Genomic DNA, 57,671 nt, shown 5'->3' on the forward strand with positions numbered 1-57,671 from the left:
GACGACCTGCTCCGACAGATGAAACTTTCGTCATCTTCCGGCTTGCGCCACCCGAGATTCGCCCTCATCGCCAGCCGGCCGGTGCTCCATACGCTGCTGTATCCCGAGCGACCACGCAGCGACCATATGCCGCTGCGCCACGGCCAATTTCAGCGGCCGGCTCGCTCATGACAATCGCCGCCTCTTCGTTTTCCTAGATTCAAGGTCGCCCACATGCCCGCCTACAAAGCCCCGCTTCGCGACATCCGTTTCCTGCTCAACGAGGTCTTCGACTATCCGGCGCACTACGCCGGGCTGCCGAACGGCAAGGACGCGGACCCGGATACCGTCAACGCCATCCTCGACGAGTGCGCCAAGTACGCCGAGGAAGTGCTGTCTCCGCTGAACCTCTCGGGCGACGAGGAAGGCTGCCGCTTCGAAGCCGGCAAGGTCACCACGCCCAAGGGCTTCAAGGAGGCTTACGAGCAGTGGGTCGCCGGTGGCTGGCAGGGCCTGTCGCACCCCACCGAATACGGCGGCCAGGGCATGCCGATGTCGCTGGGCCTCATGAAGACCGAGATGGTCGGCACCGCCAACTGGTCGTTCGGCATGTATCCGGGCCTCTCGCTCGGCGCCATGAACACGATCCTGCAGCACGCGTCCGACGAGCTGAAGACCGCTTACATGCCGGCGCTCACCGAAGGCCGCTGGACCGGCACCATGTGCCTCACCGAGCCGCAGTGCGGCACCGACCTGGGCCAGGTGAAGACGCGCGCCGAACCGCAGTCCGACGGCAGCTACAAGGTCACCGGCACCAAGATCTTCATCTCGGCCGGTGAGCACGACATGGCCGAGAACATCGTCCACGTGGTGCTGGCCCGCCTGCCCGACGCGCCGGCCGGCACGCGCGGCATTTCGCTGTTCATCATTCCGAAGTTCTTGCCGGCGGCGGACGGCTCGGCCGGCGAGTTCAACCACGTGGTCTGCAGCGCCCTCGAACACAAGATGGGCATCAAGGCCTCGGCCACCGCCGTCATCAACTTCGAAGACTCGAAGGCCTGGATGATCGCCGAGCCGAACAAGGGCCTCGAAGCCATGTTCACGTTCATGAACACCGCGCGCATCGGCACCGCGATCCAGGGCGTCTGCCACGCCGAGCTGTCGTTCCAGGGTGCGCTGCGCTACGCCAAGGAGCGCCGCTCGATGCGGGCGCTGTCGGGCAAGAAGGAGCCCGACAAGGTCGCCGACGCGATCATCCACCACGCCGACGTGCGCCGCATGCTGCTCACGCAGAAGGCCTTCGCCGAAGGCGGCCGCGCGATGATCTACTACGCGGCCCAGTTCGCCGATCACATGACCAACGGGATCATCGAAGGCGACCAGAAGAAGTACAAGAAGTGGGACGACAAGCTCGGCTTCTTCACGCCGATCATGAAGGGCTTTTTGACCGAAATGGGCCTCGAAGCCGCGAACCAGGGCATCCAGGTTTTCGGCGGCCACGGCTACATCAAGGAACACGGCATGGAGCAGATCGCGCGCGATGCGCGCATCGCCACGCTGTACGAAGGCACCACCGGCATCCAGGCGCTCGACCTGCTCGGCCGCAAGGTGCTGATCATGACGCGCGGCGGTGCGGTGCGTGAGTTCACCGCGCTGATCGCCAAGTTCGCGGTCGACAACATGCGCAACGCCAAGCTGCGCAGCTATGCGACGGCGCTCGCCAGGTACGCGGCCGAGTGGAACGTGCTGACCATGCGCATCATGCTCACGGCGCGCAAGGACCGCGATGCGGTGTCGGCCGCGAGCCATCACTTTTTGATGTATTCGGGCTACGTGATGATGGCCTACTTCTGGGCGCTGCAGGCGCAGATCGCGGGCAACAAGCTGGTGCACGGCGGCAGCGAATCCAAGGAGTTCTACAAGGCCAAGATCGCCACCGCGCGCTTCTACTTCGACCATCTGCTGCCGCGCGCCAAGGGCCATGCGACCTCGATGATCAAGCCGAGCAAGTCGCTGACCAAGCTGCCGATCGACAGCTTCGTCTTCGAGTAGACCTCCGCGTTTTGCAGGGCCCGCGGCGCCGCTCCTTGCAAAGGGCGCGGCGCCTTTTTTGTTGGCCTGGTCTCAGGTTCGGCATAGCCCGATCAGTCAATCGCGCATTCATTTTTCTGCCCGTAATCTCGGCCGGTCATCGAAACGAAGATTGCGGAGCCCAGGAATGAGCACTCACTGCGCCAGCTGCAACGCTCTGAGCAAGGGTCTTGTGCACGTTCCCATCCTGCTCGAGAGGCTCGACGCCGATCTCGAATCCGAGTCCCCGCTCTACGCCTGCGCGGCCTGCGGCCAGGAGTGGAGACGCTTGGACCGGGTCTGGTGCCGGGCGCCGATGCGCTCGATGATGCCGCTGGCCGCCTGAGAAAGGCCGAATGACCACCCTGGTACTCGCCTCCTTCCTCGTCGTCGCCGGCCTGGCCGTCGGCCGCTTCGTCCGGCTGCGCCAGCAACGCGAACATTTCCTGCTGACGCCTCGCAAGCCGGTCAACGTGATTCGCATGGGCTTCGGCCCGAATCGTTCGGTCTGATTCACTTCGATCCGATCCACCACGATTCGCTTCCCGCCGCAGGCGTGCTCGCAGTTCTTCCATCGCACCGGGCGGGTGTGATCCCCGCTTGCGACGGGTCTTCGAAAGCAGCTCCGTTGACCGATCGGTCCACCTCGGACAGCGCGCCGAGACGCGGCTAGGTTGCGGCAAAAAGAAAGGCCCGCTCGGGGGGAGAGACGGGCCTTAACTCTCGTGGGGGCTTGAGAGATGTCCGCACGGGTCAGCGGACGGGGCTAGTTTCTTGTGCGCCGCTTGCATGCGGCTGAACCGCTTGTGCCCATGGTGGGCGAAGTCGGAGATCGGCCGACACTGCGTCCCGAGCCGATTGCTTGCGGGCGCGGGCCTCGCACTTCTAAGCGTGCCCTAAGTCTGGGCTGACAAGGTTTGGCGCCCTGGCCAGCCTGGCCTCTGGACACGCCAAAACCCAGACCGCGATCATCCCCTCATGCGCATCCTGCTGATCGAAGACGATTACATGATCGGCGAAGGCCTACGCCAAGCCTTGACGCGCGATGGCATGACGGTCGATTGGATGACCGATGGCCTGCAGGCACAGGAAGCGCTGAGACAAGGCTACGACCTCGTAGTGCTCGACCTCGGGCTGCCCGGACGAGATGGTCTGGAGATACTGCGCCAGGCGCGCAGGGACGGCAGCACCCTGCCCGTGCTCGTGCTGACCGCGAGAGACGGCATCGACGATCGCGTCGCCGGGCTCGATGTGGGAGCGGATGACTATCTGACCAAACCCTTCGATCTGCGCGAGCTGCAGGCGCGCCTGCGCGCGATCCTGCGCCGCCGCGGAGGCCACGCGCAGTCGCGCATCGGCACCGCGGCACTCAAGCTCGACCTCGCGAGCCGCGAGCTGATCGACGACACCGGCGCCCATGCACTGACCGCACGCGAGTTCGCCCTGCTGCATGCGCTGCTCGAAAGGCCCGGCGCCATCCTGTCGCGCAACCAGCTCGAAGAGCGCATCTATGGCTGGAAAGACGAGGTCAACAGCAATGCCGTCGAAGTGCTCATTCATGGGCTGCGCCGGCGCTTCGGCAATGCGCTGATCCTCAACGTGCGCGGCCTGGGCTGGCGCGTGGCTCCGGGCTAAGAACGCTCACATGACCGAATCCTTGCGCCGATACCGCCGATTCCGCCGATACCTGGGCCGGCCCACCTCCCTGCGCCAGCACCTGCTGCGCTGGCTGCTGCCGGCCTACGTGCTCGTGGGGGTGCTGATCACGGCGCTGAGCTGGCTCAACGCGGCCGACATGGTGCACAGCTTCATGGACGGGCAGATGGAATCGTTCGCCCGCCTCAACGAAGGCGCCGATCACGCGAGCTCGCTCAAAGCCGTCGACGAGAAGGAATCCGGCTATTCGATGTTGCTGTGGAGCCCCGACGGTCGCCTGCTCGACGCATCCGAACCCGGCCTGCCGCTGTTTGCCGACCTGCCCACCGGCCACGCCACGGTCAAGCATGGCAAGGACCAATGGCTGGTCTACACGCTGCGCTCCGATTCGGGCGTGCTGCAGTGCTTGCAGCGCATGAGCTTCCGCCGCCACGTGATCTTCGAGTTCTCGAACAAGACGCTGATCTATCCCTTGCTGCTGATTCCGCTGTCGAGTTACCTGATCTGGCTGGTGATTCGCGCCAGCCTGAGGCCGCTCGAACGCGTGTCGGAAGCCGCCGCCGCGCAGGACGAACGCAACCTGTCCGCCTTGCCGCTGACCGGCGTGCCCGACGAGATCCGTCCGCTCGTGCAATCCATCAATTCCTTGCTCGCGCGCCTGCGCCAATCGTTTTCGGCGCAGCAGCGCTTCGTCCACGATGCCGCGCACGAACTGCGAACGCCGATGGCCGCGCTCAAGCTGCAATTGCAGAACCTGCGCGCGGAGATTCCCGAAGCCGGGCAAGCCCGGATCGATGCGATGGAAAGCGGCGTGCAGCGCGCACATCGGCTGGTCGAGCAAATGCTGCGGCTGGCCCGCGGCGATGCAAAGACCCGCCGGGTCTCGCAGCCCGTTTCGCTCGAGAACCTGTTGCGCGAATCGATCGCCGCGCTGATGCCGCTGGCCGATGCGCGCAAGATCGATCTGGGTTGCGAGATCGAACGCGACGTCGTGGTGCAGGGCCAGGCCGACGAGCTACGCAGCGTGATCGACAACCTCATCGACAACGCGCTGCGCTATTCGCCGCAGAACGGAACCGTGGACCTGCGCCTGTCGCGCGACAAGGACGGCGCGGCCTGCATCGAAATCCTCGACGAGGGCCCGGGCATCTCGGGCGAGCATCTGCCGCGCGTGTTCGATCGCTTCTTCCGCGTGCTCGGCACCGGGGTCGAAGGCAGCGGCCTGGGCCTGGCCATCGCACAAGGCGCGGCACTGCGCCAGGGCGCGCAAATCGAGCTGCACAACCGTCCCGGTCGCGGCCTGGTCGCGCGCCTGCGCTTCGATCCGCAAGCCGTCTGAGCGCATCGCTGCGTAACGGTGTGTTTCGCGGCGCGCCCGCCTAAGTTTGATCTAAGTCCCGACGCTCAAGCTGACTCGGCCCGATGCGAGCGCACTCGCATCGAGTTCCGATTTGGCCCACATCGAAAGGGATCTTCATGCTCGAGCCCGCTGTCGTCTTTCGCCTTTCGCCGCGCCGAGCCCTGCGCCTGCTCTCGCCGGCCTGTCTGCTCACGATACTGGCTTCGTCCCCATCGATCGCCCAAGCCGAGCAGCCGGGCCGCTGGGGACTCGGCGCGGCCACCGTCATGTCGGTGAATCCATATGCCGGGCGCGGCATGCGCCTGATTCCGTTCCCCGCCATCACCTATCAAAGCGATCGCTTCTACTTCTTCGGCATCCGCGGCGGCGCGCATCTGTACGACGACGGCGTGTTGTCGCTCGATGCCTTCGCCGCCGCGCGCCTCGACGGCATCGACGCCAAGGATTTCGGCCGCTCCGAGCTGGCCGACAACGGCATCGATCGCGACGATCTGTCCAATCGCAAGGACGGTGTCGACCTCGGCCTGTCGGCGAGCCTCACGCGCGCCTACGGTCGCTTCACGCTGGAAGCCTCGGGCGACGTGACCGGCGCGAGCGATGGCATGGAAGTGGAACTCGGCTATGCGTATCCATTCAAGATCAACCGCCGCTTGATGATCATCCCGTCGATCAACCTCAGCTGGATGTCGTCGAACCTGGCCGACTACTACTACGGCACGATGGACAAGGAGGTCGACCGCGGCGCTCCGCTCTATCGTCCGGGCGATAGCTTCGTGCCTCAGGTCGGCGTCGAGCTGCGATACGGGTTCGCCGAGCGCTGGACCTTTCTGGGCATGGCCAGCTACAGCCGCTACACCGGCGACCTCGCCGACAGCCCGCTGCTCGAATCCGGCAACGCGTATTCGCTGATCCTTGCCGTGCAGCGGACTTTCTGAGGTGTTCCGGGCCTCGCTGCGGTGCGGGCTGTCGCTGTGGTTGCTGTGCGCGATGCCGGCGGCGCGAGCCGAATCCGTCGAGAGTTGGGTGATCGCCTCGCTGGCGTCGAATCTGTCGCTGCAGGCGGAATCGGCATCGGTCGAAAGCGCGCTGGCTGCGATCGATCTGGCGCGCTCGGCGCTGCGGCCCAACCTGGCCTTGCAGGCGCGCTACTCGCGCACCGAAGGCGGCCGCGTGATCGAGCTTCCGATCGGCGACCTGATCAACCCGGCCTACGAGACGCTCAACGAGCTGACCGCGGCGAGCGGCGATCCGACCACGTTCCCTGCTGTCGAAAACCAGCGCTTCATGCTGCAACGAGAGCGCGAGCAGGACACGGCGCTCAGCATGAGCCTGCCTTTGTGGGCTCCGGCGCTGCGCGCCCAGTTGCGCGCCAGCACAGCGAACGCCGGCGCCGCAGATTCACGTCGCGAAGTGCTGGCCAGAACGCTGGTGCGCGATACGCGCCAGGCCTGCTATTCGGTGCTGCGCGCACAAGTCGACATCGACAACCTCAGCGCCGCCGAGATCAGCCTCGCCGAGAACCTGCGCGCCACCCGCCTGCTGCTCGAGGCCGGGCGCAGCACGCGAGAGCCGGTGTTGCGCGCCGAAGCCGAACGCCTCGAAACCGAGCAGCGCCTGATCGAAGCGCGCAATACGCTCAGGCAGGCGCAGCGCTACCTCAATTTTCTGGTCAATCGCACTCTCGACTCGCCGGTGAGCGTCGAAATATCCGAGGCGGACCAGCTGCTCGCGCACAGCGCCCGCTTCGATTCCGACCCAACCGCAAAGGCCCAGCGCGCCGAGCTGCGCCAGGCCGAGCAGTCGATCGTGGCGGCCGACGCACGCCTCGCAGGCGCGCGCGCCGAAAACTGGCCCACGCTGAGCCTCGATGCGCGCTATGGCGTGCAAGGCAGCAGCTACGACGTGGGCCGCGACGATGATCTGGCCACGGTCTCGCTGACGCTGTCGTGGACCTTGTTCGATGGCGGAGCGCGCAAGGCCAGGCAAGCGCAGGCGATGTTGTCCGGCCAGCAACTGCGCCAGCAGCGCGAGCAGTTGCGCCAGCAGGTGGAACTCGAGCAACGGCGCGCACGAGACGAGGCCAGCACCCAGGCGCAGGCCTTGCGTTCCGCGCAGGCACGCAGCGCGGCGGCCGACGAAGCCTTGCGCATCGCCGGCAAGCGGCGCGAGGCCGGCTCGCTGACGCAGCTCGAATACTTCGATGCGCGACGCGCGCTCACCGATGCGCAATCCGCGGAAGCGCTCGCGCGCTATCGCCATCTGGCCAGCCTGGCGGAGCTCGAATTCGCGGCCACCGCTTATCCGCTGCCTTCGAATCTGCTGGCCGATGCCGCCGGGAGCGGGCTGCCATGAACCACGCTTCGCCTTGCACTTCGATATCACGGGCCGGCTCCCTGGTGAGCCTGGCCCTGCTGAACCTGGTATCGGGCATCGCCCTGCTGGGTGTTTCGGCCTGCTCGGGCGGACAGGCCAGCAGCGCGCCGGCTCCCGCGACGCAGGCCAGGACCGTGCGCGCGGCCAGGGTCGAGACCGGCCCGGCACGACCGGCGATACGCGCCAGCGGCCTGCTCACGGCGGTGAACGAAAGCAGCCTGTCGTTTCGCAGCGCCGGCACCGTGCGCAGCGTCGAGGTTCGGGCCGGTGCCAGCGTCAAAGCCGGACAGCTGCTGGCCACGCTGGAGACGCCCGAACTCGATGCCGGCCTGCGCCAGGCGCGCGAGCGGCTCGCGCAACGCCGGCGCGATCGCGAACGCGCGGATCGCCTGTTCGCCGACCAAGCGCTCTCGCGCGAGGAGCGCGACAACGCGCACACCGCCGAGGCGCTGGCCAGCGCCGACCTGCAAGCCGCGCGGTTCCGCAGCCAGCTGCAGATCCGGGCGCCGGGCGATGGCGTGGTTCTGCGCAGGCTGGTCGAGCCGGGCGCCAACGTGTCGGCCGGCGGCACGGTGCTGGTGATCGGCCGCCAGAGCGGTGACAGCGGTCTGGCGCTGCGCGTGGGGTTGTCGGACCGCGACGTCGTTTCGCTGCGACTGGGCGATCCGGCGCAGCTGCGCTTCGCGGCCTACGGAGACCGCCGCTTCACCGGCCATGTCAGCGAGATCGCCGCGTCGACCGATGCGCTGCTCGGCAGCTATGCGGTGCAGATCACGCTGGCCGACGCGGCGCCCGGCATGAGCAGCGGCATGATCGGCAGCGCGCGCATCGCCGCCCGTGATCAGGATGCGCAACGACGCAGCTACCTGCCGCTCACCGCGCTCGTGGATGGCGATCAGGCGGCCGTGCGCGTGTTCCTGCTCGACGGCGAACGGGTGCGTGAGCGCGAACTGGCGGTGGCCTTCATCGACGGCGAGCGCGTCGCCCTGGCGACCGAGTTGCCGGCCAACAGCCGCGTGATCACCGATGGCGCGACCGAGCTGCGCGATGGTGACCGCGTGCGCGTGGTCGACCGAACCGAGCGTTCGCCGGGAACACGACATGCGCCTCCATGAGTTCTTTCTGCGCAACCCGGCCTTCATGGCGGTGCTGCTGCTGTTGCTCGTCGCGCTGGGCTACAACGCCTGGCGGCAGATTCCGCGCGCCGAAGACCCCGCCTTCGAGTCCACGACTTTCAGCGTGATCGCGCTGTATCCGGGTGCCGACGCACTGGATGTCGAACGCCGCGTCGCCAAGCCGATCGAAGACGCGCTCAACGGGCTCGACGACGTGCACGAGCTGCGCTCGACATCGAGCGACGGCCTCATGCGGCTGACCATCGAGTTCGACGATGGCGTCTACACCGATCGCAAGCACGACGAAGTGGTGCGCGAGATCGATGCGCTGCGCTCGCGGCTGCCGTCGGGCCTGCAGCGCGTCGACGTGGAGCAGGTCGATCCGAGCGGCGTGAACATCGTGCAGCTCGCGCTGGTGGCGAAAGCCGGGCCGGACCCGGCCAGCTGGGGCCGGCTGGCCGATCTCGCCGAAGACCTGCGGGATCGCCTCGACACCCTGCCCGGCGTGCGCGAAGCCGACACCTGGGCTTATCCGCGCCGCGAGCTGCGCGTCGCCCTGGACCTGGACCGGCTCGCACGCGCCGGCTTGTCGGCCGACGCGGTGTTCGATGCGGTGGACGCCGAGAACCGCGAGCTTCCGGCCGGCGCGGTCGAGAGTGGCGACCGGCGCTTCAATCTGAAGACCAGCGGAGCCTACGGCTCGGTCGAAGAGCTGGCCGACACCGTCGTCTCCACCGGCGACGGTCGCGTGCTGCGCTTGCGTGACGTGGCCGACGTCGGCTGGCGATACCAGCCCGAAGACCATCTGGCGCGCTACGACGGCCAGCGTGCCGTGTGGATCACGGCGCGGCAGCAGCCCGAGCACAACATCTTCGACGTGCAGGCCGCGATCGAAACCGAGGTCGAGGCGTTTCGCGGACAGCTGCCGCCCGGCATCGAACTCGATCTCGCGTTCCGCCAGTCCGACAACGTCGCCAAGCGGCTTTCACACCTCGGCCTGGATTTCGCGATCGCGGCCGCCCTGGTGTCGATCACGCTGCTGCCGCTGGGGCTGCGCGCGGCCGGCATCGTGATGATCTCGATTCCGCTCTCGCTCGCGATGGGCCTGGCGGCGCTGCACGCGCTGGGCTTCTCTCTCAACCAGCTGTCGATCGCCGGCTTCGTGATCGCGCTGGGGCTGCTGGTCGACGATGCGATCGTCGTTGTCGAGAACATCGCGCGCTACCTGCGCGAAGGCCATGGGCGCATGCAGGCCTCGATCCTCGCCACGCGGCAGATCGCGCTCGCCGTGCTCGGCTGCACGGCGGTCCTGCTGCTGGCTTTCGCGCCGCTGGCCGCGCTGCCCGACAACGCCGGGCGCTTCATTCGCTCCTTGCCGATGGCGGTGATGCTGACCGTGCTGGCGTCCCTGTTCGTGGCCTTGCTGGTGGTGCCCTTCATCGCCAGCCGGGTGCTGGAGCTCGAAGCCGACCCCCAGGGCAACCGGCTGTTGCAGGCGGTGATGCGTTTCATCCACCACATCTACGCGCCGCTGCTGAGCCGCGCGCTGGCCAGGCCCAGGGCCACGCTGGCGATCTCCTGCGCGCTGGTGCTCGCCAGCCTGGCGCTGATACCGGCGATCGGCCTGACCGTGTTCCCCAAGGCCGATTCGGCGCAGTTCCTGGTGCGGATCGAACTGCCCGAAGGCAGCAGCTTGGCGCGCACCGAAGCGGTCATGAACGAGATCGAGGCCGACCTGAGCTCGCGGCCCGAAGTGCTGCACGTGATGAGCAATGTCGGGCGCGGCAATCCGCGCATCTACTACAACCTCATGCAGCGCGAGACTTCGGCCCGCTACGCCGAGCTGTTCGTCCAGCTCAAGGCGTTCGACCCGGTCGCCACGCCGGATTTCTACCGGCGCCTGCGCGAGCGCTACGACCCGATTCCGGGCGCCGACATCGTGGTCAAGGAATTCGAGAACGGCCCCGGCATCGAGGCGCCCGTGGAGCTGCGCATCGTCGGCGCGGACTTGCGCAAGCTCGGCGAACTGGCGGCCCGGGTCGAAGCGCTCATGCGCAACACCCCGGGCCTGCGCGATGTCGACAATCCGATGCGGCGCAATCGCATGGACTTGCAGCTCAAGGTCGATGCGCAGCGCGCCGCGCTGCTCGGCGTCTCGCCGGCCGCGCTCGATCGAGTGGCCCGCATCGCGGTCGGCGGGCTGGTGGCGGGCGATTACCGGCGCGCCGATGGCGAAAGCTACCCGGTGGTGTTGAGAGCGCCGATGGAACACCGCACCGGCCTCGACGCGCTCGACGGCCTGCACGTGATGAGCCGCAGCGGCGGCCAGGTGCCGCTGCCGCAACTGGCCGAACCGGTGCTGGTGTCGTCCGTGGCCAGCATCGATCGCTACCGGCGCGAGCGTTCGGTCACCGTGAGCGCGCAGGTGGACGACGGCTACAACGTGCAAGAACTCACGCGCGCGCTGGTCGGCGAGATCGAGCGCTCGGACTGGATGCCCGACGGCTACCGCCTGCATGTCGGCGGCGAAGTGGAAAGCAGCCAGAACAGCTTCGCCGGCTTCGACACCGCCTTGCTCGCAGCCGCGTTCGGCATCCTGGCCGTACTGGTCCTGGAGTTCGGCAGTCTGCGCAGCACGCTGATCGTCGCCGCCGTGGTACCCCTGGGCGCGATGGGCGGGCTCGTCGCGCTGTTCGCGAGCGGCTACTCGCTGTCGTTCACCGCGATGATCGGCTTCATCGCGCTGATCGGCATCGAGATCAAGAACTCGATCCTGCTCGTCGACTTCACCGACCAGCTGCGCCGCCAGGGCCTGACGGTGCGCGAGGCGGTCACCCGGGCCGGCGAGCTGCGCTTCCTGCCGATTCTGCTGACCTCGGCCACCGCGGTCGGCGGCCTGCTGCCGCTGGCCACGCAGGGCTCGGGCCTGTACTCGCCGCTGGCCTGGGTCATCATCGGCGGCCTCGTCAGCTCGACCCTGGTCGGACGCCTCGTCACGCCGGTGATGTACCTGCTGCTGCCTCCGCGCCTGAACAGGCCGGGTACCGCGGACTCGCCCGGGAGCCCCGACCGCGCCGGAAACGTTTCCGACGGCGCCATGACCAGACCGTGACAGTCTCGCTCGCTGCGGCGCCCGTCTCCATCCATCGAAGCGTCGCGCGGCCTCGCAAGCGCAGCGGCGTACGCGCGTTGCCGCAGGCCCCGTCGCTCAGCAAAACACGTTCCCGCCGCGCGGAACTGAGGTGACCGGCGAACCCGGGCACGGAGCGCGCCAAGCGCTGGCCGCCGCAAAAGCCGCTGTGCTACAACGCAGCCCTCGACCGGATGCAGGGGTCCGGCGCAAACGGCCTGGAGACAGACTTGGGATGAAGGCAGGGCGCGAGGGCACGGAGCCGCAAGCAACGCAAGATCTCGGCGATACCCGATCGATGCGCGCCAGGACCGTCGCCATCGAACCGCCGCAAGACGCGGACTATCGGCACATGGTCGATACGCTCGGCGACTACGCCATGTTCATGCTCGACGCCGAAGGCTACGTGCGATCCTGGAACGCCGGGGCCCGGCGGCTCAAGCTGTTCGCGCCGGAGGACATCATCGGCCGGCATTTCTCGACCTTCTACACCGAAGACGACATCGCCCGTAACTGGCCCGCCCAGGAGCTCCGCTACGCGATCAAGCTCGGGCGCTTCGAGGACGAAGGCTGGCGCGTGCGCAAGAACGGCAGCCGCTTCTGGGCCAACATCATCATCACCAAGCTCGTCGACGAGAACGGCCGGCACATCGGCTTCAGCAAGATCACGCGCGATCTCACCGAGCGCCGCCAGCAGGAGGAGGCGCTGCGTCAAAGCGAGGAGCGATTCCGGTTGCTGGTCGACGGCGTCAGCGACTACGCCATCTTCATGCTCAACACGCACGGCACTATCGTCAGCTGGAACGCCGGCGCCGAGAAGAACACCGGCTACACCGCGGCCGAAATCATCGGCCATCATTTCTCGATCTTCTATCCGCCCGACGTGATCGCCTCGGGCTGGCCGGAAGACGAGTTGCGCTTCGCCCTGCGCGACGGTCGCTTCGAGGACGAAGGCTGGCGGCTGCGCAAGGACGGCACGCGCTTCTGGGCCAGCGTGATCATCACCGCGCTGTACAACCAGCAAGGCCAGCATCGCGGCTACGCCAAGGTCACGCGGGACCTGACCGAGCGCAAGCGCATCAGTGCGCTCGAAGACGAGAGCCGTCGCATCACTTCCTTCCTCGCAATGCTCGGCCACGAGCTGCGCAATCCGCTCGCACCGATCGCCAATGCGATGACGATCCTGCAGTTGCCGAATGTGCAAGCGGATTCGATCCGGCTCGCGAGCGAGATCATCGAACGACAGGTCAGGCAGATGACGCGGCTGGTCGACGACCTGCTCGACGTCGGCCGCATCACCAGCGGCAAGGTGCATCTCGAGTTCGAAGCCGTCGATCTGCGCGGCGTGCTGATGGAAGCGCACGAGGCCGTCGAACCGATGATCACGGCCAAGCGCCACGTCATGCATCTGGAGTTCGACGACAGCGAAGTCTGGGTGCGCGGCGACCGAGCGCGGCTGATCCAGATCGTCAGCAACCTGCTCAACAACGCCGCCAAGTTCACGCAGCCCGGCGGACGTCTAGAGCTGATCCTCAAGCGCCTGGGAAGCAACGCGCGTATCGTCGTGCGGGACAACGGCCCCGGCATCAGGGCCAAGGTGCTGCCGCACGTTTTCGGACTGTTCGTGCAGGGTGAGCAGGAGGCTTCGCGCTCGCTCGGCGGGCTCGGGCTGGGCCTGAGCCTGGTGCAGCAGCTCGTGATCATGCACGGCGGCGATGTCGAAGTCCGCAGCGATCCGCCGATCTCGCCCGGCACCGAGTTCGTCGTGCAGCTTCCGCTGATCGCGTCGCCTGCGACCAACGTGCTGCGGTCCACCGCCCCGCGGAGCGCCGGGCATCGCTACGTTCTCGTCGTGGACGACAACCTCGACGCTTCGCTGACCCTGCAGTTGCTGCTGCAAAGCATGGGCTACCGCACCGCGGTCGCGCACGACGGGCCGTCCGCGCTACAGATCGCCAAGGACAGCGAGCCCGATGCGATACTGCTCGACATCGGTCTGCCCGGCCTGGACGGCCTGCAAGTCGCGGAGCGCGTCACGCTCGAGATGGCGAGGCCGCCGCTGATGTTCGCGGTCAGCGGTTACGGGCAGCAGAGCGATCGCGAGGCAAGCATCGCCGCCGGCTTTCAGGAACATCTCACCAAGCCGCTCGACATCGGCAAGCTCGTCCAGCTGCTCGAGGAGGCATTCAAGCGACGCGACGCGAACCGGACCTGAGCCGTGCGCCGCCCGCTGCTCATGCACCGCCCGCATGACCACGCCTCAGCCATGCAGCGCCGGCATCGCCATATGAAAACGCATAAGCGATGCAAAAGCTTCATCGCGTAATTCCACTGAATCGGCACCGACCGGCATGGCGATTGCTCGATCTGCAGCGCAATGGATCATTGAGGAAGCATCACCATGTGGGCCGGGATTTCTCCGTCGGTGACGTCGATCGTGACCGAATTGCGCAGCGACCTGCATCGCTCGCTATCGCTCGATCATCTGTGGCAGGCCACGCAGGGGCTGATCCGGCATCATCTGCCGCATCGCTCCTGCAGCCTGATGCTCGATATCGGTGACGGCGAGCCTGCGCGCAGCCATCACACGGTGCTCGACGCGCTGCAACCGGATTATCTGCCGGCCAACAGCATCGCCATCTCGCGCCCGTTTCTGGCTGCGCATCCGCGCGTACGCGTCTACACCTATTCGCAGATCGTCTCGGAAGACCCCGATGCGCGACAGCGGCGCATCGCACAGGAGCGCCATCACGACGAGTGGTCCGAATTCGTGCACCTGGCGTTCTGGAACGAGGCACGGCTCGACACCGTGCTGAGCATTCGCCGAGGCGGCAGCGACGCCTGTTTCACCGCTGACGAGCTGCGCTTTCTCGAAGAGCTGTATCCGGACATCGACGCGAGCCTGCACCGCATGCGCGTACTCGAAGGCGAGCGTCGCCGGCTGGCTTCGCTCGATGCCTGCCTGGCGCGGCTACCGATCGCGGCGATGGGCATCGATGCCGACGGCCGCTGCCTGTTCGCGACCGCGCAGGCGCAGCGGCTCTGCGAGCGCTGGAATCACAATCTCGGCGAAAGCCACCAGCATCTGCAGCTTCCGGGCGGAATCGCCGAACTGCTCGATCGCGCGAGCCTGCGCAACGGCCTCTGGCAGTTCACCCACCCCCGCGACGCCGCCCTGCGGGTGAATCTGCTGCGCGACGGCCTCGGGGCCGAGCCGCAGCCGCGCTGCCCGAGCTTCGTGGTGAGCTTCGCCGAGCAGCAGCTGGCTTCCTTGCCCGAAGCCGGCTCGGTCAACGCGAGCCTCGACCGGCTCACTCCGCGCGAGCGCCAGGTGGCGCTGCTGATCGCCGAAGGGCTCAGCAACCAGGCCATCGCCGAGCGGCTGGAGCGCTCGCGGCGGACCATCGAAACGCAGCTCGGCTCCATCTACCGCAAGTTCGAAGTGCATACGCGCACGCAGCTGCTGCGGCGCCTCATGCGACGCTGAGCCGCGGTCCCTCCTGGCTCGCCCGGCTTCGGCCCGACCCGTCCGAAAGGCGCAGCAATGGCCCGGCGCCGGGTTGGTGGTTCCGGAAAGGCCCGAAGGGCTACGGGGCCAGGCATGCCGGTTGCCGGCGAGTCCCGGGGGCCGCACTTTCGCGCGCGCCCTTCCCGCCCGGTCGATCTTCAGGCCATCGAACGCTTGTCCAAGCGCACGATCGCCGGATGCCGCCATTTGTCGAGCGCATCTGCGACGATGCCAACCTCGCCTCGCGATCGTCCGCAAGGCGCCTCGACGCCGTATCCGGTCGTGCCGATGCGTGGAATGCGAAGCGGGCTTTCATCGGCCGCGCAGGCAGCAAAGCCGATGCGGCGACCGGGAAAGAACCGATAAGACGCAAAAGGGAAGATCGAATGGCTTTCATCGACGTCAACGGGCACCGTTGCCGCTATCGGCTCGACGGTCCCGAAGGCGCGCCCGTCCTCGTGCTGTCGAATTCGCTCGGCACCACGCTCGAGATGTGGGACGCGCAGCGGCCGGCCTTCGCCGAGCGCTTTCGCCTGTTGCGCTACGACACGCGCGGACAGGGCGAATCGCAGGTCACGCCCGGACCGTACAGCGCCGAGTTGCTCGGCACGGACGTGCTGGCGCTGACCGAAGCCCTTGGTCTGATCCAGTTTTCCTACTGCGGGCTCTCGATGGGCGGGGTGATCGGCCAGTGGCTCGGCCTCAACGCGGGCTCGCGCTTGCGGAAGCTCATCCTCTGCAACTCCGGCGCCAGGATCGGAAACGATGAAGGCTGGAACGCGCGCATCGCCGCCGTGACCAAAGACGGCATGGCAGAAACCGCGAGCGGCGCGATCAGCCGCTGGTTCACACCAGAGTTCGCGGCCGCCGAACCCGCGATCGTCGATGCCGTTCGCCAGCAACTGCTCGCTTGCGATCCGCTCGGCTACGCAGCCAATTGCGCGGTGGTTCGCGATGCGGATTTTCGCGCACGCCTCGGCGAGATTCGCCATCCGCTGCTGTTGATCGCGGGCAGCCGTGATCCGGTGACGACGATCGCAGACGCGGAGTTCATCGTCGACCACGTGCCCCATGCGCAACTCGTCGTACTCGACACTGCGCATCTTTCCAACATTGGCGCGCGCGCGGCCTTCGATGCGGCCGTGATCGCCTTCATGGAGCGCTGAGATGGACGAGAAGGGTCGCCATGCAGCCGGGTTGACGTTACGTCGAGAAGTACCCAGCGATGGGCGCGTCGATCGCTCGCCGCATCAGCTCAATGAGTTCACCGCCGATTTCCAGGACTACATCACGCCCACCGCATGGGGCACGGCCTGGACGCGCGAAGGCCTGCCGCGCCATACGCGCTCGCTGCTGACGATCGCGATGATGGCGGCGCTCGGCCGCGACTGCGAACTGCGCCTGCATGTGAACGCGGCGCGCAACAACGGCGTCACGCGCGACGAGATCAAGGAAGTGCTGCTGCAGGCCGGTGTCTACTGCGGCCTGCCGGCGGCGAACCACGCTTATCACCTGGCCGAGGAAGTCTTCGCGGAGCAGGATCGCAGTCAAGCCTGAGCGTCGCCTTTGCAGTGCGAGCGCGAGCGGATCGGTGCGGATCTGGCCCACGATCAGAAGTATGGTGTTATCGCGTCGATGATGCCGCTTTGCCTCAGCGCATGAAGCTCTGAACGCGAACGAGCCATCAGTTCTGTCCTCTGGCGTGCCAAACGATTCGCGGCAAGAAAAGAACTGATCGACTCCCAACGGATAGTCGGTTGTCACTCACCGAGGTGCAGCTCTTTGAATTTGGCGCTTGCTTCTTTTGGACTGCGACACCTCTCCATTGTTCGTTGTCGATGCGTAAGCCAGGCTTTTCACGTTCGCCCCTGTCGGCTTCGTGGCGGTCTGCGATCAATATGGTTTTTATAATGTCTTCTTTCCAAAGCCCGTTCGGGGAGCACTTCATGCACACACGACGCCAGTTCATTTCGAGCGCGGCGGCTATCGCCGGCGGCATGGTGTGTTTGCCTCTCGGCGCAGCCTTCACCGCAAACCCAGCGCCCTTGCTTCAGCGCGCCATTCCATCGACCGGTGAAAAACTGCCCGTGATCGGCGCCGGCACTTCGGGCAGCTTCGAAGTCGAAGTGGGCTCCGGGCCCTACGAGCAACTCAAGCAGGTGCTCGAAGTCTTCTTCGACGGCGGCGGTCGCGTGTTCGACACCTCGCCGAATTACGGCGGCGCCGACGCGGTGCTCGGCCAGCTGCTCGCCGAAGGCGGCTGGCGCGGCAAGACCTTCCTGGCGACCAAGATCGCGGCCGATTCGCGCGAGGCCGCCGAGGCGCAATGGGCCGAGTCGCTGCGCAGCCTGCGTACCGACAAGGTCGAGCTGCTGCAGATTCACAATCTGCGCGACTGGAAGCGCCAGTTGCCCTATGCGCAGGAGCTCAAGCAGCAGGGCAAGACGCGCTACGTCGGAGTCACGCATTACGTCGATTCCGGGCTCGCCGAACTCGAACAAGTGCTGCGCACGCAGAAGCTCGATTTCATCCAGATCCACTACTCGGTGAACTCGCCGGGCGCCGCGCGCACGGTGCTGCCGCTCGCGCAGGACAAGGGTGTGGGCGTGCTGATCAACCGCGCCTTCGACGATGGCCGCCTGTTCGCCAAGGTGAAGGACACGGCGCTGCCCGCCTGGGCGGCCGAAGCCGGCGCGAGTTCGTGGGCGCAGCTGTTCCTGAAATTCGCGATCAGCCATCCGGCCGTCACCGCGGTGATTCCGGCGACCGGCAAGCCCGAGCGCCAGGCCGACCAGCTCAAGGCCGGCATCGGGCCGCTGCTGAGCGACGCGCAGCAGCAGGCGCTGATTCGCCAGTTCGCCTGAGCCCATACGCGTGCGACCTGCTCCGGGCGACGCGCCGCGCGCATCCGCTTTCATCGCGCGCCTGTTCAATCTGCGCGACGACGAAGCGCCCGCCGCGATCGCGGGATTCGCGCTGTTCTTCCTGCTGTTCGCGGGCTACTTCATGCTGCGGCCGGTGCGCGAAACCATGGGCGTGGCGGGCGGCGTCGACAATCTGCAATGGCTGTTCACGGGCACCTTCGTCGCCACGCTGGTCGCCCTGCCCCTGTTCGGCTGGCTCGCGTCCAAGGTTCGGCGCCGGCGCATCCTGCCGTGGACCTATGCGTTCTTCGCGCTGAACCTGCTGCTGTTCGCCGCCGCGTTCGCGGTCGAGCCGGACAGCGCCTGGATCGCGCGCGCGTTCTACATCTGGCTGTCGGTCTTCAACCTGCTGACGATCTCGCTGGCCTGGAGCGTACTCGCCGACGTGCTCGCGGCCGAACAGGCCAAGCGCCTGTTCGGGCTCGTGGCGAGCGGCGCAAGCGCGGGCGGACTCGTCGGACCGCTGCTCGGCGCCTTGCTCGTCGGGCCGATCGGCCACGCGGGCCTGGTGCTGCTGTCGGTCCTGCTGCTCTGCGGCAGCCTCGGCGCGGCGATCGCCCTGCAGGCCTGGCGCGACCGTGCGCCCTTGCCGGACGAGGCCGAACGTCCGCGCGTGAAACCGCTCGGAGGCAATCCGTTCGCCGGCGCCACCGCCGTGTTGCGTTCACCGTATCTGCTCGGCACCGCGCTGTTCGTGATCCTGCTCGCGAGCGTGAGCACCTTCCTGTACTTCGAGCAGGCGCGCATCGTCGCCGAAACCTTCACCGACCGGACCCGGCAAACCCAGGTGTTCGGCCTGCTCGACACGCTCGTGCAGGCGCTCGCCATCCTCACGCAGCTGTTTTTGACCGGACGCATCGCAACGAGGCTCGGCGTGAGTGCCCTGCTCGTCGCGGTGCCGGTGGTCGTCACGGCAGGCTTTCTGTGGCTCGCGCTCGCACCGACCTTCGCTGCGTTCGCCATCGTGATGGTCGCCCGCCGCGCCGGCGAATACGCGCTCGTGCGCCCGGGCCGCGAGCTGCTCTACACCGCCGTCGACGACGAGCAGAAGTACAAGGCCAAGAACTTCATCGACACCGCGGTCTACCGCGGCGGCGACGCGATCAGCGGCTGGCTCAAGCGCGCGCTCGATACCATCGGCGAGCATCCGTCGCTGGCGATGTTCATCGGCGCGCTGCTGTGCGCGGTGTGGGCGGTGACCGGAATTGCCCTGGGACGTGCTCAAAGCAGGCGCGAGGCGACGCGGCATCGATTGCCAGCCACCAAGTCTCCTTAACAGGAATTATATTGCCGTTTATCCTTTTAATCGGCACTATACTGCCGCATGAAAACCAAGGCGCACACCACCTTGCCGACTCCCGTGACCGACGAGCTTCAGAGGGTCGGACTGGCCTTGCGGCGCGCCCGCGTTGCGCGCGGGGAATCGCAGGCAGCGCTCGCCGATCGCCTGGGCGTATCGGAACGCACGCTGCGCGAAGCCGAAAAAGGAGACCCTGGCGTCGCAGTCGGTACGTTGTTCGGCCTGCTCTGGGCCGTGGGCCTGAGCGGAACCGGCGCCGAACTGATCCGCAGGGTCGACGGCAACACCGCTCCGGTGACGAATCTTCGCGCCCGTCGCGGCAAGGCGCTCGATGACTTCTGAACTGTACGTCTGGATCTGGCTGCCCGGCGCACGGGAGCCGGTAGTCTGTGGCCGTCTGTGGAGCGAGCAGGACAATCTGCGGTTCGTCTACGGTAGAAGCTATCGAGCCCGCACCGATGCCATTCCGCTGGCGCCCGAGCTCATGCCGCTGGGCGATCGCATTTACACCGCGCGACGCGCGGGACAGTTGCCCGGGCCTATCGCCGACGCCGCACCCGATGCCTGGGGTCGGCGCGTCATCGAGTATCGCGACAACACGAGCGAGCTTGCCGAGATCGAATATCTCGCCAAGAGCCACGGTGATCGCATCGGCGCCCTCCACTTCCAGGCCTCGCCCACACGCTATCGACCCTCCGACACGGCGCCTGCCACGCTGGAGGAACTGCTGAGAGCCGCCGATACCCTGGAGCGACAGCAGCCGCTGCCCCCGGAACTCGCGGCCGCGCTCGAGCACGGCACCTCGATCGGCGGCGCTCGCCCCAAAGCCACGCTGACGGACGGCGAGCGATTCCTGATCGCCAAGTTCTCATCGACGACGGATCGATGGTCGGTAGTCCGTTCGGAGTGGGCCTGCATGCGTCTCGCACGCCGTTGCGGAATCCGCACCGCCGAAACGAGCTTGGCGAACGTCGCCGGCAAGGACACTCTGCTGGTGGAACGTTTCGATCGCGCAGTCGGCGCAGACGGTCATTTGCGGCGTCGGCTCATGCTGTCGGCGCTGAGCTTGCTCGACCTCGACGACACCGAAGCCAGGCTCGCGTCCTATCCCCAATTGGCCGAACTCCTGCGGCAACGCGCAGAAGATGGCCGTCGAGACGCAGAAGAGTTGTTCCGGCGCATGGTCTTCAACATCCTCGTCGGCAACATCGACGATCACGCCAAGAATCACGCGACGTTCTGGGATGGCCGTTGGCTCCGGCTCACCCCTGCCTACGACCTGTCGCCGATGCCACGCGTCGGACAGGAAACCGCGCAGGCAATGGAGATCGGGGCCTTCGGCCGATCGGCAACCATCGCCAATGCATTGAGCCAGTCAGGGCGATTCGGATTGACTGCGGAGCGAGCCGTGGCGATCGTGGACGAAGTGGAGTCGAACATCGCGCAACACTGGCGCGCCGAATTTCAAGCCTGTGACGTACCCGATATTGAAATCGGACGCTTGGATCAAACGGCGATTCTGGCACCCGCAGCGCGCAGGCGAGAAAACTGACTCGTACGGCTCGCAACATCGGTCGGCCGCTTCATGCGAGCCCGCGCCGTTAGCGACAGCCGCGAATCCGTTTCACACCGACCCACCGTCCTTCTGCCCCGGCACGTCCTCATGCCCTTCGCTGCGGTCGCGGTGGACCGAGGCGCGTACCAGCAGGATCAGCGTCACCGGCGTGGTCAGCGTGAGAAACAGGCCGATCAGCAGGTCGCGCAGGACGAGCTTCTGCTCGATCCACGAGAACAGCACGATCGAGGCCGTCAGCACGAGCAGGGTTCCGAGCGTGGTGCCGAGCGTCGGGGCGTGCACGCGATCGTAGAAGCTCGCGAGCCGGCCGAGCCCGATCGCGCCGATCAGCGACATCGCGGCGCCCGCGATCGCGATGATCGCGACGAGCCAGGCCAGCCAGAGCGGCAATTCGGACAGGCTCATTCGATCACCTCGCCGCGCATGAGGAATTTGGCGAGCGCCACGGTGGCGGTGAAGCCGAGCAGGCCGATGATCAGCGCGGCTTCGAAGTACAGGGCGTTGCCGGTGCGCACGCCGCCCGAGACGATCAGCAGCATGCCGTTGAGATACAGCGTATCCATGCCGAGCACGCGATCCTGCGCGCGCGGGCCGCGCAGCACGCGCCAGGCCGCGAACGACATGGCGACGACGAGCATGAACTGGGCCAGGCCCAGGCCCCAGTACAGAACGGAGACGGCGTTCATTCGAAGATCTCCATGAGCGGAGCCTCGTAGCGGTGATGCACGATCCACGACCAGTCGTCCTCGTCGATGAGATCGAGCACGTGCATGAGCAGCTTGCCGGTGGCCTCGTCGTATTGAACCCAGAGCGTGCCCGGAATGGACGACAGGATGAGCGCGAGCAGCGCCAGACCATGGCGGTTGCGCATGCGCAGCTGCAATTCGACGAAGCCCGAAACACGGGCACGCCGCTGATTCGACAGGATCACTTTGGCGACCGCGAAATTGGAACGCAGCATGTCGACGAGCACGACGCCGAACAGCCGCAGGAGCTTGAGCGGCGAACGGATGCGCGGCTTCTCCACCTGCAGCGCGATCATCACGAACGGAACCAGCAGGCCGAGCAGCGCGCCCATCGCAAGCGTCGCGGGTTTCAATGACGATTGCAGCAGCATCCACATGAGCAGGATGCCGAGCGACAGCACGGGATGCGGCAGCAGGCGTTGCACGAACGATTTCATGGAGCCCCCAGCAGCACGGCGCGAATGTAGCCGGTCGGAGAATTGAGCCAGGCACTGGTCTGCTCGACGTAGTGCAAGGCAGCGCCGCCCCAGAGCGTGAGTGCGAGCGCGCAGACCAGCAGTGCGCCCAATGCCGCAAGCTCGGTGGGCCAGGCCGCAAGATCGCCGGTTTCGCCCGGAATCCACAGCAGCGAAACCCCCAGGCGCACGAGCGCGATCAGCAGGCCCAGGCTCGAAAACGTGAGCGCGGCGATGACGGCCCAGGCCGCCATGCCCGCGGGCTCGTCGGGCGGCAGCAGTGCGTTGAAGATGGCGAACTTGCCGATGAAGCCGGCAAAAGGCGGAACGCCGGCAACCAGCAGCGAGCAGATCACGAAGCAGACGCCGAGCGTTGCGACCGCGGGCGGAATCACCACGCCCACTTCTTCGATGTCGTGGTTCTCGAACGGATCGTGATACTCGTCGTTGAACACCGGATCGGCCGCGGTCGCGGCGCCCTTGCGCGAGCGTTCGAGGATGCCGGCGAGCAGGAACAGCGAGGCCGCGGCGAAGGTCGAGCCGACCATGTAGAACAGGGCGCCCGACAGCGCCGGCGTACTGCCGGTGCCGACCACCGCGATCATCGTGCCGGACGAGATCAGCAGCACGTAGCCCGCGGCGCGCGCGAGCTCCCGCGTGCCGAGGATGCCGACGGTGCCGTAGCCGATGGTGGCGATGCCGCCGACCAGCAGCCAGCTGCTGCCGAAGCCTGCGGAATCGCCGCCTTGCGAGCCGAAAACCAGCAGCGATAAACGAACGATCGCGTAACCGCCGACCTTGCTCATGATCGCGAACATCGCCGCCGCAGGCGCGCTCGCCGCCGCATAGGTATTCGGCAACCAGAAACCCAGCGGCCACATGCCGGCCTTGATCAGGAACGCGGTGCCGAGAATCGCTGCGCCGGCTTCGAGCAGCGGCCGGTCGGCCGGCGGAATCTCGGCGATGCGCGCTGCCAGGTCGGCCATGTTGAGCGTGCCGGCGACGCCGTAGATCAGGCTCACGCCGATCAGGAAGAAAGTCGAGGCAAGCAGGTTGATGGCGATGTAATGCAGGCCCGCGCGGATGCGCGGCTCGCCCGAGCCATGCAGCACCAGGCCATACGAAGCCGCGAGCATGACCTCGAAGAACACGAACAGGTTGAACAGGTCGCCGGTCAGGAACGCGCCGTTCACGCCCATGAGCAGCAGCAGGAACAGCGAGTAGAAACGCGGTCCGGCGCGATCCCAGCGCACCAGCGCGAACAGCAGCGTGCAGAAGCCGAGCACGCTCGTGAGCAGCAGCATCATCGCCGACAGCCGATCGACGACCATGACGATGCCGAACGGAGCCGGCCAGTCGCCGAGCGCGTAGACCTTGGCGGTGTCGCCGCCATCGGGCGCGCCGCTCATCGCGAAGATCGTCAGCGTCAGCGCGATGCCGACGAGCGCGAGCGTGGTGGCGATGCTCAGCGCGGATTTGATGCGCCGGTGCTCGCCGCTCGGCAGCAGCATCGCCGCCGCGACGATCAGCGGCAGCACGATCGGCAGCAGGATCAGGTGATCGCTCCAGTGCATCATTGATCGGTTTCCTTGCCGTCGACATGGTCGGTGCCGGTAGCGCCGCGCGACGCGAGCAGCACGACGAGGAACAAGGCGCTCAGCGCGAAGCTGATGACGATCGCGGTGAGCACGAGCGCCTGCGTCACCGGATCGTCGTACTGCGACACGTCGATCGCGTCGGTGTTGACGAGCACGGGTGGCGAGTCGATGCGCAAGCGCCCCATCGAGAAGATGAACAGGTTGATCGCATAGGCGACCAGCGAAAGCCCCACGATCACCTGGAAAGTTCGCGGGCGCAGCATGAGCCAGACGCCCGATGCGGTCAGCACGCCGATGCCGATGGCGACGACGATTTCCATTACGCGTTCTCCTGCTCGGCGTCGCCTTCTTCGGTTGCCGCCTCGGGCCTGGCCACCCGCTCGCGCGGCTTGCGCAGCGACTGGTGCGCGAGCGCGACCAAGGTCAGCACGGTGGCACCCACCACGAGGATGAACACGCCCGCGTCGAACACCACGGCCGATGCGAGCGGCAGCTTGCCGAGCAGCGGAAACTCGACGTAGCGGAACCACGAGGTCAGGAACGGATGGCCGAACAGCCACGATCCGGCCCCTGCGAGCGCGGCGATCAGCAGGCCGAGCCCGATCCACGACAGCGGATGGATATCGAGCCGCTCTTCCACCCAGCGCGCGCCCGAGGCCATGTACAGCAGGATCACCGCGATCGACATGGTGATGCCGGCGACGAAACCGCCGCCCGGCAAGTCGTGTCCGCGCAGGAACAGGTGCACGGCGAGCACGATGATGACCGGATAAAGCCACTTCATGATCACGCGCGGAATCAGCATGGTGTCGGACAGCGTGCTGCCGACCTCGCGCTGCTCGTGCCGGCTGTCGTGATCGTTCTGGATCTGCTGCTGCTTGGGCAGCGACAGGCTTTCGGTAGCCGGACGGAAGCGGCGCAGCAGCGCGAACACCGTGAGGCCGACGATGCCGAGCACGGTGATTTCGCCCAGGGTGTCGAAGCCGCGGAAGTCGACGAGCAGCACGTTGACGACGTTGCGCCCGCCGCCCTCGGAATACGAACGCTCGAGGAAGAAGTGGGCGATGCTTTCGCCTGGCGGTCGCGTCATCACCGCATAGGCGAGCAGCGCGAGCCCGGAGCCCGAAGCGACGGCGATCAGGAAATCGCCCGCGCGGCGGCGCTGGTTTCGCTCGATGTTCTCGGGGCGGACCGCGATGGTTTCCTGGCGCTTCGGCAGCCAGCGCAAGCCGAGCAGCAGCAGCACGGTGGTGACGATCTCCACGACCAGCTGCGTGAGCGCGAGATCGGGCGCCGATAGCCAGACGAAGCTCAGGCAGCTGACGAGCCCGGCTCCACCCATCAGCACGGTCGCGGCGAGCCGATGATATTTGGCGCTCCAGGCCGCCCCGATCGCGCAGGTGCAGCCGATCACCCACAGCAGCACGAACACCGGATCGACCGCCGACAGGTGCTCGAAGCTATCGCCGAGCCCAAGCCCGCGGCTGCCAAGCGCGAGAAACGCGGCCGCCATCGCGCACAGGATCAGGCAGCGCAGCTGCCACTGCAGGCGCTCGGTGCTGAAGCGATCCTCGAGCGTGCCGGCGACCCGGTAGAACAGCGCCAGCGACTTGTCGAACAGCATGCCGCCGTCGAAGGGGCTCAGCAGCAGCGGGCCTCCACGCGGATTGGTGTTGATCGAGCGCCGGAACACCACGTAAAGCGCAACACCGCCCACGAGTGCGATCAGGCTCATGATCAGCGGCGCGTTGAAGCCGTGCCAGATCGCGAGGCTGTATTCGGGCGTCTGCCCTCCGAGCACCGACACCACGGCCGATGCGAGGAACGGCGCGATCGTCAGCGCCGGCACGGTGCCGACCGCGACGCAGAGCAGCACCAGGAACTCGATCGGAAAGCGCATCCAGCGCGGAGGCTCGTGCGGCTGCTGCGGCAGATCCGTCGCCGAATCGCCGAAGAAAACCTGATGGATGAAGCGCAGCGAGTACAGCACCGAGAACGCGCTCGCCACCGTCGCGACCACGGGCAGGAAGGTGCTCAGGTAATGACCGCCGCGATTGGCGACCGCTTCGGCCAGGAACATTTCCTTGGACAGGAAACCATTGAGCAGCGGAACGCCGGCCATCGCCGCGGCCGCGACCATCGCGAGCGTGGCGGTGATCGGCATGCTGCGCGACAGCCCGCTCAAGCGCCGCAGATCGCGCGTGCCGGTTTCGTGATCGATGATGCCCGCGGCCATGAACAGCGAGGCCTTGAAGGTGGCGTGATTGACGACGTGGAAGATCGCCGCGACTGCGGCGAGCGGGCTGCCGAGCCCGAGCAGCACCGTGATCAGGCCGAGATGGCTGATCGTCGAATACGCGAGCAGGCCCTTGAGATCGTGCTGGAAGATCGCCGAGTACGCGCCCACGAGCAGCGTCGCCGTGCCCGCACCGCCGACGATCAGGTACCAGGCCTCGGTGCCCGACATCACCGGCCACAGGCGGATCATCAGGAAAATGCCGGCCTTGACCATCGTCGCCGAATGCAGGTACGCGGACACCGGCGTCGGCGCCGACATCGCACGTGGCAGCCAGAAGTGAAACGGAAACTGCGCGCTCTTGGTCAGCGCGCCGAGCAGCACGAGGATCAGCGCCGGCACGTAGGCCGGGCTGTTGCGGATCGCCTCGCCCGAGTTCAGCACCACGTCGAGATCGAAGCTGCCGACGATGCGCCCGATGATCAGCATGCCGAGCAGCAGGCACAGGCCGCCCGTCGCGGTCACCGTGAGCGCCATGCGCGCACCGTCGCGCGCCGATGGATTGCTGTGCCAGTAGCCGATCAGCAGGAACGAGAACAGGCTCGTGAGCTCCCAGCTCACCACCAGCTGCACGAGGTTGCCAGCCATCACCACGCCGAGCATCGCGCCCATGAAGGCGAGGAAGAACATGAAGAAGCGCGAGACCGGATCTTTCTTGGCGATGTAGTAGCGCGCGTAGAGCACCACCAGCGCGCCGATGCCGAGCACCAGCATCGAGAACAGCCACGAGAGCCCGTCGAGCCTCAGCACCAGGCTCACGCCGAGCGTCGGCAGCCAGCGAATCTCGTGCCGCACGACATTGCCGTCGGTCACGTGCGGATACAGCAGGATCGCGCAGAGCAGCCCGGTGAACGCGACGCTCCAGGCCAGGGCCGCGGCCCAGTTGCGCGCATAGGTCGGAAGGAAGAACGCGACCGCAGCGCCCGCGAAGGGCGCCATGGCCATGATCTGCAGCAGCAGCGCATCTGACAGCAGCGGCATCAGGGCCTCCACCATTGGGGCCCGACGCAGCTCATCGGGCCTTGCCCGGCATCATGCGCGTTTTCGTTCGTTCTCATGCGTCGTCATCGTGTCTGCGAAGTGAGCGGCGCATCCGGAGGCGAAGCGCCAGCGCTTCATCCGAACACTCGTGCCAGCCCGTACGGCATAGCCACAGACACCATCGGCCAGCCTTCTGCATGGCCGAGACGCGAAGGCGTTCTCAACCGGGTGCAGGATTTAGGCTGTCGTTGTGGTGGTTCTGCGGCGGAACAGCTGCGCGGGCCACGCCGAGTTATTGTACTGCACCCATCGTTTGGCGTTCTTGAGAAAATTCCGAGCCAAGCCTACGCCCGCCAAAGCAGGATCGCGTAGAGAAAGCCGACGACAACGATCAACAAAGGAATCAGTGCGCCCATGTAAAAACGATGCCAAGGATCATCGGGGTCGCGCTTGAGCACTTCCTTGACGATCCGTTCCCGTCGAGCAAACAGGCCGTGCTGGGCATCCACCGACGGGGCCAATGCGCTCGCGCCCACGAACAGCAGGCCGAAGCCCAGCAGTAGAAGTGCGAGCGCCCACAACAGGAACTGCCCGATGGATGCCGGAACATAAATCGGCATCATCGCAACGACTGCAATTGCCGACGATATAGCGTTGAAAGTCGACAGGCAGAGATCGGCAGATACCTTGAGAATGAATCCCCAGATCATTCCCCCGCACCCCTGCCCCAACAGCGTCGGACGATACGTAAGCTGTACACAACGCAGCGCATAGACGCTAAGGCCCACACACGCGGCGACGCCGAACCATTGGTTGAGGGCAGTCAGAGGACCGGCGCTGTATCGCAGGAAAGCCAGGCGAAACTCCTCTCCTGCCTTCGAGTAGAGCGTGCATTTCGCAAACAGGCCTCCCGCTATACTCCATAGAAGAAACCGATAGATCAGCTCGCGGTGAGGTTTTTCCTCGATGCGCTTCTTGAACGGATTGACGTACTTCGCTTCGCGCGCAGCCAGCTCCATATTCCCCCTCCCGTATCCAGGTAGCCCACGACATTGTCGCGGGAAGATAGTCGATGCAAATAGACGGCTACAGCGCTATTTCGCTCCGGCCCACGGTCTCTCAGGGAACGAAGCGCTTGCCGAGTTTGCGTGCCAAGGTGCGCCGGTGCATGCCGAGCCGGCGCGCGGTTTCGGAGATATTGAAGCCGGTCTCCGCGAGCGTCTCGTGGATGCGCTCCCATTCGAGCGTCTTGATCGATGTGGGCCTCGCGGCGACCGGAATGTCGACCTCGCCGGGCGTCCGCGAAAACGCAGCTTCGATATCGTCGGTGTTCGAAGGCTTGACGAGGTAGTTGCTGGCCCCGAGCTTGATCGCCTCGACCGCGGTCGCGATGCTCGCGAAGCCCGTCAGCACCACGATGAGCATGTCGGCGTCGTGCTGATGCAGCGCCTGCACGACGGCCAGGCCCGATTCGGTGCCGAGCTTGAGGTCGACCACCGCGTTGGTCGGCGCATGCGTCCGCAGCAGCTCGCGGGCCTCTTCGAGGCTGGTCGCCAGAATCACGCGCCAGTCGCGACGCTCGAACGAGCGTTTGAGCGTGCGCGCGAACGCCGCGTCGTCCTCGACGATCAGCAGCAGGCGCTCGTTCTCGTTCGGATGGCTCGCCGATTCGCTCATGCTCCCTCCCCGATCGCGAGCGCCGCGAGCGGCAGTTTCAAAGTCACCGAAGCACCGCCGCCGATCAGGTTCTCCGCGCTCACGCTGCCGCCGAACTTGCGTGCGACGTTGACGACCAGGAACAGCCCGAGCCCGCCGCCGGGACGGCCCTTGGTCGACTGATACGGCTTGCCGATCTGCGGAATCATCCACGACGGAAAGCCCGGCCCGCGATCGCGCACGACCAGGCACAGCGCATCGTCGTAGCTGCGCGTGATCTCGAGGCCGACCCAGGCCGGCGACACTTCGAGCGCGTTGTCGAGCACGTTGCAGATCACCTTCTTGAGCGCCGGATCGGAGACCACGGGCAGGTCGTCGCGCAGCTCGTTTTCGGGGTCGAACTCATAGCGCATGTCGACCACCGGCCGCGTACTGCGCCACTCGTCGACGAGCTCATCGAAGAAACCCGCGAGCGTGGTGACCGAAGGCGATTCGCCGCGCGCCTCGCCGGCCGACAGCAGGATGCCGGTCAGAATGGTCTTGCAACGCTGCACCTCGACCTGCATGTCGTCGATCTCCTGCAGCAGTTCGGGGTCGCGCGCGAACACCGGCATGCGCTTCCAGTCGCCGAGGATCACCGACAGCGTCGCGAGCGGCGTGCCGAGCTCGTGCGCCGCCCCCGAGGCGAGCAAGCCCATGCGCACGATGTGATCTTCCTCGGCCGCGCGCTGGCGCAGATCCGCCAGGCGCTCGTCGCGACGCCGCAGGATGCGGTTGATGCGCGTCATGAACAGCACCACGAGCGCCGCGTCGAGCACGAAGCAGATCAGCATGCCGAGCACGTGCAACTCGAACAGCGCATCGGGATCGGACGACGGCAGCTGCAGCGGCACGTAGTAGCGCATCAAGGCGGCGAAGCAGCAGCCGGTCACGATCACCAGCACGCAGGCGGCCCAGGTTTCGAGCAGCACCGCGGCGAGCGTCACCTGCAGCAGGTACAGGAACACGAACGGGTTGGTCGCACCGCCGCTCAGATACAGCAAGGCGGTCAGCGCGCAGACGTCCATCAGCAGGCCGCGCGTGAGTCCGCCGTTGCTGACTTCGCCGTGCTCGCGCGGACGGAACAGGCTGAACAGGTTCAACACGACGAGAAAGCCGACGACGGCCGACATCGGCAGCAGCGGCAGCTCGATGTCGTAGACCAGCGTGGCGTAGGCGATCGTCACGATCTGCCCGACCACCGCGATCCAGCGCAGCTGGACCAGCTGCATCATGTTCTGCTGGCCGACCGTCTCGCGCGTGGAGGCGATCAGCGAGCTGCGGGTGGCGGCCGGGGAAGACATCGGCGCATTGTAGGCGCTTCGGCTCCAGGGCCGCCGCAACGCTTCCTTGCCCGCGCAGCGTCGACTTTCGGAGCCTTTCGGAGCCGGATCGCCGGGACTTCAATGCGGCCGTCGGTTCGGTGCCACCAGCCCGATGCGCCGCATGCGGCGATGCAGCGTGGTGCGATCCACGCCGAGCCGTCGTGCGGCTTCGCTGATGTTCCAGTGGCATTCGCGCAGCAGCGCGGCCAGCTTGGACGCACCGTCACCGGCCTGCGTCTGCGCATCCACGCCCGTGGACTCGCTTGCCTGGGCGCGCAGTGCCGGCAGATCGTCCAGCTCGATCACGCCATCGTTGCAGAGCACGCGCGCCAGCTCCACGACGTTGACGAGCTCGCGGATGTTGCCGGGCCAGTGATGCGCTTCGAGCGCCTCACGCGCGGCGCGGCTGACCCTGACCGGGCGCAGCGCGCCGTTGCTCTTGCGGCCGCCCGATTGCAACAGGCGGTCCAGCAGCCATCCCAGATCGCGCCGTGAACGCAGCGCCGGAATGCGCAGCACCGCGCCGCTGAGCCGATAGAACAGATCCTCGCGGAACGCGCCGCTGCGCACGTGATCGGCGAGTTCGCGATGCGTCGCCGAGATGATCCTCAGATTCACGGGTATCGGGCGCGATCCACCCAGCGGCACGACTTCGCGCTCGGCCAGCACACGCAGCAGCCGCGCCTGCAGGCTCAAGGGCATGTCGCCGATCTCGTCGAGAAACAGGGTGCCGCCGTGGGCCTCCTCGATGAGGCCCTTGCGGCCCCTTGCGCGGGCGCCGGTGAACGCGCCGGGAACGTAACCGAACAACTCGCTCTCGATCAGCGTTTCCGGCAACGCGGCGCAATTGATCGCCACGAACGGACCACTGTGTTTGCCGGAGTCGTGGATCGCACGCGCCAGCACTTCCTTGCCGCAGCCGGTTTCGCCCTGCAGCAGCAGGGCGATCGGCTGGTCGGCGAGCCTGGCCGCCATCACGAGCATGCGATCCATCTGCTCGTCGCCGCCGCTGAGGCCCTGCAGCGTGGCCGGAATCGCACGCGACGCGGCGGGCGCTGCGGAGCGCTGCGCCTGCCCGCCCGAGCTGGAGTGCGGCTCTGCCGCGTGGGCGTACAGGCGCTCGCCGTTGCGGAGCCGGATCGAGCGGTCGCACGTCGGCAGGGCGCGCGTGAATCTCGGCAGCTCGTCGAGCTCGACGTCGAAAGCTTCGGAGAACGATCGGCCCAGCAGGCTCGGCATGCTGCGCCAGTCCAGGCCGAGCGCGCGCGCCATCAGCTTGCGGCCAGCGTGCGTCGTGCCGACCACGCGGCCCGAGGCGTCGATGGCGATGGCGGCTTCAGGGTCGACGTCGACGAATTCCTGCGATCGGCTGAAACGCAGGATCCATTCGGAGCGGAACGAGGCCATCAGGTGCGCGAGCTCGATCCGCAGGGTGCTGGCGCGCACCAGCTGCAGCGCCAGCGCCTGGCTGATCTTGTCCGGCGGCGAATGCAGCGCCGAGATATCGACCACCGCGGCCAGTTCGCCGCGCGCGTCGTAGATCGGGGCCGCGGTGCAGGTCAGTGGAATATGGGTGGCGTCGAAGTGATCGCTGCGATGGATCACCACGGGCTCGCCGGAGGCGATGCAGGCGCCGACCGCGCAGGTGCCGGCATGGGATTCCGACCAGTCCGAACCCAGGGTGAGCCCGGCGCGATGCAGGGCGCCTTCGCGGCCCCGGTCGCCGATGTAATCCACGCTGATGCCACGCTTGTCCGACAGCAGCACCACATAGTCCTGGCCGGCGACCTGCCGATACAGGCTTTCGAGGCCGAAACGGGCCGTGCGGATCAGCGATTCCAGTGGGTCGCGATGCTCGCGCAGGCGGCTGTCGGGCAATACGTGCGCCCGCTGCCGCCGGGTCGGATCGAGCCCGTGCTGGTCGACGCAGCGGCGCCAGGAATCCCGCACCAGGCTGTCGCGCATCGACGGAGCCCCGCCGATCACGTCGACCACCTCGCGAATGTGCAGGCTCGTCTCGTTCATGCTCTGCGCTCCGGCATTGCGATCTCGATCGCGTGAAGCAAATGTTCCATTTTTGCTACGTTTGTTCCGGACCCTGATAGCGCGGCTGCACGATGCCGTGCCGCTTCATCATCCGGTAGATGGTCGACCGCGAAATGCCCGATGCGGCGGCGGCGCTGGTCAGCCCCCAGCGATGCTGATTGAGCAGCTTCACCAGCCATTGCGCCTCCGACCGCTGCAGCTCCTGCAGGGGATCGGATAGGGGCGTGGCGCCCGCCTTGCCGGATGACGTCGGCGCGGATGCGAGCGGCGCGGCCGGCGCCTGCAGCTCGCCGTCGAGGACTTCGCCCGGCAGATGCTCCAGCCCGATCGGCCGGTCGTCGCTGAGCGCCAGCGCCGATCGCAAGGTGTTGCGCAGCTGGCGGATATTGCCGGGCCAGTGGTAGCGCAGCAGGGCCTCCATCGCCTCGGCGTCGATGCTGTAGTCGCGAAGCCGCAGCTCGTCCGCTTCGAGGCGCAGCACCGAGCGGATCAGCGCGGGCTTGTCGGAACGGTCGCGCAGCGCCGGCAGCAGCAGCGTCACGCCGTTGAGACGGTAGTAGAGGTCTTGCCGGAACTCCCCGGCGCGGACCAGCTTGGACAGGTCGCGATGCGTGGCGCAGACCACCTGGATGTCGATCGGGATCGGCTTGTCGGCGCCCAGCGGCACCACTTCGCGCTCGGCCAGCACGCGCAGCAGCCGCGTCTGCAAGCTCAGCGGCATGTCGCCGATCTCGTCGAGAAACAGGGTGCCGCCATCGGCCTGGGTGATCTTGCCGCGAGCGCCCTTGGCGCGTGCGCCGGTGAAAGCGCCGTCGCGGTAACCGAACAGCTCGCTCTCGATCAGCGTGTCCGGAATGGCGGCGCAGTTGAGCGCGACGAACGCCGCGGACGCTCGCCGACTCGCCTCGTGCATGGCCTTGGCGAAAGCCTCCTTGCCGGTGCCGGTCTCGCCGAGCACCAGCACCGGAATGCCCTTGTCGAGCACGCGCATCGCGCGGCTGACGTTGTCGGTCATCCTGTCGTCGCCGCCGGCCAGCGCGGCCAGGCCGGAGCCCGCCGCCGCGATGGCGGCGGGCGGCCTGCGCCCGACCACGCTCGCTTCCAGCAGATTGCGGACCGTTGCGCGCGGGCGCCGCAAGGTGGCGAACAGCGCCTGGTCACCGCCGCTGATGCGCAGCGGCAGCACTTCGGAGATCTGGGTGTCGCGTCCGCCCGCGAGCTGGGCCAGGCGCTGGCCCAGGAATTCCTCGATGCGATGGCCATCGAGCGAGGCGCTGCCGAGCCCGAGCATGCGGCGGAAGGTTTCGTTGCTGGCGATGATGGTGCCGTTTTCTTCCATCGCCACCAGGCCCTCGGTCGACACTTCGAGAAAGCCGCTCTGCATGCTGGTGCGCAGCACCCAGCGATTCTCGAAATGACGCAGGAACTCGGCATTCTCGATCATGCGCGCGGTGGCGCTGACCATCTGCAGGATCAGGTGCTGGCTGCGCTTGTCGTCCGGCGAATACATCGCGGACGCGTCGAGTACCGCTAGCAGGCTGCCGTCGATCGAGCGGATCGGCGCGGCACTGCAGGTGAGGCTGCCGTTGCGCGAACGGTAGTGCTCGCCGTGGTGGACCGTCACCGGCCGCGGATCGGCGGTGCAGAGGCCCAGCGCGCAGGTGCCCTCCACGTCCTCGCCCCAGCACGACCCAAGGTAGAGCCCGGTCTCGCGCAGCTCCGAGTCGAGCACCGGGTCGTTCATGATGTCCACGGCGATGCCGTTCGCATCGCTGAGCATCACCACGTAGCCGGCGCCGTGGATCTGCCGGAACAGCGATTCCATCCCGCTCCGGGCCAGCATCAGCAGCGGCTCCAGCGGCTGCCGGTACTGCTTGATCTCCTGCTGGTTCAACACCAGCGGCGGGCTGTCGCTATTGGCGTCGATCTTGTAGCTGTCGAGCGAGCGCCCCCAGGATTGCGCGATCTGCGCGTCGACGCCGTTGTCGCTGTTGCGCCAGCCGCTGCGCACCACGGACTGCACGCGATCGGCATGAGACCGGTCCGAGTGGATCATCGAATTCTCCTCCGGGCCGATTCGAGTCGGCCTCTATGGTGGTTTGTCAGCTGTAGCGGCCCCGCGTTCCAAGCCAGCGCACTGCGACAACTGTTCCATTTTTCGTATTCGCTCCTCCAATGCGCATCAAGCATGCCAGGCAGGCTCGGACCGGCGGCGGCGCCTTCGGTCCGGTTGCCGGAGCTGCCTTCGGGTCAGCGCCCGGACCTGCGGAAACAATCGCTTCAACTCTGGAAAGCAGCTGAAACATTTGTTTCACAACTCGCGTTCGGGGGCGCCCAGGCGAGCGCTTCGAGGGACCGGAAAAGCCACCCGGCGAAACCGCGAAACACTCGCAAGCTTCTGTCTTAATTAAAGAAAAAACCCACCCCACGATAGCGGTCCACCGGCCCGCCGATGCTTGGCACAGAGGCTGCGCCCAGCGCCGGCGAGTCCGTGGGACGGTCACTGGCAAACGGCGAATACCGACACGTAGATGCGGCCGCGCTCATCGGGCTTTTTCCCAGTATGGGTTCAAATCAGGAGGAGAACAGAATGAGACATGTCACGGGCGTGGGGCGCCCAAAATTCTTCAATCGCACGGTGGTCGCCAGCCTCGGCCTGTTGCTGGGCTCGAGCAGCCTGCCCGCGGCGCTCGCGGCGGCAACCGTCGGCGACTGGCCGGAGTACATGAGCGACAAGGCGGCTTCCAACTACGAAGCCGGTGACAAGGTCACGCTGAAGTCGGTGAAGTCGATGAAGGTGGCCTGGCGCGTCGACCTGCCCGGCAACGACATTCCGGAGGAGAACCCGGAGCTGCGCACCTGGGTCAACGAATCCACGCCGATCGCGATCGGCGGCATCCTCTACGCCGCCTCGCCGCTCAACATCGTCTCGGCGATCGACGGCGCCAGCGGCAAGACCCTGTGGACCTACGATCCGAAGGCCTACGTCGACGGCACCGCTCCCAATCTCGGCTTCATCAGCCGCGGCGTGGGCTACTGGAAGAAAGGGGAGCAGGAACGTCTGTTCGTCGGCACCGGCGATGCCTACCTGATCGCGCTCGACGCCAAGACCGGCAAGCCGGTCGACAGCTGGGGCGACCATGGCCGCGTCGATCTGACCAAGGGCCTGCGTCGTCCGGTGGATCGCTCGCTGGTGGCCTCGACCTCGGCGCCGCTGATCTGCAATGGCCAGGTGATCCCGACCATGGCGGTGCTGGATTCCTTCGCGGTCGGGCGTCCGCCGCTCAAGTACCACCCTCCGGGCGATGTGCGCGGCTTCGACGCGGAGACCGGAAAGCAGTCGTGGATCTTCCATGCGCCGCCGCAAGCCGGCGAGCCGGGCAACGAAACCTGGGAGAACCAGTCCTGGAAGACCGCCGGCGGCATGAACATGTGGTCCCGGCCGAGCTGCGACGAGGAACTGGGCCTGGTGTACCTGCCGATCTCGACGCCCGACAACGACTTCTTCGGCGGCTGGCGCAAGGGCGATGGCCTGTATGGCGACTCGCTGGTCGCGGTCAACGCCAAGACCGGTGAACGGGCCTGGCATTTCCAGATCGTGCATCACGGCCTCTGGGACTATGACCTGCCGACGGCGCCGAACCTGATGGACCTGACCGTCAAGGGCAAGAAGATCAAGGCGGCGGTGCAGATCACCAAGCAGGGCTTCATCTACGCCTTCGACCGCAGCAACGGCCAGCCGATCTGGCCGATCGAGGAGCGCCCGGTTCCGCCGTCGCCCATTGCGAGCGAACACGCCGCGCCGACGCAGCCCTTCCCCACCTGGCCATTGCCGTTCGTGCAGCAAGGCGCGAACGAAGACGACTTGATCGATCTCACGCCGGAGCTCAAGGAGCAGGCGAAGAAGATTTTCGCCCGCTACAACACCGGCCCCTTGTTCACGCCGCCCACGGCCGACAAGTCCGGCACGCTGCAAGTCCCCGGCGTCCTCGGCGGCGCCAGCTGGGTCGGCGCGGCACACAACCCGAACACGAACGTGTTGTACGTGCCATCGTTCACGATCCCGTTCGGCATCAAGCTCAAGAAGGAAACCTCGGGCGTGTACGAGTACACCGGCACCTGGTCGGGTGTCGGCGGTCCGCAGGGATTGCCGCTGTTCAAGCCGCCGTTTTCCGCGGTGACGGCCTACGACATGGATACGGGCAAACAGCTGTGGCGCATTCCGGCCGGCCGTGGCCCGGTCGATTCGCCCGCGCTGCATGGCTTGAAGGTGGATCGTCTCGGCGTGCCGCGCCAGAGCCACATCCTGCTCACCGACAAAGTGCTGTTCATCGCGCCGGAAGGCACCAACAGCGTCATCGGCCTGTCGTCGCGCGGCAATGCGCTGATCACGCAGGCCACGCTCAACGAGCCGGAGCCGTTCCTCTATGCGCATGACGCCAAGACCGGTGCGCTGGTCAGCGAACTCAAGCTGCCCGGCGCCGCCATGGGCCAGCTGATGACCTATCGCTCGGGCGGCAAGCAGTTCCTGGTGGTGCCGATCGGCGGCGCCGGGCTGCCGTCGCAGCTGGTCGCGGTATCGATCGACTAAAACCGCGTCCCCGTGGTCCGGCGCAGGCATCGCGCCGGACCACGGGCCAGGCGTGCGCCAATTTTTCAAAGAAAGACGGAACAACCCGAAATGAAAACGCGACTGTTGCTGCTTGCCGTGCTCAGCCTGGCCAGCGGCGCTCTACGAGCCGGTGGCTCACCGCCGCCGTCGGACGATCAGGCGGTGCTGGGCGCAGCCGATGTGGATCTCAAGGACGAGGCCCGCATCGGGCGCGGCAAGAGCACCTTCAACGAAAGTTGCGCCGCGTTCTGCCACGGACAGGAGCCGCCGCTGTTCGTCGGCCGCAAAGGGCTCGATCCCGACTACGTCTACCAGACCATCAAGGAGGGCGGCCGCGGTGCAACGCCGATGCCGCCCTGGGGCAACGTGTTCACGCCCGACGAGATTTGGGATCTGGTGGCCTACGTCGAGTTCATGGGCACGCTGCCGCCGCTGACGGCCACCAGCAAGTAGGCAACGCCCGCCTCGCGGCGGGCGCTTGATAACCGGGATTCATCGCAGCGCGGGCGCTCGCAAGCCTCCGTGCAGGGGGCGCTTTGCCCGCGAACCGCTGATCGAACCCGCATCGCTTTACTGACAAACCACGATGCAAGAGGAGAAAAGACAATGAAGAAAACTAGCAATTTCGGCGGTAAACCGGGGAAATTCCACTACGCGGCCGCGTCGGTGCTGGCGATGTTCGGCCTGACCACGCAGCCCGCGCAGGCGCAGGTGACGCTCGACGTGATCGGCCCGCACGAATACGAGCTGCCGGTGGGCTTCAAGCCCTTCAACGTGTTCGTGCAGTACGCCGCGTTCAACGACAGCGACACGGCTTACGACGACGGCGGCCACAAGGTGGACGTCGGCAATACCCAGACGCTGGTCGGCTTGTCCAAGTACGTCCGCTTCTGGACGCCGGAATCGCATCCGGGCATCGGCGTGGCGTACGAGATCATCGTGCCGGAGATCAGCGTGCGCTCCACCGACGGCTCCGGCGGATATGTCGGCGGCATCGGCGATCCGCTGACCGGGCCGGCGGTGTGGTTCAAGCCGGCCGACGGGGTGACGCTCGGGCTGCAATCGTTCTTCCAGATTCCGATCGGCGCAACCGACGTCAGCGACCGCAAGTGGAAGAACCTGTCGAGCCTGTTCTGGGATTGGCGTGCCACCGACAGCCTGGGCATCACCGGCAACCTGGGCGTGGTCTGGCAGGGCGAGAACGCGGCGGGCTTCACGCCGGGGCTGACTTATCACATGAATCATCGCCTGGGTTTTCGGCTCGGCAAACTGGTCGAGCCCTTTCTCGGCGCGGACGCCGAAACCACCGAAGCACACGACGGCGCGCCAAAAGCCTGGGCGGTCGACGGCGGAATCGGCGTGATGCTGCACACCTTCGCCAACCAGTCGATCACGCTGCGTTACTCCAGCACCTTCGACGCACGGAACCATGCGGACAACGACAGCGTGAACGTCAAGTACGCCTACGTCTGGTAACGGCCTGCGAAACCGGCCTCGGCGTTTGACCGCCCAGTCGGGCGCTTGCGCTCCGGATTGCCTCGGTCCGGAGCCCTTTTCTGCGTGCAGTTCGGGCTACGGCCGTAACGGCTCGGCCTGTCGAGATTCCGCCTGCACGCGTCTTTTTTCGGCTATCGGATGCGACGCTCGCGTCGCCAGACGATGACGCCAGCGCCGATCACCATCAGCGCGAGCGAAAACCAGGTGATCGCGTAGACCAGATGGCTGTTGTGGAACTTCACGATCGTGAGCCCGCCGACCGGCCAGCCGCCCGCGTTGGGGCTTGCATCCGCATCGATGAAATACGGCGCGACTTGTTGCGCCGGCAGTTCACGAGCTGCGGCAATTGCGGCGACGTCGCGTGAGTACCAGCGATCGGCCGCCGCATCGTTGTCACGCAGGAATCCACCCCCCGGCTCGCTCAGGCGCAGCAGGCCGGTGACGACGGTCGTGCCACTCACCTGCCCTTGCGGGCGCGTCGCCGGATCGTGCCGATCGGCTTCGACGAAGCCTCGGTTGATGAGCAGGTAATGGCCATCCGTCGTGCGCAGGGGCGTGAGCACCCAGAAGCCCGGACCGCGCTCGGTCACGGCTTGCACGAGTGCCTCGCGCTCATGCAGGAACTCACCGGTGATGCGCACCGCGCGGTATTCGTCGTGCGCCGCATCGACGCGAGCCCACGCCGATGCGTCAGGCGGCGCGACCGGCTCCGCGTGCACGCGCGCCTCGACGCGTTCGATCAGATCGAGCTTCCAGAACAGCCGCTGGACCTGCCAGCTTCCGAGCGCGACGAAGCCGGCGAACAGTGCACCGCCGATCACCAGCAAAAAGGCCAGCACCGCGTTCGAGCGCGGTGCTGGCCTGGCTTCCAGCGTTTCGGACAAGGCCGACTCCGAAGCCGCGGCGGCTACGGAACGTTGCGCATTTCGTGCGCGGACATCGACGGCATCATGTTGGCATTCATGTGATACATGACCCACAGCGAGCCGCTCAGCGTGATCACCACGAGCACCAGCGTGAAGATCAGCGCGAGCATGTTCCAGCCGCTCTCGGAACTGGTGTTCATGTGCAGGAAGTAGATCATGTGCACGACGATCTGCACGGCGCCGAACGCGAGGATGATCAGCGTCGTGGCGTTCTTGTTCGGCAGCACGTCGCCCATGACGAGCCAGAACGGAATCGCAGTCAGGATCACCGACAGCACGAAACCGATCGTGTAGCTCTTCAGCGAGCCGTGCGCGGCTCCACCGTGGCCATGACCGTGGTCGTGGCTATGGACGTTGGGAGTGTCGTGATCGTGAGTGTGTGCGGCGCTCATCGCAGCGCTCCCATCAGATAGACGAAGGTGAAGACGCCGATCCAGACGACGTCGAGGAAGTGCCAGAACAGCGACAAACAGCTCAGGCGGCGCTGATTGGCCTCGGTCAGGCCCCGCTTGCCCACCTGCACCATCAGCGTGATGAGCCAGATGATGCCGAAAGTGACGTGCAGACCGTGGGTGCCGACCAGCGTGAAGAAGGCCGACAGAAACGCGCTGCGCTGCGGGCCGGCGCCTTCGTGGATCAGGTGATGGAACTCGTAGAGTTCGAGCCCGATGAAGGCCGCGCCGAACGCTCCGGTGATCGCGAGCCAGCCGAGCACCGCGCCCTTGCGACCGCGCACCATCTCCAGCATCGCGAAGCCGTAGGTGATCGACGACAGCAGCAGCATCGAGGTGTTGACCGCCACCAGCGGCAGGTCGAACAGCTCCTTCGGCCCCGGGCCCGCGGCGTAGTTGCCACCGACCACACCGTACATCGCGAACAGCACCGCGAACACCAGGCAGTCGCTCATCAAATAGAGCCAGAAGCCCAGCATCGTGCCGTTTTCGACGTGATGCTCTTCGGTCTCGTAGAAAACCGGTGCGCCGTCGGCGCTCATCGTTTGAGTTTGTCCCATGTCTTTAGCTCTCAACCCAGTTGCGCGAGCCGCTGCGTATGCTCGCCCTCGGTGCGCACCACTTCATCGACCGGAATGTAGTAATCGCGGTCGTAGTTGAAGGTGTGAACGATGGCCGAGACCACCAGGCCAACGAAGCTCGCCGCCGCCAGCCACCAGATGTGCCAGATCATCGCGAAACCGCAGACCAGGCTGAGACCGGCGAGCACGATGCCGGCCGCCGTGCCCTTGGGCATGTGAATGGCCAGGAAGCCGCCGATCGGACGCTGGTAGCCGCGCTTCTTCATGTCGAACCAGGCGTCCTGCTCGTGAATGCGCGGCGTGAACGCGAAGTTGTAATCCGGCGGCGGCGACGAGGTGGACCATTCGAGCGTACGGCCGCCCCAGGGATCGCCGGTCAGGTCGCGCAGCTGCTCGCGGTTCTTGATGCTCACGTAGAGCTGGATCAGGAAGCTCGCGATGCCCAGCGCGATCAGCACCGCGCCGAACGCGGCGATCTGGAACCAGATCTGCAGCGACGGATCGTCGAAGTGGCTCATGCGACGCGTCACGCCCATCAGGCCGAGCACGTAGAGCGGCATGAAGGCGAACCAGAAGCCGGTGAACCAGAACCAGAACGAGCACTTGCCCCAGAACGGATCGAGCTTGAAGCCGGTGACTTTCGGGAACCAGTAGGTGATGCCTGCGAACACGCCGAACACCACGCCGCCGATTATCACGTTGTGGAAGTGCGCGATCAGGAACAGCGAGTTGTGCAGCACGAAGTCCGCCGGCGGCACCGCCAGCAGCACGCCCGTCATGCCACCGACGACGAAGGTCACCATGAAGCCCACGGTCCACAGCATCGGCACCTCGAAGCGGATGCGGCCGCGATACATGGTGAACAGCCAGTTGAACACCTTGGCGCCCGTCGGGATCGAGATGATCATCGTGGTGATGCCGAAGAAGCTGTTCACGCTCGCACCCGAGCCCATCGTGAAGAAGTGATGCAGCCACACGAGGTAGGACAGGATCGTGATCACGACCGTCGCGTAGACCATCGAGGCGTAGCCGAACAGGCGCTTGCCGCTGTAGGTCGAGACGATTTCCGAGAACACGCCGAAGATCGGCAGGATCAGGATGTAGACCTCCGGGTGACCCCAGATCCAGATCAGGTTCACGTACATCATCGGGTTGCCGCCGAAGTCGTTCGTGAAGAAATTGGTGTCGACGTAGCGATCGAGCGAGAGCAGCACGAGCACCGCCGTCAGCACCGGAAACGCGGCGACGATCAGCACGTTGGTGCACAGCGCGGTCCAGGTGAAGATCGGCATCTTCATGAGCGTCATGCCCGGGGCGCGCATCTTGATGATGGTCACCATCAGGTTGACGCCCGACAGCAAGGTTCCGACACCGGCGATCTGCAATGCCCAGATGTAGTAATCGACCCCGACATCCGGGCTGTAGGCGATCCCCGAGAGCGGCGGATACGCGAGCCAGCCGGTCTTGGCGAATTCACCGACGAACAGCGACAGCATGACCAGCACCGCGCCGGCGGTGGTCATCCAGAAGCTGAAGTTGTTGAGGAACGGGAACGCCACGTCGCGGGCGCCGATCTGCAGCGGCACCACGTAGTTCATCAGCCCGGTGACGAACGGCATCGCCACGAAGAAGATCATGATCACGCCATGCGCCGTGAATATCTGGTCGTAGTGGTGCGGCGGCAGGTAGCCCATGTTGTCGCCGAAGGCGATCGCCTGCTGGGCGCGCATCATGATGGCGTCGGCGAAGCCGCGCAGCAGCATGACGATGCCGAGCACCATGTACATCACGCCGATCTTCTTGTGGTCGATGCTGCAGAACCAGTCGTTCCACAGATGACCCCAGGCGCGCTGTTTGGTGACCCAGGCGGTGACCCCGATGCCCAGCGCAGCGGCAACGACGAAGGTCCAGACCAGGATCGGCTCGTGGTACGGAATGGCCTCCCAGCTCAGCTTGCCGAAGAGGAAGTTGATCAGATCAGAGCGTTCGTGCATCGATTAGCTCGCTACGTGCGCGTATTGAAAGACTTAAGGGGCGAAGCGGGCCGAGCCGTAGCGCGGCGCCGACAGCACGGCAGAGGCCTGGGCGACTTCGTCGACCGAGCACAGCGAGGCGACGTAGCTGCGGCGCGGGGCCAGCAGCGCATCACCGCGCATGCGCGGCCGGTCGTAGCGCAGGTGCGCGACGTTGTAGATGCCTTCCAGGCCCATGCCGCCTTCGGCGTCGATCGCCATCATGTCGCGCATGCACATCTTGTTCGGGTCGACGCAGAGGTTGACCACGGCGTCGAACAGTTCGGGGGCGGTCTTGGCGTAGTAACGCACGGGCTCGCGCTCGCTGGGCTTTTCGAGCTCGATGTAGTCGGCGCGCTCGAGCGCACCGCCGGCAGCCTTGACCTTGTCGACCCAGCCGTCGAACTCGTCGCCGCTCAGGCCATGGAAGCGGAAGCGCATGTGCGAGAAGCCGTGGCCGCTGTAGTTGGCTGAGAAGCCTTCGTAGTTGCCGGCCTTGTTGATGACCGCGTGCAGCTCGGTCTGCATCGCCGGCATCGCGTAGATCATGCCGGCCAGCGCGGGCACGTAGAACGCGTTCATGACCGTGGAGGCGGTGATCTCGAAATCGATCGGCACGTCCACCGGCGCGGCCATCTCGTTGACCGTGGCGATGCCGTAGTCCGGATAGATGAACAGCCATTTCCAGTCGAGCGCGACCACCTGCACCTTGAGCGGCTTGACGTCCTCCGGCACCGGGCGGGCGGCGTCGATGCGGTCGAGCTTGCGATACGGATCGAGCGTGTGCGTGGCGATCCAGGTGATGGCGCCGAGGGCGATGATGATCAGCAGCGGGGCCGACCAGATGATCAGCTCCAGGCCCGTCGAGTGGTGCCATTCGGGGTCGTAGGTCGCCGCCTTGTTCGCCTCGCGGTAGCGCCAGGCGAAAAACAGGGTCAGGAAGATGACCGGCACCACGATCAGCAGCATCAGGATCGTGGAGATCACGATCAGATCGCGCTGCTGGATCGCGATATCGCCAAAGGGCTTCATGACCACCCAATCACACCCGGTCAGCAGGGTGATCAGCGGCAGGAGCAGCAGGGCACGCAGCATTCGGACGGACATGGCAATCGTGTGGGACTTTAGGAGGCGCGAACTTTAAGCAGCTGGCTCAGCTCCCGCGATTGGACGTTTTGTCCTATCGCGGTGCCACCGTCGCTATGTAATCGTTCGCTGCCCCTGTTGGAGTGGATGGACACGTGCGCGTTCCTGATATCAGGTGCGAGGAGTACAGTGCATCGGCGCGCGGGACGCTAGCGGAATCAGGGTTACATCGGTGGAGCCACACATGACGTCTACGACTCAAGACACGCATTCGACATCGAAGGACCAGGGGCAGATGGGCACCGGGCGGCTGCACGATTCCGGGGAGCATCATCCGGTCGCCCCGGGCGAGATCGCGATCGGCGTGGTGATCGGGCGTCTGTCGGAATTCTTCGACTTCTTCGTCTTCGGCATCGCCTCGGTGCTGGTGTTCCCGGCAGTGTTCTTCCCGCACCTCGCCCCGCTGCAGGCCACCCTGCAGTCGTTCGTGATCTTCGCGCTGGCCTTCGTCGCCCGCCCGATCGGCACGCTGATTTTCCGCTTCATCCACGATTTCTACGGCCGCGGCACCAAGCTGACCTCGGCGCTGTTCATGCTCGGCACCGCCACCGCCGGCATCGCCTTCCTGCCCGGCTACAACGCCATCGGCGAATCGGCCATCGTACTGCTCGCCCTGTTCCGCTTCGCCCAGGGCCTCGCGCTCGGCGGCGCGGCCGATGGCCTGCCCTCGCTGCTCGCCCTCAACGCCCCGCAGAAGCGTCGCGGCTGGTACGCGATGATTCCGCAGCTCGGCGCCCCGCTCGGTTTCGCGCTGGCCGCATCACTGTTCGCCTTCGTCTACACCAGCATCTCGCCCGCGGACTTCACCGACTGGGGCTGGCGCTACCCGTTCTACGTGGCCTTTGCGATCAACGTGGTGGCCCTGTTCGCCCGCCTGCGCCTAGTCGCCACGCCGGAATTCACCGAACTGCTCAAGAAGCGCGAACTGCTGCCGGCCCCACTCGGCGAACTGTTCCGCACCCAGAGCGCCAATATGTTCCTCGGGGCCATCGCTCCGCTGGCCAGCTACGCCCTGTTCCATCTCGTCACCGTGTTTCCGCTGTGCTGGGCACTGCTGTTCAGCGATCTGCCGATCAAGAACATCCTGATCGTGCAGATCATCGGCTCCGGCGCGGCGGTGCTGACGATGATGGCCTCGGGCATCGTGGCCGACCACCTCGGGCGGCGTCTGACGCTGGCCATCGGCGCGGTGCTGATCGCCATCTACAGCGGCTCGATTCCGGTGCTGCTGACCGGCAGCACCGGCGGCGCCTATGCCTTCATCATCATCGGCTTCGCCCTGCTCGGCTTCGCTCACGCACAGGCTTCGGGCGCAGTGAATTCGGCTTTCGGCACGCGCTACCGCTACAGCGGCGCAGTCTACACCTCGAACCTCGCCTGGCTGTTCGGCGCCGGCTTCGCCCCGCTCATCGCGCTGAGCCTGACCGCCAAGTTCGGCGTCGCCCTGGTCGGTCTCTACCTCGCCTCGGGCGCGGTCGCCACGCTGGTCGCACTGGGCATCAACCGCAGCCTCGAGATGCGCGACGGCGATTGAGCCGATGCCATGCGGTGTCAGATACAAGGGAAAGCCCCGTCCTGCGGGGTTTTGCCCCTGAATGCCTTCGCCACCGTTCCGAAATGAGTTTGGCCACTCGCTCGCCATGCCCCGCCCCCGCCCGAAACCGAGCTTTTTCGCTGCCCTGCCGAGCCTTCTGCTGCTCTGCGCGAACGTGTCGACTGCTCGCGCCGCCGATGCAGATGAAACCGGTGCCGGTCTCTACGAGAGCGCCTGCGCCAAATGCCACAGCGGCGGTCCGGGCGCGTTTTTCACTCGGGCGCCGAAACTCAGCGACAAAGTCTGGGCGGATCGCCTCGCAGCTGCCGGTTCGGTCGAGGCGCTCGTTGCCTCGGTGAGCAGGGGCAAGGGCAAGATGCCGGCCCAGCTCGGATTGCCACGTTCAAAAGCAGAGCCGGACTCCAAGCTCAGTCAAGCCGATCTGCAGGCTGCGGTCACCTACATGCTCGAGAGAACCGGCACGGCGGCTCCGGCCAGCGCGGCACCCTGACTGCCCGAAGCTGGTTTGAACACCGAGGTCCCAGCGTTTGGCTGCCCCCTGGCCGCAGCTGCTCGCGCGAGCGCCTCGGGCCCTTGTTCCCGATCTTCGCCCGTCAGGAGCCGGAGTTCAGAACCGCCATCTCCTGAGTGGGTCACGCTGTAACCGCTTCGCTGCACGCGTGCTCGAAAACACCAGCGCATCGCTCGCCGGCGCAGGCCAAGTGCTGCTGCTCGGACTCATGGTGAGGCGACCAGCGCTCCAGGAGCCGTCCGCGCCGAGCTCCGAGGTGGCGACACGCCTACGCCAATCGGTCGAACGTCCGTCGTACCGGGCCGCGCGGACCTCACCGTCCGAACCAGCGGCCAGGCGCGGAAACCGGCTCATCGCTTCGGTGTCCTCGAACACCGCGACGGGCGCGCTCCAGTCGGCACCGTTATCGCTGTAGGCCGACTGGATGGCGAGGTTGGCGCCCGACGCATCCAGGGGCTTGCTATCCGATGCGACGACGAGTCGATTGCGCGCGCTGTAGGCAACGGCGGGATGGCGATCGGCACGATCGGGGACACCGAGTTCGACGGGCGTCGTCCATTGGGCGAAATTCGCAGGCAGGCGACTCAGCCGAATCTGCCAATCGTCGGGGTCGCTGCCTTCGCCGCTGATCGCGCTTCCGGTCCACAGCGGATCGGCCTCGTGACGATTGTCCTGCCAGGCCAGTGTTGACATCGCCACCGGGTGCCAGCGCGGCCGCCGGCCATACCGAGGCCGGATACGGACTCCGCGTATCGAGAATGATCGTCGTGTACGGTCATCGAGGCCACGAAGCCTTCATGACACTTTTATGTCAATGCGAACATAGGCTTATGAATTTTCATTCAGTTGCCAGCCAGAATGCGGCAGTGCACTATTCGCCCCTGTCAGCATGCGGTGGGGGTGGATCATGGTTATGCGAGAAGCAGTCTCGATCGAGGCGCTGGAACGGGCGATTCGGGGGCGCATCGCGGCCGAACACGGAGCCCAATCCGAATTCGTGATCACTCCGATCGTCGTCAGGCCCAGCATTCACTCGCACAACGGCTCCAACTGGAGCCTCGAGCTACCGCAAGGGAGCACACCCGATTGCCTGAGCGCATTCGCGGCCGCAGCCGAACAAGTCGGCGCACGTCTCGTATTGGCGACTTCACGGGCACCTTTCGATCTGCACTGATTGGCCCGTTGCAACCAGGGCGTCAGGCTCGTCCACGCTCGTTCGTTCCCGAACTCACCGGTGGCTCTCGCTCCGGCAGTGAAGTGGTGATCGTAGCGCGGCGAATTCGGCGATCAGGCCGCGGCTCTCAATACGATCTCGTCGAGCTGCGTCAGCAGCTCGCGATTGTCGTTCTGCCAAGGGTGAAAACCGGGCTTGAAATATTCCAGCCACGGCTTGGCGAGTCTGGGCCACAGGCCCGGGGACACCCACATGAAGCGGGCCATGCGGGCCAAGCCGCCACGCCCTCCGGGCCTGCGATCCGCAATCATCAGCCGAGCCTGCAGGCCGAGCACCAGGGCAAGGAACGCAGCGGTGGTGCCGACCATGCCGGCAGCGCGCAGGGCATAGGCGCGCACACCGCGCCCCATCACGGCTTGGTAGACATCGTAGGCCACGGCCTTGTGCTCGATTTCTTCAAGCGCGTGCCAACGCCAGAGCGACGCAACCTTCGGATCGGCACCGTCGATGAGCTGCGGATCGGTCAACAGGGCCTCGGCGATGATCGCGGTGAAATGTTCCTGAGCAATCGTCGTCGACAGCTGCGCCTCGGGCGGCAGGTACCGCTTGAGCACGTCGAAGAAGCCGGCGACAAAGGCCTGCAGCTGCGCCGCCGGCAGTCCGGCTTCGTCGAGCCTGCGGTTGTATTCTTCATGCTCGCGCCCGTGCATGGCTTCTTGGCCGATGAAGGCGGTCACCGCCTTGACCAACTCGGGCGATCGGATGCGTTCGCGAAAATGCCGGACCGTGTGGATGAAATAGCGCTCGCCTTCGGGAAACGTCAGCGACATCGCGTTGACGAAATGGGTGAGCGCTGCGCCCTCGACGTGCCAGTGGCGGGCGCTCTCCGGCCCGATCCTGAAACGCAAGTCACGACGAGTCGGCAGCATGGCGGCGCTCCTGTACTGGGGATGTGCCGTATTCAGCAGCATGCATGCCAGCAGGGAGCTGAATCGCAGCGCGATCGCATGCTCAGAGCATCGAATTGGCCGCTATCGGCAGCGCACCTGCATCACGCTCGCGGAAACGGGCGACATCGCGAGCCGGCGGCTGGCCGAACAATCGCCTGTATTCACGCGTGAACTGCGAGGCGCTTTCGTAGCCGACTTCGAACCCGGCCCTGGCCGCGTCGATCGCCTTGCCGATCATCAGCCTGCGCGCTTCCTGCAGGCGCAACTGCTTCTGGAATTGCAGCGGGCTCATCGAGGTCACGGCCTTGAAGCTCTGATGAAACGCGGACGGGCTCATACCGGCCTGCCGGGCCAGGGTCTCGACAGAGAACGGCTGCGAGTAGTGCGTCTTGATCCAGACGATCGACCGGCTGATGCGCTGCGTCCTGCTCTCGGCGACCGCGATGCGCCGTATCGATTCGCCCTGCTCACCGAGCATGAGCCGATAGTAGATTTCGCGTACGACCAGCGGAGCGAGAAAGCCGATATCGCCCGGTGCCTGCAGCAGGCGCACCAGACGCGTCGACGCATCGATGAGCTCGGGTTCGGTGGCGCTGAGCAGCAAGCCGCGACCAATGCCGGTTTCGCGTGCGCGATCGAGGCCGCGCTCCATCATGACGGATGCGAGCAGCACCGGATCCAGATCGAGACGCATGCATAGATACGGCACTTGCTCCGAAGCCTGAGTGACGTGACCAGACAGCGGCAAATCCACCGAGACGACGAGGTACTTGGCCGGATCGTAGGCATAGCTCCGGTCAGCGAGCATCACCTGCTTGGCGCCCTGCGCAATGATGCAGACGGCCGGCTCGTGCAGCACCTGCAAAGGCTCGGTCGGCTGCGAGCTGCGGATCAGCCACAGCCCCGGAATGGCGGTTTGCGCAAGACCGTCGTCCGGCATCGCGCGGCCGATCGCATCGGCGAATGCCTGTGCGCGCTGCTCCAGATCGGCGTTCATATCGGCAAAGAGGCGGGGATCGTCATGAGTCTATGGTCCTCGCCTTGCGGCTGGTTGAAAAGCAGCCTGTCATCCCTGCGCGTGAGATTCATCGTCTGGAGAATTGGGCAAGCATCGCGCAGCTTTCGTCTAACCGCGAACCGCCTCCAAAGCCGACAGTGTGCTCCGCAACAAGGCGCGCAAACCTTTCGACACAGGAGCCCGAATCCCATCATGACGAAGCATTCCCAAACTCTCCGAGACAAAGTCATCCTGATCACCGGCGCCAGCAGCGGCATAGGCGAAGCCATCGCGCGCGAGCTCGCAGCCGCAGGCGCGCAGGTGGTCGCCGGAGCGCGCAGACTCGATCGCCTGCAAAAACTGCAGGCAGAAGTCGAAGCCGGCGGCGGTCGCCTGCAGGTGCAGACGCTCGACGTCACCTCGCATGCGCAAGTCGACACTTTCGCGCGGCTGGCGCAGCAGGCCTACGGCCGCGTGGATGTGATCATCAACAACGCCGGCCTGATGCCGCTGTCTCCGCTCGCAGCGCTCAAGATCGACGAATGGAACCAGATGATCGACGTGAACATTCGCGGTGTGCTGCACGGCATCGCCGCGGTGTTGCCCATCATGAACACGCAGGGCCATGGCCATGTCGTCAACGTCGCCTCGATCGGCGCGCATCGGGTCTCTCCGACCGCGGCGGTCTATTGCGCCACCAAGTACGCGGTCTGGGCGATCTCGGATGGTCTGCGCCAGGAGACCGATCGCATTCGCGTGACGACGATTTCGCCCGGCGTGGTCAGCTCCGAACTCGCCGATACCATCAGCGACGAAAGCGCGCGCTCGGCGATGCGCGATTTCCGCAGCGTCGCAATCGAGCCCGATGCGATCGCACGCGCGGTCCGCTTCGCGATCGAGCAGCCGGCCGATGTCGACGTGAGCGAGATGATCGTGCGTCCGACCGCGAGCCCGCACTAAACCGGGCCGAACCCCACGGTCGGCACCGATATCCCTTGGTCGGCGCCGGCCCTGTCAAAGGGTTTTCATCGACTCCCCCTAGGCTGCGCGGTTTACGCACTCCCGGGGGAAGTCACGGTGTCTTCGTCAGAACAGCTCGATGCGCCCAACATCGATCCCTTGCGCCGCCGGCTGCTGCGAGTCGGCGCGAGTTTCGCCGCCTTGCCGCTGCTGGTGTCCTGCGGCAGCGAAAGCCCCGATTCAGCGATCGACGAACCCGAACCCGGCGGACCTACCGAACCCGCTCCGCAACCGCCGACGCCGGAGCCGGTCGCGACGCTACCGCCGCGCGGCCTGCACGCGAGCTGGATCGACGATCCGACGAGCACCCGCACGCTGACCTGGTTCACCGACGGCACGCGAGCACCCGACAGCTATCTGGAATACGGTCCGGTCGAGAACGGCATGAACGACACCGATATCGCGAGCGCGCCGTTTCCGCAGCGTACGCTCGCGAGCCGGCAGGCAACCTACGGCGTCGAGGCGATTACGCATACCGCGACCGCGACCAACCTCGCCCCCGACAAGGCGGTTCGCTACCGCGTCGGCTCGGCCGAGGGCTGGTCCGCAGTCCATGTACTGCCCGCCGCACCAAACGGCCGCTTTCGCTTCGCGCACTTCGGAGACCACGCGCTGTCCGAGTTCAGCAAGGCCGTCGTCGCGGGCGTCGCTGCGCGCGCGCCGGACTTTGCGATCATTGCGGGCGATCTATCCTACGCCAACGGCGATCAGCCGGTCTGGGACCGTTACTTCGACATGCTCGAACCGCTCGCCGCCAGGCTGCCGGTGATGACCTGCCCGGGCAATCATGAAGCCAAGGACGGTGGCGGCGAAGGTTATCGCTCACGGCTGTCGATGCCCGGCGAAGACGATCACTATGGCTTCGACTATGGCCGCGTGCATTTCTACTTGAGCACCGGCGGCTCACTGCTCGATGGACTCGCAGGCGCAGGAGCGCTGGCCGCCGAGCTGCTCGCGATCGAGCTCGATCTCGCTCGTGCGGCATTGCGCCGTGCGCGTGGCGAGATCGACTTCATCGTCTTCGTCCAGCACTACACGATCTGGACCAGCGAAGACGGTCGCGACCCGGCCAACTTCACGCTCGTCGCGCTCGAAGAGCAGATCCTGCTGCGCTACGGCGTCGACCTGCTGCTGGTCGGCCACGATCACATCTACGAGCGCTCGAAGCCGATGGCTTACGGCCGCCCGTTCGCCAACGGCTACGTGCAGCTCACGCAAGGCGGCGGCGGGCAGACCCTCTACGAACTCGTCGACGACATCGCCGACTGGTCTGCTTTCGCGACGCTGCGCTACGGCTTCAGCGAGCTCGAAGTCGATGGCGACACCATTCGCATCACCAGCTACGCGGTCGACGACGAGCAGAATCGGCCGCTGCCGAACGGCGAGCTGCGTGTGATCGACCAGTTCGAGATCAGGGCGCGCGGCACGTTCGCCAGTGCTGCATTCGCCCTGCCCGCGCGCACGCGCAAGCAGTTGCTGCCCGAGATCGATGCGGTGGTGCGACACACCGCGCGCCGCAACGCTTTGCACGACGCCGGCGAGCATCTGCCCTGGCTGTAGCGCTGCGCCGATCGGCGCGGGGCGACAGCCAGGCTGCGGGCTGTCAACCACCCGCCCGAGCTGCGAACATTGGCGGTGAGCCAGACGCCGGAGGCGCGATGCCCGCATCGAACGAACTGCAGCTGATCGAAGGCCCGCCCCTGCGCGCGGTGCTGCGCGCGCCCGCGGTGCCGCGGCCCTCGCCTCGCCCGCTGCTGTGTTTCCTGCATGGGCACGGAGAAGCGGCGCCGATGGAGATCGAAGCCGCGCTCACGCTGCACGGCCCGCTGCATCCGCAAGCGCCTCGCGATCTGCTCGATCGCTTTCTCGTGCTCGCACCGCAGTTGCCGGTCCCCGGCGATATCTGGCATCGCCATGCGGACGAGGTGCTCGCGCTCGCCGAACAGGTGGGCCGGCAGCATGGTGCCGCGAGTTCGCCGCGCTATCTGTGCGGCTTCAGCTTCGGCGGCAACGGCGTGTTCGATCTGGCGATGCGCCAGCCCGAGGCCTGGAGCGCCCTGTGGTCGGTCGACCCGACTCGTCCGCCCGATCCGGCGATGCCCCAGCCGGCCTGGCTGTCGATCGGCGACCGCGTGCGCCGGCGCGAGGCCGAGTTCCTGTCGAACCTGCGTTCCCGGCCCGCAGGCGATGGGCCGAACGGCGATCGCGTGCATCTCGACCAGCATCAGGACCACGTCGAATCCGCTCGTCTGGCGTTCGCGGACCGGCGCATCTACGAATGGTTGCTGAGTCGCGCGCGCTGACCCGGCTCCGCAGCCGGCTTGCCCGCCGGCGACGACAGCCGACGACACGCTGCGATATCGTCGCCGCATGAAGCCCCGTCCGTTCTCACCGCTGCGCTACCTGAGCGGCTATCCGCAATCCACGCTCGATCAGGTGCAGCGCCTGATCGACGACGATCGCCTGGGCCGCTACCTGCAGAAGCGCTATCCCGATCGCCACGAGATCAAGACCGACAAGGCGCTCTACGACTACGTCAGCGAGCTCAAGCAGTCCTACCTGCGCAACGCGCCACCGCTAAGCAAGGTGCTGTACCAGAACAAGCTCGACGTGATCCAGAACGCGCTCGGGCTGCATACGGCGATCTCGCGCGTGCAGGGCGGCAGGCTCAAGGCCAAGCAGGAGATCCGCATCGCCTCGACGTTCAAGGATTGCGCGCCCGAGTTCCTCGAAATGATCGTCGTGCACGAGCTCGCGCATTTCAAAGAGTCCGATCACAACAGGGCCTTCTACCAGCTCTGCTGCCACATGCTGCCGGACTACCACCAGATCGAATTCGATCTGCGGTTGTATCTGACTTATCGTTCGTTGGCTGATTCGCCGACTCGAAACGACGTGTAGCCCGGATACGGCTGCACCCAGGCTGCATCGCATCGATTGCCAGGGGAAAACAACAATGAAATCGTCAGGCCCGGATCGACCCGGAGCGGCTTTCACAGCCAGGCTCGTCGCGTTGATGTTGATGTCGATGTCGATGATGGCGTCCACGAGCCTCTGCGCCGCGCCTCTGCCCGACGAGCAGGTGCCCGCTCCGCTCAAGCCCTGGATCGGCTGGAGCCTCGGCGGACTCGACCAGCGCGCCTGCCCGCTCGCGCCCGGCAGCGATTCCGTCCGGCTTTGCGCCTGGCCGTCGAACCTGCGGCTCGAGCTCGACGCCGACGGCGGCCGCTTCGAACTCTCGGCGCGGCTTTACGCGCCGGGCTGGCTCGAATTGCCCGGCGGCGCCGAGCACTGGCCCCAGAGCGTGCGCAGCGACGGCGCCGCCGCGCCGGTCGCACTGCGCGGCGATCGTCCGGCGCTGTGGCTGCCGGCCGGCAGCCATCGCATCGAAGGCGAGCTGAGCTGGAGCCGGCTGCCGGAGTCGCTCTACGTGCCGGCCGGCGTCGGCCTGCTGTCGCTGAGCGTCGACGGCAGCGCCCGCCCGTATCCGGGCCGCGACGATCGCGGCCACCTCTGGCTGGGCCGCGCCGCGGCAGGCGCAGCCGCGGACCGGCACCTGAGCCTCAAAGTGTTCCGGCTCGTCGACGACGACATTCCGCTCAAGCTCACCACACATATCGACATCGAAGCGGCCGGCGAGCTGCGCGACGAAATCATCGGGCCGGTGCTGCCGCCGGGCTTCGTTCCGCTGAGCCTCGGCGGCAGCCTGCCGGCGCGGCTCGACGAGCAGAACCGCCTGCACGTGCAGCTGCGGCCCGGACTCTGGAGCATCGAAGTCACCGCTCGCGCACCAGGGCCCGTTCAGGCGCTCGCCGCGCCGGCCAATGCCGCGCCCTGGCCCGACCAGGAGGTGTGGTCGCTGCTCGCGCACGAGGACCTGCGCGTCGTCGAGGCCGGCGGCGCGCCGGCGATCGACCCGAGGCAGACGCCGATGCCGGAAGCCTGGACCGGCTATCCGGCGTTCCTGCTCGCTCCGCAAGCCCAGCTCACGCTGGCCGAGAAGCAGCGTGGCGATCCGCTCGGAGCGCACGACCAGCTGAGCCTGCAACGGCAGATCTGGCTCGATTTCGACGGCCGCGGCTACAGCGTGCAGGACCGGCTCAACGGCCGGCTCGACAGCCGCTGGAGACTCGAAGCCACCGCCCCGCTGACGCCCGGCCAGGTGCTCGTCGACGGCGAGCCGCAGCTCATCACGCGCATCGGCGAGGCCGCCGCGGGCGTCGAAGTGCGCCACGGGCAGCTCGACCTGGTCGCCGACAGCCGCATCGACGAAGCCAGCCGCAGCCTGCCGGTGGCCGGCTGGAACACCGATCTGCAAGGCGTAGAGGCGAGCCTGCATCTGCCGCCGGGCTGGCGGCTGCTCGCCACCTCGGGCACCGACGGCGTGCCGCAGACCTGGATCGGCCGCTGGTCACTGCTCGATCTGTTCGTCGTGCTCGTCGCGAGCTTCGCGGCGTTTCGGCTGTTCGGTATCGGCGGTGGATTGCTGACGCTGCTCGCGCTCGCGCTGACCTGGCACGAGCCGGGCGCCCCGCGCTGGGCCTGGCTCAACCTGATCGCGGCCATCGCCCTGTCGCGCGCCCTGCCCGAAGCGCTCAAGACTGGCCAGTTGCCGGCCTGGCTCGCGCGCTATCGCGCGCTGAGTCTCGCCATCGTGGTGCTGATCGCGCTGCCGTTCGCGGTGCAGCAGCTTCGGCTGGCGCTGTATCCGCAGCTGGAGCTGGCGAATGCCTCGTCGATGAATCTCGACCTGTCCGCTGCGGACGAGATGCCGGCCGGCATGAACGCGATGGAGGCCGAGCCGGTCGCCGCGCCGATGCCCGCTCCGGCCCCGCAGATGGTGCGGCGAGGCGCCGAAGAAGCGCTCGCCACCGCCGGCAAGGTCGAAGCCTATGGCGGCTACGGCGGCGCGTCGGTCTCGCAACAGTCGATCCAGCGGCTCGACCCCAAGCTGCTCACGCAGACCGGCCCGGGGCTGCCCGAATGGAGCTGGAACCGCGTGCAGCTGAGCTGGTCCGGCCCGATCACGGCCGATCAGCGGTTCCGGCTCTGGCTGTCGCCGCCCTGGCTCACGCGCCTGCTGCAACTGCTCGGGGTCGGGCTGGTGTTCGCCGTCATCGCGCTGTGGACGCGCGATTCGCTCGGCGGCCGCGGCCTGCCGACGCTGCGCGGCGTCGGCGCGGCCAGCGCGGCGGGCGCCCTGCTCGCGCTGGCGATCGCCCTCCACGCGGACCCGCTGCATGCGCAGGAGGTGCAGGAACCGTCCTCCGAATTCGTCGCTCCGAACGCCCCGAGCCCGCCCGAGCCGCGCGTGCTCGACCAGCTGCGTGATCGCCTGCTCGCCGCCCCCGATTGCGCTCCGGCTTGCGTGCAGATCGCGCGGCTCGGCATCGAACTCGGCGACGACGGCGCGCTCACGCTGCGTCTGAGCCTCGACGCGCTCGCCGCCGCTTCGGCGCCCTTGCCGCTGCAGCCGGCCGGCGCCGGCACCCAGGGCCGCATCTGGCAGCCCGCGCAGCTGCTGCTCGACGGCCAGCCCGCCGCGCTGCTGCGCTCAGGCGACGGCCAGCTGCTCGTCGCGCTGCCGCCCGGACTGCACGAGGCGATCGTTCGCGGTAGCCTCGCCGGCTTCGACCAGCTGCAGCTGCCCTTGCCGCTCAAGCCGCGCCTGGTCACGAGCAATCTGCGTGGCTGGCTGCTCAGCGGCGTGAGCGATCAGGGGCAGGTCGCCGATTCGCTGCAGCTGCTGCGCAGCCGTTCCGGCGACCCGGCGATGGGCAGCGGTGAAGACGATGCGCAGGCGCTGCCGCCGCTGCTGATCGTCACGCGCACGCTGCGCCTGGGGCTGAGCTGGGATGTGGAAACCGAGGTCCGCCGCGAAGGCGTCACCCACACGCCGGTGCTGGGCTCGGTGCCGCTGCTGCCCGGCGAACAGATCACCGGCGATGCGGTTCGCGTCGTCGATGGCCGCGTGCAGCTGAGCCTCGCGCCCGGACAGACGACGGCGAGCTGGACCTCGCGCCTGCCGGTGAGCCCGCAGCTGCGACTGCAGGCGCCCGAGAGCGGCGATGCGGTGGAGGTCTGGCGCTTCGACGTCAGCCCGCTCTGGCATGCCGATTTCGACGGCCTGCCCGCGATCAGCCGGCAAAGCGAGAACTACTGGCTGCCGCGCTTCCAGCCCTGGCCCGGCGAGACGCTGACGATGCGCGTGAGCCGTCCGGCCGGCGTGCCGGGCCGCACCGTCACGCTCGATTCGGTGCGCCTGCTGACTTCGCCGGCGCAGCGCGCGACCGACTACGAGCTGAGTTTTCGCCTGCGCGCGAGCCAGGGCGGCCAGCATGCCTTCGTGCTGCCCGAAGGCCTGGCCGTGCAGGAACTGCGGGTCGACGGCCAGCGCCAGCCGGCGCGCCAGGAAGGCGGCAAGCTGATCCTGCCGCTCCATCCGGGCAGCCAGAACTTCACGCTCAAGCTGCGCTCGTCCACCGCGATTTCGGCGCAGGTGCGCACGCTGCCGCTCGATCTGGGCCTGCCCGGCGTCAATGCGAGGCTGCAGCTCGATCTGCCGCCCGATCGCTGGGTGCTCTGGGTCGGCGGGCCGCGGCTCGGGCCGGCGGTGCTGTTCTGGGGCGTGCTCGCGGTGCTGGTGATCGTCAGCGCCGGCCTCGCGCGCCTGCGGCTGACGCCGCTGCGCTTCTGGCAATGGGCGCTGCTGATGATCGGGCTGTCGCAGATTCCGGTCTGGGCCGCGGCGATCGTCGCCGGCTGGCTCGTCGCGCTCGGAGCGCGCGAGCGCCTGGTCGCCGGCACCGGCGGCTCCTGGCTGCGCTTCAACCTGCTGCAAGGCGCGCTCGCGCTGCTCACCGTGATCGCGCTCGGCCTGCTGTTCACCGCCGTCGCGCATGGCCTGCTCGGCAGCCCGGAGATGCAGATCGCCGGCAACGGTTCGTACGCGAGCTCGCTGCAGTGGTACCAGGACCGATGGGAAAAGAACCTGCCGACCGCCTGCGCGATCTCGGCCCCGCTCTGGGTTTACCGTGTGCTGATGCTGCTGTGGGCGCTATGGCTCGCCAACGCCCTGCTCGGCTGGCTGCGCTGGGGCTGGGGCCGGTTCACGGAGGGCGGAGTCTGGCGCAAGGCGCCCGCCCGGACTGCGCCGGACGCCGCGGGTGGGCCGATGCAAAACTGACTCGTGCATTTTGGCATCCTGATTTCGTTCGCGGCCAGCGTCGCCGTCGCGCTTTTTTTGGCGGCGGCGCTTTGAAGGCTTGGACAGAAAGGCTGGAGCACACCAACGGCGGCTAAACCTCGGCAACCTCGATCGGCTTGATCTTCTGCAGGCTTTTGCCGATTTCGTCCTCGGCACACTGAATATCGTATTGAGCCTGCAAGTTCATCCAGAACTGCACGGATGTATTGAAATAACGAGCCAATCGCAAGGCCGTATCAGCGGTGATTCCGCGACGACGCCGCACGATTTCGTTGACTCGGGCTGGGGTCACCCCAATGGCGCGCGCCAAGGCATTGCTAGAGAGCCCAAGCGGCAGCATGAACTCTTCGCTCAATTGCTCACCGGGGTGAATGGGGGCAAGTTTCTTAGCCATGCTGATTCTCGATTTTACCGTCTGCTGCCTAGTGATAATCGACGATTTCCACGTCGGCCGGACCGTCGGCAGTCCAAGTGAAGCAAATGCGCCACTGATCATTGATGCGAATGCTGTGCTGTCCCAATCGGTCAGCTTTCAAGGCTTCGAGCCGGTTCCCGGGAGGAGCCAGCAAATCTCTCAATTCGACCGCAGCTGCCAGCTGATCGAGTTTGCGACGCGCGGGGCCTTCGCAATTTACCCAGCGTGCAACCCGCTGCCGTCCGGCGAGCTTCTCGGTTTGCTTGCATTTGAAGGACCTGATCACGGAATACTCTATATCGATACGCGATATAGAACAAGCCGACGAGCCTTTTCTCTAACGCCGAACCGGAATCTCGATGCGGCTGCCGCCATACCAGCGCAGCCGCAGCGCGGGCCTGGCGTCTTCGATCGACTCTTCCTTGACGTCGCGCCCGGTGCCGTAGTTGATCTCGCGGTCGGGGCGCTTGTTGACGCCCAGCA

51 protein-coding genes (1 of these 51 running past the window's edge) are annotated in these 57,671 nt (G+C 66.4%); 28 read left to right on the forward strand and 23 right to left on the reverse strand.

Going from position 1 to position 57,671, the window contains the following annotated elements; all coding sequences use genetic code 11:
- Nucleotides 1–213 precede the first annotated feature (213 nt).
- The 11 genes from WQQ_RS21150 to WQQ_RS25035 all read left to right on the forward strand — a co-directional run bounded on the left by WQQ_RS21150 (nt 214) and on the right by WQQ_RS25035 (nt 15,170).
- Entirely contained in the window at nt 214–2,031 is a 1,818-nt protein-coding gene (locus WQQ_RS21150) for an acyl-CoA dehydrogenase C-terminal domain-containing protein (RefSeq protein WP_007187307.1), read from the forward strand.
- 166 nt (nt 2,032–2,197) lie between these two features.
- On the forward strand, nt 2,198–2,395 hold the full coding sequence (locus tag WQQ_RS21155) for a hypothetical protein (RefSeq protein WP_040455280.1): 198 nt from the start codon (nt 2,198–2,200) through the stop codon (nt 2,393–2,395).
- 10 nt (nt 2,396–2,405) lie between these two features.
- The gene (locus tag WQQ_RS24560) at nt 2,406–2,561 is read left to right on the forward strand and encodes a hypothetical protein (RefSeq protein ID WP_007187309.1); all 156 of its coding nucleotides are present in this window, start codon (nt 2,406–2,408) and stop codon (nt 2,559–2,561) included.
- Between the two features lie 466 nt (nt 2,562–3,027).
- The gene (locus tag WQQ_RS21160) at nt 3,028–3,684 is read left to right on the forward strand and encodes a response regulator (RefSeq protein WP_007187310.1); all 657 of its coding nucleotides are present in this window, start codon (nt 3,028–3,030) and stop codon (nt 3,682–3,684) included.
- A 10-nt stretch (nt 3,685–3,694) separates the two neighbouring features.
- Nucleotides 3,695–5,044: an ATP-binding protein gene (locus WQQ_RS21165; RefSeq protein WP_007187311.1), complete on the forward strand. Its 1,350-nt coding sequence runs from the start codon at nt 3,695–3,697 to the stop codon at nt 5,042–5,044.
- 137 nt (nt 5,045–5,181) lie between these two features.
- A complete protein-coding gene (locus WQQ_RS21170) occupies nt 5,182–6,000 on the forward strand; it encodes a MipA/OmpV family protein (protein ID WP_007187312.1) in 819 nt (272 codons plus the stop codon).
- 1 nt (nt 6,001) lies between these two features.
- Nucleotides 6,002–7,417 carry a TolC family protein gene (locus tag WQQ_RS21175; protein WP_040455281.1) on the forward strand — a complete coding sequence of 472 codons (1,416 nt, stop codon included), beginning with the start codon at nt 6,002–6,004 and terminating at the stop codon, nt 7,415–7,417.
- A gap of 44 nt (nt 7,418–7,461) precedes the next feature.
- Nucleotides 7,462–8,553, forward strand: coding sequence for an efflux RND transporter periplasmic adaptor subunit (locus tag WQQ_RS21180; protein WP_007187314.1), 1,092 nt, complete (start codon nt 7,462–7,464; stop codon nt 8,551–8,553).
- A complete protein-coding gene (locus WQQ_RS21185; RefSeq protein ID WP_007187315.1) occupies nt 8,540–11,665 on the forward strand; it encodes an efflux RND transporter permease subunit in 3,126 nt (1,041 codons plus the stop codon). The genes WQQ_RS21180 and WQQ_RS21185 overlap by 14 nt, the downstream gene beginning before the upstream one ends.
- Before the next feature lie 316 nt (nt 11,666–11,981).
- On the forward strand, nt 11,982–13,898 hold the full coding sequence (locus WQQ_RS21190; RefSeq protein WP_050997820.1) for a PAS domain-containing hybrid sensor histidine kinase/response regulator: 1,917 nt from the start codon (nt 11,982–11,984) through the stop codon (nt 13,896–13,898).
- A gap of 210 nt (nt 13,899–14,108) precedes the next feature.
- Nucleotides 14,109–15,170 (forward strand): helix-turn-helix transcriptional regulator, encoded by a 1,062-nt coding sequence (locus WQQ_RS25035; protein WP_237715105.1) that lies wholly within the window; start codon nt 14,109–14,111, stop codon nt 15,168–15,170.
- Nucleotides 15,171–15,349: 179 nt separating this feature from the next.
- On the opposite strand, the gene WQQ_RS24570 is transcribed toward WQQ_RS25035, so the two are convergent.
- Nucleotides 15,350–15,604, reverse strand: coding sequence for a hypothetical protein (locus tag WQQ_RS24570; protein ID WP_157534831.1), 255 nt, complete (start codon nt 15,602–15,604; stop codon nt 15,350–15,352).
- Here WQQ_RS24570 and pcaD point away from each other — a divergent pair.
- From pcaD to WQQ_RS21225, 6 genes are all read left to right on the forward strand, one after another.
- Nucleotides 15,578–16,357, forward strand: a complete 780-nt coding sequence (gene pcaD, locus WQQ_RS21200) for a 3-oxoadipate enol-lactonase (protein WP_050997821.1) — start codon at nt 15,578–15,580, stop codon at nt 16,355–16,357. The two genes, WQQ_RS24570 and pcaD, sit on opposite strands and share 27 nt — an antisense overlap.
- 1 nt (nt 16,358) lies before the next feature.
- The gene (pcaC, locus tag WQQ_RS21205) at nt 16,359–16,748 is read left to right on the forward strand and encodes a 4-carboxymuconolactone decarboxylase (RefSeq protein ID WP_007187322.1); all 390 of its coding nucleotides are present in this window, start codon (nt 16,359–16,361) and stop codon (nt 16,746–16,748) included.
- Between the two features lie 440 nt (nt 16,749–17,188).
- Complete coding sequence (locus tag WQQ_RS21210; RefSeq protein ID WP_366490376.1) at nt 17,189–18,055, forward strand: aldo/keto reductase; 867 nt, start codon at nt 17,189–17,191, stop codon at nt 18,053–18,055.
- A gap of 52 nt (nt 18,056–18,107) precedes the next feature.
- A complete protein-coding gene (locus WQQ_RS21215) occupies nt 18,108–19,391 on the forward strand; it encodes an NTP/NDP exchange transporter (RefSeq protein ID WP_040455502.1) in 1,284 nt (427 codons plus the stop codon).
- 48 nt (nt 19,392–19,439) lie between these two features.
- Complete coding sequence (locus WQQ_RS21220; protein WP_007187325.1) at nt 19,440–19,757, forward strand: helix-turn-helix transcriptional regulator; 318 nt, start codon at nt 19,440–19,442, stop codon at nt 19,755–19,757.
- Nucleotides 19,747–20,967, forward strand: coding sequence for a type II toxin-antitoxin system HipA family toxin (locus WQQ_RS21225; protein WP_007187326.1), 1,221 nt, complete (start codon nt 19,747–19,749; stop codon nt 20,965–20,967). Before WQQ_RS21220 ends, WQQ_RS21225 begins: the two co-directional genes overlap by 11 nt.
- Nucleotides 20,968–21,039: 72 nt before the next feature.
- On the opposite strand, the gene mnhG is transcribed toward WQQ_RS21225, so the two are convergent.
- The 11 genes from mnhG to WQQ_RS21280 all read right to left on the reverse strand — a co-directional run bounded on the left by mnhG (nt 21,040) and on the right by WQQ_RS21280 (nt 34,189).
- Nucleotides 21,040–21,396, reverse strand: a complete 357-nt coding sequence (gene mnhG, locus WQQ_RS21230; protein WP_007187327.1) for a monovalent cation/H(+) antiporter subunit G — start codon at nt 21,394–21,396, stop codon at nt 21,040–21,042.
- A complete protein-coding gene (locus tag WQQ_RS21235) occupies nt 21,393–21,677 on the reverse strand; it encodes a K+/H+ antiporter subunit F (protein ID WP_007187328.1) in 285 nt (94 codons plus the stop codon). The genes mnhG and WQQ_RS21235 overlap by 4 nt, the downstream gene beginning before the upstream one ends.
- The gene (locus WQQ_RS21240) at nt 21,674–22,174 is read right to left on the reverse strand and encodes a Na+/H+ antiporter subunit E (protein ID WP_007187329.1); all 501 of its coding nucleotides are present in this window, start codon (nt 22,172–22,174) and stop codon (nt 21,674–21,676) included. The genes WQQ_RS21235 and WQQ_RS21240 overlap by 4 nt, the downstream gene beginning before the upstream one ends.
- Nucleotides 22,171–23,769, reverse strand: coding sequence for a monovalent cation/H+ antiporter subunit D (locus tag WQQ_RS21245; RefSeq protein ID WP_007187330.1), 1,599 nt, complete (start codon nt 23,767–23,769; stop codon nt 22,171–22,173). Before WQQ_RS21245 ends, WQQ_RS21240 begins: the two co-directional genes overlap by 4 nt.
- Entirely contained in the window at nt 23,766–24,110 is a 345-nt protein-coding gene (locus WQQ_RS21250; protein WP_007187331.1) for a Na+/H+ antiporter subunit C, read from the reverse strand. Before WQQ_RS21250 ends, WQQ_RS21245 begins: the two co-directional genes overlap by 4 nt.
- Nucleotides 24,110–27,067, reverse strand: a complete 2,958-nt coding sequence (locus tag WQQ_RS21255; RefSeq protein WP_007187332.1) for a monovalent cation/H+ antiporter subunit A — start codon at nt 27,065–27,067, stop codon at nt 24,110–24,112. Before WQQ_RS21255 ends, WQQ_RS21250 begins: the two co-directional genes overlap by 1 nt.
- A 344-nt stretch (nt 27,068–27,411) precedes the next feature.
- Nucleotides 27,412–28,086, reverse strand: a complete 675-nt coding sequence (locus tag WQQ_RS21260; protein WP_040455283.1) for a hypothetical protein — start codon at nt 28,084–28,086, stop codon at nt 27,412–27,414.
- Nucleotides 28,087–28,186: 100 nt separating this feature from the next.
- A complete protein-coding gene (locus WQQ_RS21265; protein ID WP_007187334.1) occupies nt 28,187–28,744 on the reverse strand; it encodes a response regulator transcription factor in 558 nt (185 codons plus the stop codon).
- Entirely contained in the window at nt 28,741–30,066 is a 1,326-nt protein-coding gene (locus WQQ_RS21270) for an ATP-binding protein (protein ID WP_007187335.1), read from the reverse strand. The genes WQQ_RS21265 and WQQ_RS21270 overlap by 4 nt, the downstream gene beginning before the upstream one ends.
- Nucleotides 30,067–30,165: 99 nt before the next feature.
- A complete protein-coding gene (locus WQQ_RS21275; protein WP_007187336.1) occupies nt 30,166–32,112 on the reverse strand; it encodes a sigma-54-dependent Fis family transcriptional regulator in 1,947 nt (648 codons plus the stop codon).
- 55 nt (nt 32,113–32,167) lie between these two features.
- Complete coding sequence (locus WQQ_RS21280; RefSeq protein WP_007187337.1) at nt 32,168–34,189, reverse strand: sigma-54-dependent Fis family transcriptional regulator; 2,022 nt, start codon at nt 34,187–34,189, stop codon at nt 32,168–32,170.
- A 534-nt stretch (nt 34,190–34,723) separates the two neighbouring features.
- Between WQQ_RS21280 and WQQ_RS21285 the strand changes: the two genes are divergently transcribed.
- From WQQ_RS21285 to WQQ_RS21295, 3 genes are all read left to right on the forward strand, one after another.
- On the forward strand, nt 34,724–36,724 hold the full coding sequence (locus WQQ_RS21285) for an outer membrane protein assembly factor BamB family protein (protein ID WP_083844690.1): 2,001 nt from the start codon (nt 34,724–34,726) through the stop codon (nt 36,722–36,724).
- Between the two features lie 90 nt (nt 36,725–36,814).
- The gene (locus WQQ_RS21290) at nt 36,815–37,198 is read left to right on the forward strand and encodes a c-type cytochrome (protein WP_007187339.1); all 384 of its coding nucleotides are present in this window, start codon (nt 36,815–36,817) and stop codon (nt 37,196–37,198) included.
- 153 nt (nt 37,199–37,351) lie between these two features.
- Nucleotides 37,352–38,221 (forward strand): transporter, encoded by an 870-nt coding sequence (locus WQQ_RS21295; protein WP_007187340.1) that lies wholly within the window; start codon nt 37,352–37,354, stop codon nt 38,219–38,221.
- Nucleotides 38,222–38,373: 152 nt separating this feature from the next.
- Here the strand turns inward: WQQ_RS21295 and WQQ_RS21300 are convergent, their stop codons facing one another.
- The 5 genes from WQQ_RS21300 to cyoA are packed head-to-tail and all read right to left on the reverse strand — an operon-like array spanning nt 38,374 to nt 43,320.
- Nucleotides 38,374–39,126: an SURF1 family protein gene (locus tag WQQ_RS21300; protein ID WP_007187341.1), complete on the reverse strand. Its 753-nt coding sequence runs from the start codon at nt 39,124–39,126 to the stop codon at nt 38,374–38,376.
- Nucleotides 39,127–39,149: 23 nt separating this feature from the next.
- Nucleotides 39,150–39,560: a cytochrome o ubiquinol oxidase subunit IV gene (gene cyoD, locus WQQ_RS21305; protein ID WP_007187342.1), complete on the reverse strand. Its 411-nt coding sequence runs from the start codon at nt 39,558–39,560 to the stop codon at nt 39,150–39,152.
- Nucleotides 39,557–40,180, reverse strand: a complete 624-nt coding sequence (cyoC, locus tag WQQ_RS21310; RefSeq protein ID WP_007187343.1) for a cytochrome o ubiquinol oxidase subunit III — start codon at nt 40,178–40,180, stop codon at nt 39,557–39,559. The genes cyoD and cyoC overlap by 4 nt, the downstream gene beginning before the upstream one ends.
- An 11-nt stretch (nt 40,181–40,191) precedes the next feature.
- Nucleotides 40,192–42,195 (reverse strand): cytochrome o ubiquinol oxidase subunit I, encoded by a 2,004-nt coding sequence (cyoB, locus tag WQQ_RS21315; protein ID WP_007187344.1) that lies wholly within the window; start codon nt 42,193–42,195, stop codon nt 40,192–40,194.
- A gap of 33 nt (nt 42,196–42,228) precedes the next feature.
- Complete coding sequence (gene cyoA, locus WQQ_RS21320) at nt 42,229–43,320, reverse strand: ubiquinol oxidase subunit II (protein WP_007187345.1); 1,092 nt, start codon at nt 43,318–43,320, stop codon at nt 42,229–42,231.
- 223 nt (nt 43,321–43,543) lie between these two features.
- Here cyoA and WQQ_RS21325 point away from each other — a divergent pair, with 223 nt between their 5' ends.
- Both WQQ_RS21325 and WQQ_RS23395 read left to right on the forward strand, forming a co-directional pair.
- Nucleotides 43,544–44,893 (forward strand): MFS transporter, encoded by a 1,350-nt coding sequence (locus tag WQQ_RS21325; protein WP_007187346.1) that lies wholly within the window; start codon nt 43,544–43,546, stop codon nt 44,891–44,893.
- Nucleotides 44,894–44,954: 61 nt separating this feature from the next.
- Nucleotides 44,955–45,404: a c-type cytochrome gene (locus tag WQQ_RS23395; protein ID WP_085943168.1), complete on the forward strand. Its 450-nt coding sequence runs from the start codon at nt 44,955–44,957 to the stop codon at nt 45,402–45,404.
- Nucleotides 45,405–45,521: 117 nt separating this feature from the next.
- Here the strand turns inward: WQQ_RS23395 and WQQ_RS21335 are convergent, their stop codons facing one another.
- Complete coding sequence (locus tag WQQ_RS21335) at nt 45,522–46,118, reverse strand: hypothetical protein (RefSeq protein WP_040455285.1); 597 nt, start codon at nt 46,116–46,118, stop codon at nt 45,522–45,524.
- A 220-nt stretch (nt 46,119–46,338) separates the two neighbouring features.
- On the opposite strand from WQQ_RS21335, the gene WQQ_RS21340 reads away from it, so the two are divergent.
- Complete coding sequence (locus WQQ_RS21340) at nt 46,339–46,599, forward strand: hypothetical protein (protein WP_007187350.1); 261 nt, start codon at nt 46,339–46,341, stop codon at nt 46,597–46,599.
- A 113-nt stretch (nt 46,600–46,712) separates the two neighbouring features.
- On the opposite strand, the gene WQQ_RS21345 is transcribed toward WQQ_RS21340, so the two are convergent.
- Nucleotides 46,713–47,528, reverse strand: coding sequence for a metal-dependent hydrolase (locus tag WQQ_RS21345; RefSeq protein WP_007187351.1), 816 nt, complete (start codon nt 47,526–47,528; stop codon nt 46,713–46,715).
- An 82-nt stretch (nt 47,529–47,610) separates the two neighbouring features.
- Nucleotides 47,611–48,546: an AraC family transcriptional regulator gene (locus tag WQQ_RS21350; protein ID WP_007187352.1), complete on the reverse strand. Its 936-nt coding sequence runs from the start codon at nt 48,544–48,546 to the stop codon at nt 47,611–47,613.
- A 213-nt stretch (nt 48,547–48,759) separates the two neighbouring features.
- Between WQQ_RS21350 and WQQ_RS21355 the strand changes: the two genes are divergently transcribed.
- From WQQ_RS21355 to WQQ_RS21375, 5 genes are all read left to right on the forward strand, one after another.
- Entirely contained in the window at nt 48,760–49,506 is a 747-nt protein-coding gene (locus WQQ_RS21355) for an SDR family oxidoreductase (protein ID WP_007187353.1), read from the forward strand.
- A gap of 117 nt (nt 49,507–49,623) precedes the next feature.
- On the forward strand, nt 49,624–51,126 hold the full coding sequence (locus tag WQQ_RS21360) for a purple acid phosphatase family protein (RefSeq protein ID WP_007187354.1): 1,503 nt from the start codon (nt 49,624–49,626) through the stop codon (nt 51,124–51,126).
- 98 nt (nt 51,127–51,224) lie between these two features.
- Nucleotides 51,225–51,869: an alpha/beta hydrolase family protein gene (locus WQQ_RS21365; RefSeq protein ID WP_007187355.1), complete on the forward strand. Its 645-nt coding sequence runs from the start codon at nt 51,225–51,227 to the stop codon at nt 51,867–51,869.
- Between the two features lie 67 nt (nt 51,870–51,936).
- Nucleotides 51,937–52,467, forward strand: a complete 531-nt coding sequence (locus tag WQQ_RS21370; RefSeq protein ID WP_007187356.1) for a M48 metallopeptidase family protein — start codon at nt 51,937–51,939, stop codon at nt 52,465–52,467.
- Between the two features lie 55 nt (nt 52,468–52,522).
- Nucleotides 52,523–56,752 (forward strand): hypothetical protein, encoded by a 4,230-nt coding sequence (locus WQQ_RS21375; protein WP_157534833.1) that lies wholly within the window; start codon nt 52,523–52,525, stop codon nt 56,750–56,752.
- A 112-nt stretch (nt 56,753–56,864) separates the two neighbouring features.
- Here the strand turns inward: WQQ_RS21375 and WQQ_RS21380 are convergent, their stop codons facing one another.
- The 3 genes in view from WQQ_RS21380 to WQQ_RS21385 are tightly spaced (at most 51 nt apart) and all read right to left on the reverse strand, a layout consistent with a single transcriptional unit that may run on beyond the window.
- On the reverse strand, nt 56,865–57,167 hold the full coding sequence (locus WQQ_RS21380) for a HigA family addiction module antitoxin (protein WP_040455290.1): 303 nt from the start codon (nt 57,165–57,167) through the stop codon (nt 56,865–56,867).
- Nucleotides 57,168–57,195: 28 nt separating this feature from the next.
- Nucleotides 57,196–57,474 carry a type II toxin-antitoxin system RelE/ParE family toxin gene (locus WQQ_RS23975; RefSeq protein WP_083844691.1) on the reverse strand — a complete coding sequence of 93 codons (279 nt, stop codon included), beginning with the start codon at nt 57,472–57,474 and terminating at the stop codon, nt 57,196–57,198.
- Between the two features lie 51 nt (nt 57,475–57,525).
- Nucleotides 57,526–57,671, reverse strand: partial view of a CocE/NonD family hydrolase gene (locus WQQ_RS21385; RefSeq protein ID WP_007187360.1) — the 3' portion only. 2,101 nt of this gene lie beyond the right edge of the window; only the last 146 of its 2,247 coding nucleotides appear in the window; the start codon falls outside the window, past its right edge; the stop codon is at nt 57,526–57,528.

Origin of the sequence: Hydrocarboniphaga effusa AP103 (genome assembly GCF_000271305.1) — a bacterium.
Taxonomy (GTDB): domain Bacteria; phylum Pseudomonadota; class Gammaproteobacteria; order Nevskiales; family Nevskiaceae; genus Hydrocarboniphaga; species Hydrocarboniphaga effusa.

Bases quoted from the DNA above. Each gene is read 5' to 3' on its own strand.
- WQQ_RS21245 (WP_007187330.1), bottom strand. From the start codon at position 23,769: ATGATGCACTGGAGCGATCACCTGATCCTGCTGCCGATCGTGCTGCCG.
- WQQ_RS21150 (WP_007187307.1), top strand. From the start codon at position 214: ATGCCCGCCTACAAAGCCCCGCTTCGCGACATCCGTTTCCTGCTCAAC.
- WQQ_RS21220 (WP_007187325.1), top strand. From the start codon at position 19,440: ATGAAAACCAAGGCGCACACCACCTTGCCGACTCCCGTGACCGACGAG.
- WQQ_RS21365 (WP_007187355.1), top strand. From the start codon at position 51,225: ATGCCCGCATCGAACGAACTGCAGCTGATCGAAGGCCCGCCCCTGCGC.
- WQQ_RS21225 (WP_007187326.1), top strand. From the start codon at position 19,747: ATGACTTCTGAACTGTACGTCTGGATCTGGCTGCCCGGCGCACGGGAG.
- WQQ_RS24560 (WP_007187309.1), top strand. From the start codon at position 2,406: ATGACCACCCTGGTACTCGCCTCCTTCCTCGTCGTCGCCGGCCTGGCC.
- WQQ_RS21295 (WP_007187340.1), top strand. From the start codon at position 37,352: ATGAAGAAAACTAGCAATTTCGGCGGTAAACCGGGGAAATTCCACTAC.
- WQQ_RS21370 (WP_007187356.1), top strand. From the start codon at position 51,937: ATGAAGCCCCGTCCGTTCTCACCGCTGCGCTACCTGAGCGGCTATCCG.
- WQQ_RS21190 (WP_050997820.1), top strand. From the start codon at position 11,982: ATGCGCGCCAGGACCGTCGCCATCGAACCGCCGCAAGACGCGGACTAT.
- cyoA (WP_007187345.1), bottom strand. From the start codon at position 43,320: ATGTCCGTCCGAATGCTGCGTGCCCTGCTGCTCCTGCCGCTGATCACC.
- WQQ_RS21335 (WP_040455285.1), bottom strand. From the start codon at position 46,118: ATGTCAACACTGGCCTGGCAGGACAATCGTCACGAGGCCGATCCGCTG.
- pcaC (WP_007187322.1), top strand. From the start codon at position 16,359: ATGGACGAGAAGGGTCGCCATGCAGCCGGGTTGACGTTACGTCGAGAA.
- WQQ_RS21275 (WP_007187336.1), bottom strand. From the start codon at position 32,112: ATGAACGAGACGAGCCTGCACATTCGCGAGGTGGTCGACGTGATCGGC.
- WQQ_RS21160 (WP_007187310.1), top strand. From the start codon at position 3,028: ATGCGCATCCTGCTGATCGAAGACGATTACATGATCGGCGAAGGCCTA.
- WQQ_RS21380 (WP_040455290.1), bottom strand. From the start codon at position 57,167: ATGGCTAAGAAACTTGCCCCCATTCACCCCGGTGAGCAATTGAGCGAA.
- WQQ_RS21185 (WP_007187315.1), top strand. From the start codon at position 8,540: ATGCGCCTCCATGAGTTCTTTCTGCGCAACCCGGCCTTCATGGCGGTG.
- WQQ_RS21325 (WP_007187346.1), top strand. From the start codon at position 43,544: ATGACGTCTACGACTCAAGACACGCATTCGACATCGAAGGACCAGGGG.
- mnhG (WP_007187327.1), bottom strand. From the start codon at position 21,396: ATGAGCCTGTCCGAATTGCCGCTCTGGCTGGCCTGGCTCGTCGCGATC.
- WQQ_RS21170 (WP_007187312.1), top strand. From the start codon at position 5,182: ATGCTCGAGCCCGCTGTCGTCTTTCGCCTTTCGCCGCGCCGAGCCCTG.
- WQQ_RS21255 (WP_007187332.1), bottom strand. From the start codon at position 27,067: ATGCCGCTGCTGTCAGATGCGCTGCTGCTGCAGATCATGGCCATGGCG.
- WQQ_RS21375 (WP_157534833.1), top strand. From the start codon at position 52,523: ATGAAATCGTCAGGCCCGGATCGACCCGGAGCGGCTTTCACAGCCAGG.
- WQQ_RS21290 (WP_007187339.1), top strand. From the start codon at position 36,815: ATGAAAACGCGACTGTTGCTGCTTGCCGTGCTCAGCCTGGCCAGCGGC.
- cyoB (WP_007187344.1), bottom strand. From the start codon at position 42,195: ATGCACGAACGCTCTGATCTGATCAACTTCCTCTTCGGCAAGCTGAGC.
- WQQ_RS21240 (WP_007187329.1), bottom strand. From the start codon at position 22,174: ATGAAATCGTTCGTGCAACGCCTGCTGCCGCATCCCGTGCTGTCGCTC.
- WQQ_RS21270 (WP_007187335.1), bottom strand. From the start codon at position 30,066: ATGTCTTCCCCGGCCGCCACCCGCAGCTCGCTGATCGCCTCCACGCGC.
- WQQ_RS21165 (WP_007187311.1), top strand. From the start codon at position 3,695: ATGACCGAATCCTTGCGCCGATACCGCCGATTCCGCCGATACCTGGGC.
- WQQ_RS21265 (WP_007187334.1), bottom strand. From the start codon at position 28,744: ATGAGCGAATCGGCGAGCCATCCGAACGAGAACGAGCGCCTGCTGCTG.
- WQQ_RS21350 (WP_007187352.1), bottom strand. From the start codon at position 48,546: ATGAACGCCGATCTGGAGCAGCGCGCACAGGCATTCGCCGATGCGATC.
- WQQ_RS21155 (WP_040455280.1), top strand. From the start codon at position 2,198: ATGAGCACTCACTGCGCCAGCTGCAACGCTCTGAGCAAGGGTCTTGTG.
- WQQ_RS21250 (WP_007187331.1), bottom strand. From the start codon at position 24,110: ATGGAAATCGTCGTCGCCATCGGCATCGGCGTGCTGACCGCATCGGGC.
- WQQ_RS21235 (WP_007187328.1), bottom strand. From the start codon at position 21,677: ATGAACGCCGTCTCCGTTCTGTACTGGGGCCTGGGCCTGGCCCAGTTC.
- WQQ_RS21355 (WP_007187353.1), top strand. From the start codon at position 48,760: ATGACGAAGCATTCCCAAACTCTCCGAGACAAAGTCATCCTGATCACC.
- WQQ_RS21280 (WP_007187337.1), bottom strand. From the start codon at position 34,189: ATGATCCACTCGGACCGGTCTCATGCCGATCGCGTGCAGTCCGTGGTG.
- cyoD (WP_007187342.1), bottom strand. From the start codon at position 39,560: ATGAGCGCCGCACACACTCACGATCACGACACTCCCAACGTCCATAGC.
- WQQ_RS21345 (WP_007187351.1), bottom strand. From the start codon at position 47,528: ATGCTGCCGACTCGTCGTGACTTGCGTTTCAGGATCGGGCCGGAGAGC.
- WQQ_RS23395 (WP_085943168.1), top strand. From the start codon at position 44,955: ATGCCTTCGCCACCGTTCCGAAATGAGTTTGGCCACTCGCTCGCCATG.
- pcaD (WP_050997821.1), top strand. From the start codon at position 15,578: ATGGCTTTCATCGACGTCAACGGGCACCGTTGCCGCTATCGGCTCGAC.
- cyoC (WP_007187343.1), bottom strand. From the start codon at position 40,180: ATGGGACAAACTCAAACGATGAGCGCCGACGGCGCACCGGTTTTCTAC.
- WQQ_RS21210 (WP_366490376.1), top strand. From the start codon at position 17,189: ATGGTGTGTTTGCCTCTCGGCGCAGCCTTCACCGCAAACCCAGCGCCC.
- WQQ_RS21340 (WP_007187350.1), top strand. From the start codon at position 46,339: ATGCGAGAAGCAGTCTCGATCGAGGCGCTGGAACGGGCGATTCGGGGG.
- WQQ_RS21260 (WP_040455283.1), bottom strand. From the start codon at position 28,086: ATGGAGCTGGCTGCGCGCGAAGCGAAGTACGTCAATCCGTTCAAGAAG.
- WQQ_RS21285 (WP_083844690.1), top strand. From the start codon at position 34,724: ATGAGACATGTCACGGGCGTGGGGCGCCCAAAATTCTTCAATCGCACG.